The sequence below is a fragment of the Pseudomonas sp. B19(2017) genome (assembly GCF_002113165.1).
In the GTDB taxonomy this organism is placed as follows: Bacteria; Pseudomonadota; Gammaproteobacteria; order Pseudomonadales; family Pseudomonadaceae; genus Aquipseudomonas.
Map to the genome: position 1 here is coordinate 1 of NZ_NEJR01000003.1, position 54,839 is coordinate 54,839.

The window sequence follows — 54,839 nt, forward strand, 5'->3', positions numbered from 1 at the left end:
GGGGCAATACCTGCCTTCAGGAGCGATCGGCCTCCCCGGAAGTGCTTCTTCAGCCCGACGAGAATAACCTCTCCCGCTAGGCCAGACACAACATACAAGAAGCGGCCTTGTGTCGCGAAAGGGCCGCAAGGCGGCCCCGGCAATATGTGCAGCGCAGCTGAAACCGAGGGGCTGCTGCGCAGCCCGATCGCGACACAAGGCCGCTCCTACAGAGCACGCGTCGCAAGACCAAAGCCTCAGGCCACATCTACCAGCACGATCTCGCTGTCCTCGATGGCGGTCACCCGCAGCACCTGCTCCTGCTCAATCGCCACACCATCGCGCGCCTTGGCACGCAGCCCGTTGACCTCCACCAGCCCCTTGGCCGGCACCAGGTAACCCCGGCGTGCGGCATCGAAGCGGTATTCGGCAGTTTCACCGGCACGCAGGGTGGCAGCCACCAAGCGCGCATCGGTGCGGATCTGCAGGCTGTGTTCATCGCCTGCACGGCCGCTGGCCAGGGTCACGAAACCTTCGCCACGCTCACCTTTCGGGAATGGCCGGGTACCCCACTGCGGTGCTTCACCGGTGCGCTCCGGCACGATCCAGATCTGGAAAATGCGCGTGTCGACGTCTTCCAGGTTGTATTCGCTGTGCACGATGCCGGTACCGGCGCTCATCACCTGTACGTCACCCGCTTCAGTGCGGCCTTTGTTACCCAGGCTGTCCTGGTGAGTGATCGCGCCTTCCCGTACATAGGTGATGATCTCCATGTCGCGGTGCGGGTGCGGCGGGAAGCCGCTGCCGGCAGCGATCAGGTCGTCGTTCCATACCCGCAGGTTGCCCCAGTGCATGCGTGCCGGGTCGTAGTACTCGGCAAACGAGAAATGGTGGTGGGCGTCGAGCCAGCCGTGGTTGGCGTGGCCGAGGCTTTCGAACGGTCGCAGTTGCAGCATGGTCGTGCTCCTTGAATCAGTGGAATGACGCCATGATGCGCCAAAGAACCATCGAAAATAAGCGTAAATATCGGCTTAAAATAATCGACCAAATAGATGTATCCCGATAGAGTGTTTTATCCGCTTCATCGCCTAATCCACTGATCTGCAAGCATTCGCTGGCGATTTTTTGTCGATGCGGCGAACATGCCCGCTGATTTTGTTTTTCAACGGAGTGACCGTGGCCCAAGAGCAACCCCAGGCCCATGCCGACCTTACCCCTCCTGCCCAGCTGCCCTGGTTTCGCCGCCTGGCGGCCCGCCTGCTGGGGCGCGGGCTGACCCGCCTGAGGGCCCAGCACCGCGACTCGTGGTTCCTCGGCCATGCCAGCGGCCAGCGCAGTGGCCATGCCGATGGCATGCGTGAAGGGTTCGAGCGTGGGCGGGTGGAGGGCTATGAGGCCGGGCGCCAGGTGCTGGTAATCCGCGATACCCGCCCCGATACCGCCGCCGTGCCGGGCCAGGATGACAACCTGTTCGATGACTGGCGCCTGCCCCTTACCACCGAGCTGAAAAAACGCTTCAAGGCCGATGTCGCCCAGCGCCTGCCCGCCGAGTCGCAACCCAGTGCCGCGCAATGGAAGCTGATTTTCAGCGATACGCCGTCCACCTGCGTAGTGGCCGGTGCCGGTGCGGGCAAGTCCACCTCGTTGGTGCTGCGCATCCTGCTGTTGCGCCATTACCTGGGTTATGAACTGGACGCGATGACCGTGGTCACCTTCACCCGTGAGTCGCGCAAGGACTTCATCAAACGCCTGTTGCAGGTGTTCGCCCTGTGGCAGATCAACCTGCAACCGCTGCAGGCCCGCGAGCTGGTGCGTACCTTCCATTCGCGCATTCTGCCGCTGGTGCGCAGCCTGCCGGGCTTTGGCCAGGTGCGCGCGTTCGAGACGCTGGGCAACGAGATGCCGGCCGGGCGTGAGGCCGAGGCCGAGAGCAACCCGTTCGACCTGCGTCTGAACGATGCCCAGCGCCAGCAGTTGAACCAGTGCTACAGCACCCTGTTGGGCCAAAGCCCGCGTTTTGCCGAGCTGGTCGGCCTGCTGCGCAGCGAAGCCCTGCAACTGAAGCCGCTGGACCCCAACAATCCTGACGTGCAGAAGCGCGCCCAGGTGACCCAGTTGGCGGCCCAGCGCGACGAAGAACTGTGCGACGTGATCGAGGACCTGTGGTTCGCCGCCGGTGCCTGGCCGATCAAAGGCATCGAGCCCTGCCGCGAAACCGTCGAGATCCGTGGCAGCCGCTTCCATGTGCATGGCCGCTTGGCCGGCCAGGGCCCTTTGGTAGTACTGGGCTTCGACCCGGCGGAAAGCGCGCAGTACCAGCGCCCCGGCGCCAAGCTGGCGGTGCGTGCCGAGTGGGCAGTCAAGCGCACGCTGTTGCAGGCCTTCTGCGACCGGCCGCTGATCTGGCTCGACAACTATGCCATGGCCCGGCGTCTGGCAGCTTCGCTGGCCGGTGATGCCGTGGCCGGCCCCGGTTTCGAGTACAAGGTCAAGGGCGAACTGGCCCCGGCGCCGTTGCTGGATGCCTTTGTTGGCGCGGCCAATTTCATCGAAAACCTCGGCCTGGAGGTGAACAGCGCGGTGGCGGCCATGAGCTTCCCGTCCGGTGACAGCGATGCGTTGTTCTTCGAGGCCCTGGCACTGTACTGGAAGGCCCTGGAGGCGCACCTGCTGGACCAGTCGCCGCCGGTGATGAGCTACAACCGCATGTTTGCCCTGTTCGGCGAAAACAATCCGGAAAACCTGCAACTGCTGCCCGACCCGTTGCTGCGGCCGCTGGCGCACCTGATGATCGACGAGTTCCAGGATGTGTCGCCGCAGATCGTCAGCTGGTTGCGCGCCAGCCTCACCGAAATCCGCCGGCGCGGCCCGTCGATGCACAGCGGGCGCCACGCCCGGCATTCATCGCTGCTGTGTGTGGGCGACGACTGGCAGTCGATATACGGCTGGCGCGGCAGTTCGCCCAAGTACTTCATGGAGTTCATCAAGGCCTTCCCGTCGCCGGCCAACACGCGGGTGATGCTGGTCGACAACTACCGTTGCCAGCAGCAAGTGATCGACGCGGCCGAACACCTGGTCAAGGGTACCCCGGCAATTGCCGGCAAGAAGGCCCGCGCCAGTGGCCCGGCGGCCGAGCTGCCGGGTTCGCCGGTCAAGGTGTTCGACCGTGACGAGGCCGCCCTGGGTGAAACGCTGCTCGAGCACTACCAGCGTGGCGAGACGGTGATGATGCTGTACCGCAAGGGCAGCGACCGGGCGCTGATGAACGAGCACCTGCAAAGCGTGCTGCACGCCGAGGCGGCGTTGCCAGCCGAGCAACGCCGGCTGCGCCAGTTGACCTACCACAGCGCCAAGGGCTTGCAGGCCGACGCGGTGTTCATGCTGGGTGACTGCCAGTACCTGACCAGCTCGCCCTACAAGAACCAGGTGTATCGCCAGGCCGGGCTGGGCAGGGCCGGGGATGCCCAGCCATTCGATACCGCGCAGAAGGAAGAGGTGCAGCGCCTGGCCTATGTAGCGGTGACCCGGGCGGTACGACACTGTTACTGGCATGTCGAGGCCGCCAATGGCGAAGCCGCCGCGGCGCCGCGGGCGTCCAGCCAGGTGGATGGCAAGCAGGCGTTCTTCGAGGACCTGCGTGGGCAGTGAGGGTCGGTGACGGTTAAGTCACGGTCGGTGACGGGCCAGTGGTGTAGCTGAGGTTGCGCCAAGGTAACGTGTCGGAGCCCTGAATGGCCCGGCGCAAGGGTTGCCGCTGGCGACAGGAAGCGAAGGGGCCGGCGGCGTATTCGGCCTGGTGTGGTCGTACCAGGCTCCAGTCAGGAAGTGTACCCATGCGTTCTTCATCGACACCCAAGGATCACCTGCTAGACCTTAACGGCATTGAAATTGCCGTGCGTTGCTGGGGGCCGGAAGACGGCATCCCGGTGCTGGCCCTGCATGGCTGGCTGGACAACGCCGCCTCGTTCGAACGCCTGGCACCGATGCTCGATGGCTGCTTTGTGGTCGCCCCCGACCTGGTCGGCCACGGCCGCTCGGCCCATCGCCGCCACGACAGTGGCTACTACCTGTGGGAACATGCCGAGGACATGCTGGCGGTTGCCGACAGCCTGGGCCTGGCGCAATTCCATGTACTGGCCCATGGCATGGGCACCGGGGTGGCGTCGTTGCTGGCGGCCATGACCAGCGGTATTGCCAGCATGACCTTCCTCGACGGCATGGGCGCACCGTTCACGGTGGCCGAGGACGACCGCGTGCAGCACCTGGCCCGGGCCTATCGGCTCAAGCGCATGGTGCAGCGCAGCCAGTTGCAGGGTTTTGCCGAGCCGCACGTCGGCCGTTTCGAGGACCTGGACACGGCGCTGGCGCAACGCCGCGAGCGCCTTGACACCGAGCTGTCGGAAGAGGCGGCACGGCTGCTGGCGCTGCGTGACCTGCTGCAATTGGGCGAGGGCTATTGCTGGCGTCACGACCCGCGTCTGGTGCTGCCCGAACCCATGCCGCTGACCGAGCGCGAAGCCTGCGATCTGCTCAGTCAGATCCGCTGCCCGCTTTACTTGCTGTTCGGCCGTCAGGGGGCATTCACCGGTGAGGCCTTTACCCGGCGCCAGGCGGCCTTGCCCAGCCACGCCAAGGTGTCATGGCACCCGGGCGGGCACCACTTCCATCTGGATGCACCGGACCGGGCCCTGGTCGACCAGCTGCTGCGCATCCTGGCCCGCCATGAAGGCGGCGTGCTGCAGCGCCTGGTGAACGAATAGCGGAGTATGGTCGGAGCATGCGCCGGTGGGCTATTGTGGTGGACGTTTACCCTTGGAAACCGACCGCCACAAGGAGCCCGGCATGCGCCCGTTCGCCATCAAGCACATCGACCACCTGGTACTGCGGGTCCGCGACCTGCCGCGTAGCATTGCCTTCTACACCGACCTGCTCGGCTGCACAGTCAGCCGCGTACGCGAAGACCTGGGCATGGTCCACCTGGCCACCGGCACGGCCATGATCGACCTGGTCACCCTGGACGGCCCGCTGGGCCTGCCTGGTGGCGCGGCACCGGGGGCCGAGGGGCGCAATCTGCATCATTTCTGCCTGCGCATCGAGCCGTTCGACGAGCCGGCACTGCGGGCGTACCTGCAAGCCGCGGGGGTACAGGTGGCGCCTGCCGAGAAACGTTACGGCGCCGAAGGTGAAGGGCTGTCGCTGTACTGCTACGACCCGGATGGCAACCAGGTGGAGCTGAAAGGGCCAGTGCTGTAGCAGCGGCCCGCAGTGGATATCCCGTCAAAGCCTATTATGCTTCAGTAACCTTGCTGCGATCCGAGGCGGCCTGCCTCGTCGTGCTTCGCATAACCAAAGCAAGCCCCCAGGGCCTGGGTGCGACGGTGCAACAGCGGATGAGGTGCTCCCGGCCTGCATGACGACAAGACGGAGGCACCCCATGGCGGTTCTCGACAGCACATCCACGGGCAGTAGTGCGCCCCAACGCGGTATCACCCGGGAGGAGCGCAAGGTCATCTTCGCTTCGTCCCTGGGCACGGTATTCGAATGGTACGACTTCTACCTGTACGGCTCCCTGGCGGCGATCATCGCCAAGCACTTCTTTGCCGGGGTCAATGAAACCACCTCGTTCATCTTCGCCTTGCTGGCCTTTGCCGCCGGCTTTGCCGTGCGGCCATTCGGCGCCATCGTGTTCGGTCGCCTGGGCGACATGATCGGGCGCAAGTACACCTTCCTCATCACCATCGTCATCATGGGCCTGTCCACCGCTGTGGTGGGCCTGCTGCCCAGCTACACCACGATTGGTGTGGCCGCGCCGATCATCCTGGTTACCCTGCGCCTGCTGCAGGGCCTGGCATTGGGCGGCGAATACGGCGGCGCGGCCACCTACGTGGCCGAACATGCCCCCAAGGGCCGGCGCGGCTTTTTCACCGCCTGGATCCAGACCACGGCCACCCTGGGGCTGTTCCTCTCGCTGCTGGTGATCATGGCCTGCCGCACGGCCATGGGGAACGAGGTGTTCGAGGCCTGGGGCTGGCGGGTGCCGTTCCTGCTGTCGATCCTGCTGCTGGCGATTTCGGTGTACATCCGCATGCAACTCAACGAGTCGCCGGTGTTCATGAAGATGAAGGCCGAGGGCAAGGCGTCCAAGGCGCCGCTGACCGAATCGTTCGCCCGCTGGGACAACCTCAAGGTGGTGATCATGTCGCTGCTCGGTGGTACCGCCGGTCAGGCCGTGGTGTGGTACACCGGGCAGTTCTATGCACTGTTCTTCCTGTTGCAGATGCTCAAGATCGAGCCGCAGACCGCCAACCTGCTGATTGCCGGTTCGCTGTTGATCGGCACGCCGTTCTTCATCCTCTTCGGCAGCCTGTCCGACCGCATCGGCCGCAAGAAAATCATCATGGCCGGTTGCATCATCGCGGCGCTGACCTACTTCCCGATCTTCAAGGCCCTGACCCAGTACGGCAACCCGGACGTGTTCGTCGCCCAGGAGCAGAACCCGGTGGTGGTGGTAGCCGACCCTGGCCAGTGCGCGTTCCAGTTCGACCCGGTGGGCAAGGCCAAATTCACCAGTTCTTGCGATATCGCCAAGAGCCTGCTGGCCAAGCGGGCCATCCCCTATACCAACGAAGCGGCCGAACCTGGCAGCGTGGCGCAGATCCGCATTGGTGAGCGGGTGCTGCCGAGCTTCGATGGCAGTAGCCTGGCGGCAGCGGACTTCAAGGCCCAGAGCGACGCCTTTACCGCGACCTTGACCGGGGCGTTGAAGGAAGCCGGCTACCCGGAAAAGGCCGACCCGGCGAAGATCCACTACCCGATGGTGCTGTTGCTGCTGACCATTCTGGTGATTTACGTGACCATGGTCTACGGGCCGATCGCCGCCTGGCTGGTCGAGCTGTTCCCGGCGCGTATCCGCTATACCTCGATGTCGCTGCCTTACCACATCGGCAACGGTTGGTTCGGCGGCTTCCTGCCGACGGTGGCGTTTGCCATGGTGGCGGCGACCGGCGATATCTATTACGGCTTGTGGTACCCGATCGTGATTGCGCTGATGACGGCGGTGCTGGGGATATTCTTCCTGCCGGAGACCAAGGACCGGGATATCAACCACACCTGAAGGTTTAGGCTGCCAGTACCGGCCTCTTCGCGGGCTTGCCCGCTCCCACAGGGATACCACTGTGCCTGAGGGCAGTGAGTTACCTGTGGGAGCGGGCAAGCCCGCGAAGAGGCCGGCACAGTCAACTCATCAGTCGAAACAGCCACGCAACCCAAAGGCATACCCGGTATCCACCCCGGCAGCCTCGCCCCGGCTCCAGCGCTTCTTCAACACGAACTCGAATGCCGGCTCGTACAGCCCGTCCCGCACCAGCGCACCCGCCAGCACCTCGACGTCATACCAACCATTGTCCAGCTCGATGATCGGCCGCCCCGGCACCTGGTAGCGCGCCATCAGGTCACCCAATGTCTTGGGCGTGAAGTGCTGCAGGATGCGCCAGGTGTACAGCATCAGCGCGCCGTGCTTGACCTGCAGCACATAGCCATTGCGGCAGTGCTTGAGGCGGCTGCCGGGTTCGCGCAGGGCCGGAGTGTGGCTGTCCAGGGTGAACAGGATGCGGTAGGGCAGGTTGTCGACCCCGGCCAGCGGCAGCACGATACCTTCGCGCACGGCCTGGTCGCCGCTGTCGCCGTGGGTGAACGCATGGGCCAGGTCGTCGGGCAGTTCATGTTGTTGCTTGAAGCGTTCGAGCAGCTGGATATCGCCGAGCAGAAAGTAGTCGACCAGGTCGTTGAGCACTTCGCTGAATTCGTGGCGCATCTGTTTTCCTTGTTGGTGCGCAATGAGGGCAAGGGCAAATGTAGCACTTCAGATTGGCTTCAGATTGCCCCCTGATACTGGCCCCGACACCTGACTTGAGAGGGGGACAGTCATGACTCAGGCAGACAGCTCCAGCCTGTTTCCACTGGCTATCGGCAACCACGGCGATCGCCTTGCCCACATGACGCTGAAACACCCCGGGGAGCCGGGGCGCGACGAGCTGGAGCAGTTCATTCACGCCCGTTTTGCCTGCGCGCACCACGCCGACGTGCAGCACTACCTGCCCGAACTGCTCGGCCTGCATGACAGCCACGGGCGCCTGATGGCCGCCGTTGGCGTACGCCTGGCCAGCAGTGGCCCGACCTTCATCGAGCGTTACCTGGATGAGCCGCTGGAAGTGGCCGTGACCCGGCTGGCGGGCAGCCCGGCAAGCCGTGCACAGTTGGTCGAAGTGGGCAACCTGGCCGCGCTCAGCGCCGGCAGCGCGCGGATCATGATCATTGCCGTGACCTGGTTGCTGGCCGCCCGCGGCTTGCAGTGGGTGGCGTTCACCGGGGCCGCGACCCTGGTCAACAGCTTTCATCGCCTGGGCCTGGTGCCCACGGCGCTGGCTGTGGCCGACCCTGGTCGGCTGAACGGCGACGCCGACAGTTGGGGCAGTTACTACGCGCAGCACCCGCAAGTGTTCGTCGGCAACATCAGCTATGGCCATGAGGCCCTGGCCCGCGGCGGAGTATTCGACCGACTGGGATTGCCCGCGAGCGTGCAGGAGGCCGGCCATGCCGCATGAATGCCAGCTGTTCAGGGAGGTGCTGCAACTGCATGCCCGCCACCGGGGGGCGCAACCGGCGTTGCTGGGCCTTGGCGGGCCATTCACCTATCAACAGTTGCTGGACGAGGTCGAGCAACGTCGGGCCTGGTTGAGCGCGCAGCCGCCGGGCACCTTCGCCCTGGCCCTGGAGAATGGCCCCGAGGCGCTGTTCTGGGACCTGGCGGCGCTGTTCGCGGCGCGCCCCATCGTCATACTGCCGGCATTCTTCAGCAGCGCCCAGCGCCGCCACTGCCTGGCACAGAGCGGGGCAGTGCTGGCGCTGGCCGATGAAGCCTTCGCTGACGACTTGCACGCCTGCGGCTTCAGTGCCGGCGAGCGTTTCTGGAGCCGCCAGCCGCCAGCGGGCGCGCCCTTGCCAGCGGGGACCGCGAAAATTACCTACACCTCCGGCAGCACCGGAGCACCCAAGGGCGTGTGCCTGAGCGCCGAAGCCATGCTGCGGGTAGCGCGTGAGCTGGAGGCCGCCAGCCGGCCTACGACGCCGGGCAAATACCTGGCGGTATTGCCTCTGGCGGTGCTGCTGGAGAACCTGGGCCTGTACGCGGCCCTGCTGGCCGGGGCAAGCATCGCCCTTTACCCGCAGGCACAGCTGGGTTTTCGCGGTGCCAGCCAGGTCGACTTCAGGCAACTGCTGGGCGCCATCGCCTTGAGTGGTGCCGAGAGCCTGATCCTGGTGCCACAGCTGCTGCTCGGCCTGGTTACGGCCATCGAGCGTGGCCTGATGCGGGTAGGCCCGTTGCGCTTCGTGGCGGTAGGCGGGGCACGCGTGGCGCCTAGCCTGCTGGCCCGCGCCGAGGCAGTCGGGCTACCCGTGTTCGAAGGTTACGGCTTGTCCGAATGTGCCTCGGTGGTGTGCCTCAACCGCCCCGGGGGCCGGCGCCCGGGCAGTGTCGGGCGGCCGCTGCCGCATGTGCAGGTGCGCATTGCCGAAGATGGCGAAGTGCAGGTGGCCGGCTCGGCGTTGCTCGGCTACCTGGGCGAACCACCGTTCAGCGAACTGTGGCTGTCGACCGGTGACCTTGGCCATTTCGACAGCGATGGCTTCCTGTACCTGGCCGGGCGCAAGAAGCACCAGTACAGCACCAGCTTCGGGCGCAACGTCAACCCTGAATGGGTCGAGGCCGAACTGACCCAGGGCGGGGTGATCGCCCAGGCGTTCGTCCACGGCGAAGGTCTGGCACACAACCTGGCGCTGATCTGGCCACTGGACCCCCAGGCTGACGACCATACCCTCGAACGGGCCATCCGCCAGGCCAATGCGGGCCTGCCGGACTATGCCCGGGTGCATGCCTGGCGGCGCCTGCCCGAGCCTTTGAGTGCCGCCGGGCAAACCCTGACCGCCAACGGCCGGCCACGCCGCGAACAGATCCTGCGGTGTTACCACTCCCTGTTATCCGACCTTCAATGATCTACGAGGTTTGCCATGCTTTTCTTCGACATGCTGCAGCAGGAAACCGCCGACGAGCGTACGGCATTGTTCAGTGTCCCGGTCATCCGCGACGCGCTGGCCGGCAAAGCCAGCCTCGAGGCCTATGTGGCCTTTCTCACCCAGGCCTATCACCACGTGCGGCACACCGTACCATTGATGATGGCCTGCGGGGCCCGTTTGCCGGCGCGGCTCGAGTGGCTGCGCGGCGCAGTCTGCGAATACATCGAGGAGGAATACGGCCATGAGCGCTGGATTCTCGATGACATCGCTGCCTGCGGTGGCGACCCGCATCAGGTTGCGGCCGGCCGGCCGGCATTGCCCATCGAGCTGATGGTGGCATTTCTCTACGACCAGATTGCCCGTGGCAACCCGGTCGGGCTGTTCGGCATGGTCAACGTACTCGAAGGCACCAGCATTGCCTTGGCCACCCAGGCCGCCGGTACCCTGCAGAGCAGCCTCGGCCTGCCGGACCAGGCGTTCAGCTACCTGAGTTCCCATGGCGCCCTGGACCAGGACCACATGGCCACCTACCGTGGGCTGATGAATCGCCTGGACCAGCCCGAGGACCAGCAGGCGGTAATCCACGCTGCCAAAGTGGTGTATCGCCTGTATACCGCCATGTTCGAAGGCCTGCCGCGTTCCGCACAGCAGGAGGTACAGCATGCGCTTGCCTGATTGCGTGGCGTTGCTCACCGGCGCCAGCGGCGGCATCGGCCTGGAGCTGGCGGCCCAGTTGTGCAGCGCCGGTGCCCGCGTACTGGCGGTCAGCCGGCAGCAGGGCGGGCTGACCGAACTGATGGCGCGCTACCCCGGGCAACTGCGCTGGCAGCAGGCCGACCTGCGCTGCGCCGAAGGGCGCCGTGAAGTGCTGGAAGCGGCGCGGGCGATGGGCAATTTTAACCTGTTGATCAACGCCGCCGGGGTCAACCGCTTCGCGTTACTCGAACAGCTGGACGAGGCCGCCCTGGACGAGTTGTTCGACCTCAACATCAAGGCCGCCGTGCAGCTCACCCGCCTGTGCCTGCCGCTGCTGCGCGCGCAGCCCAGCGCACTGGTGGTGAACGTGGGGTCGATCTACGGCTCGATCGGTTACCCGGGCTATGCCACCTACTGCGCCAGCAAGTTTGCCTTGCGCGGGTTCTCCGAGGCATTGCGCCGCGAGCTTGCCGACACCTCGGTGAACGTGCTGTATGCTGCACCGCGCACCACCCGCACGACGATGAACAGTAGCGCCGCGCAGGCCTTGAACCAGGCATTGAAGGTAGGCGTCGATGACCCGCGGGATGTTGCGCGGGCGGTGCTCGATGCAGTACAGGCCGAGCGTAGCGAACTGTACCTGGGCTGGCCGGAAAAACTCTTCGTGCGCCTTAACGGCATGCTGCCGGGCGTGGTTGATCGTGCCCTGCGCAAGCAACTGCCGCTGATCCGTCGCTACAGCACCTGGCACAGCAAGGAGTCGAGCAAATGAAACGTCTGATACTGGCCAGCCTGCTGGCCATCGCCCCGTTCAGCTGGGCCCTCGACCAGAACGGTACCCAGCAACTCAATGCAATCCAGCAGCGCTGGGCAGTGATTCGCTACAACCTGCCCGAGGCGCAGCGTGCCGGGGCGTTCGAGGCCTTGGCGGTACAGTCGGCGGCGCTGGTGCACCAGCAACCGGGTTCGGCCGAGCCGTTGATCTGGGACGGCATCGTCAACAGCAGCTGGGCCGGTGCCACCGGCGGGTTGGGCGCGCTGGGCAAGGTGAAGGCCGCTCGCGCCAGCCTGGAAAAGGCCCTGGCCATGGACCCCAAGGCCCTGCAGGGCTCGGCCTACACCAGCCTGGGCGCGCTGTACGACCAGGTCCCCGGCTGGCCGTTGAGCTTCGGCGACCAGGCCAAGGCCGAGGCCATGCTGCGCCAGGCGCTGGCGATCAACCCCGACGGTATCGACAGCAACTACTTCTGGGCTGACCACCTGTACCGGCAAAACCGCTACGACGAAGCCCGCGCGGCCCTGCAAAAGGCGTTGCAGGCACCGCCCCGGCCCGGGAGAGAGCTGGCCGACCAGGGCCGGCGTGGTGAAATCGATGCTTTACTCAAAGCGATCAAGGAAAAACAGGATTAAGCATGCGCCTGCTGCTGGTAGAAGACGACGCCGCGTTGGGGGAGGGGATCTGTGACGGCCTGCGCCGCGAGGGCTATACCCTCGACTGGTTGCAGGATGGCGCCAGCGCCTTGCATGCCCTGTGTCACGAGGAATTCGACCTGGCCATTCTCGACCTGGGCTTGCCGCGCCTGGATGGCATCGAGCTGTTGCGGCGCCTGCGTGCAGCCGGGAAGAGCCTGCCGGTGCTGGTGCTGACCGCCCGCGATGCGACAGAGGACCGTATCGTCGGGCTGGATGCCGGCGCCGACGACTACCTGGTGAAACCCTTCGACCTCAACGAACTCAAGGCCCGCCTGCGGGCCTTGCTGCGACGCAGTAGCGGCCGCGCCCGGGTGCTGATAGAGCATGCCGGGGTATGCCTGGACCCGGTCAGCCAGCAGGTGCACTACCGGGGCCAGCCGGTGGTGCTCACGCCCAAGGAATACCTGTTGCTGCACGAATTGCTGGCCCAGCCGGGCAAGGTGTTCACGCGCGAACGCTTGACCCAGTTGCTGTATGGCTGGGATGAAGAGCCGGAGAGCAATACCCTGGAAGTGAACATCTACCAGCTGCGCAAGAAGCTGTTCAACGGCCTGATCCGCACCGTGCGCGGAATCGGCTACCTGGTGGAAGGCAAGGCATGAGTTCGTTGCGCCAACGCACCTTGTGGCGGGTGATGCTGCTGTTACTGGTCGGCAGCGGGTTGCTGGCGCTGTACAACTACCACGACAGCCGTCATGAAATTAACGAAGTGTACGACGCCCACCTGGCACAGAACGCCCGGCTGCTGCAGGGCATCATGAGCCTGCCGGTGCAGGAGCAGAGCCGTGACGAGTTGTACCGCGCCTTCGACGCGGCCTTGAGCAAGGCCGGGCACCACAAGGTGGGGCACCGCTACGAAAGCAAGCTGGCCTTCCAGGTATGGGCCGACGACGGCGGGCTGCTGGTACACACGCCCAGCGCCCCGCAGCTGGGGCAGGCGCCGCGGGTGCCGGGTTTTGCCGACGTGGTGGTGGAAGGGCGCCGTTGGCGCAGTTTTGTCTTGCCGGTGCCGGAAAAACACTGGGTGATCTGGGTGGGCGAGCGCAACGACGTGCGTGACGACCTGATCGAACGCATCGTGCAGCACACGCTGTTGCCATTCCTGTTCGGCAGCCTGGCCCTGGCCTTGCTGGTGTGGGCGGCCATTGGCTGGGGGCTGCGGCCGCTGCAGAACATGGCCAGGGTGATCCGCGCCCGCCACGCCGAGTCGCTCGAGCCTTTGCAGCTGGTGCCGTTGCCCAAGGAGCTGGAACCGATGCAGGCGGCGATCAACCGCTTGCTCGGGCAGATCGACGACCTTCTGCGCCGCGAACACCGTTTCATCGCCGACGCTGCCCACGAGATGCGCACGCCCTTGGCCATCCTGCGTCTGCATGCGCAAAACGCCCTGAATGCGGACAGTGCTGCCGAGCGGGACAAGGCCCTGCAGTTCCTGATGGGCGGCGTCGACCGCCTTGCCCGGGTGGTCAACCAGCTGTTGACCCTGGCCCGCCTGGAGCCGCGACCAGGCCGGCGTGACTGGCCGCGGGTGGACCTGGAGGGCATGGTGGCCGAGACCCTGGCCGAGCTGACCCCCTGGATACTGGAGCGCGGGCTGGAGCCTTCGCTGGACATCGCCGCGGGCGACTACCATTTGCATACCGACGCTGGCGCGCTGGGAATTGCCTTGCAGAATCTGGTGGCCAATGCCGTGGACCATTCGCCAGCGGGGGGGAGGGTTGCCGTGACACTGCAGCGTGAAGGGCAAGCCCTGCTGATCAGCGTCGACGACGAGGGGCCGGGTATCGCCGAGGTCGACCAGCAGCGGGTGTTCGAGCGCTTCTACAGCAAGGGCTCGACCAATGGCGCCGGGCTGGGGTTGTCGATCGTCAGCACCATCATGACCCGCCTGGGTGGCAGCGTGCAGTTGCGCAACCAGACGCCACACGGACTGCGCGCGACCTTGCGACTGCCCGTGGAGCCCTGAACGTTGCTAGTGTTTCTGGGCGATCTGGATCAGGTTGCCGCAAGTGTCATCGAACACCGCTACGGTGACCGGCCCCATGGTAGTAGGCGGTTGGGTGAACTGCACACCCGCCGCGCACAGCCGGGTATATTCTGCCTGGATGTCCCGCACACCGAACGAGGTGGCGGGGATGCCGTCCTGCTTGAGCGCGGCCTTGTAGACCTTGGCGGCCGGGTGCGCGTCGGGCTCGAGCAGCAGCTCGACGCCGTTGGGGTCGTTGGGGGAGGTGAGGGTGAGCCAGCGGTGTCGGCCCATGGGGATGTCGTGCTTGGGCTCGAAACCGAGTACGTAGTGGTAGAAAGCCAGGGCTTTGGCCTGGTCGTCGACGAGGATGCTGGTGACTATGATCTTCATGAACGCACACCGTATGCCTGGAGTCGTTGAGTACCAGTAAAGACAATCAGCGGCATTTGGCCAGGGCACCGGGTTCACCGCGAACCCTGCAACGCGATCCGACAGCATTTCTTTTCACGGTCAAAGTTCCAGATGGGTTGGTAGCAATGGGGGCTGTAGCGTTGATCGGGCATTACCAACCAATCCAAGGAGTGAACCCCATGCAAGAAGAACCCGTTAACGAGCCAGACGACACTCTCGACCACGAACAGCTGGCAAATGCAGAACCGCAGGTAACGTTGTCCCGGCGCAAGCGCAGTGTACAGCCAGTAGTCGGCATGTCCTGCACGCCAGGGTACAAACTGATTGGTGATGACTGTGTAATCGCCAATATCGATTTCGAGTGAAGCAAAGGGGGGGGCGCACGGCGTCCCCGCGTAAAAACCTGCTCAAGCCATAGGTAAATCCTTCATCACCCGGCCCCCACCCAGCCGCTGCCGAGGGTAAAGTGACAGGCATGATCCCAGCGCGCCCAGAACGGCGTCAGAGAGGTGCCCGTGGCGGCCTACACATTGCGACAACTCAAGTACTTCGTCACCACCGTCGAGGCCGGCAGCGTGGCCGAAGCTTCACGCCAGCTGTACATCGCCCAGCCGTCCATCTCCACGGCCATCAAGAGCCTGGAAGAAAGCTTCGGCGTGCAGCTGTTCATCCGCCATCACGCCCAGGGTGTGTCTCTGACGCCCAGCGGCAAGCGCTTCTATGCCAAGACCAGGTCGCTGCTGCAGATGGCCCATGAGTTCGAGCAGAACGCCCTGGCCGACAACGATACCGTCGCCGGGCAGATCGACATCGGCTGCTTCGAAACCGTGGCACCGCTGTACCTGCCACGCCTGATCGCCGGCTTTCGCCAGCGTTACCCGGGGGTGGATATCCGCCTGCGCGACGGCGAGCAGCAGGAGCTGATCCAGGGCCTGACCGCGGGTACCTTCGACCTGGCGTTCCTCTACGACCATGACCTGGACGGCACCATCGAGGCCGAGCCGCTGATGCCGCCGCAGAAACCCTATGTGCTGCTGCCCGAGAACCACCGCTTCGCCGGCCAGGCCCAGGTGTCGCTGCGTGACCTGTGCCCGGAACCGATGATTCTGCTGGACGTTGCCCCCAGCCGTACCTACTTCGTCAGCCTGTTCAACGAAATGGGCCTGACGCCCAATATCGTCTTCAGCTCGCCATCGATCGAGATGGTGCGTGGCATGGTCGGGCAGGGGTTCGGCTTTTCGCTGCTGGTGACGCGGCCGCACTCGGAGTACACCTACGACGGGCAACGCCTGGCCATGCTGGACATTGCCGAGCCAGTGGCGCTGTCAGGGCTGGCGGCAGCATGGTTGAAACGTGTGCAACTGACCAAACCGGCGCAGCTGTTCGTCGAGTTTTGCCGGGAAGAATTGGCCAAGTTCTGAACGGGCACGCCATGCATCCTCCTGCCGAGGCATGGCGCGCCTGCTGATCAGGGGTTGACCTGATAGCCGCGCCCTTGCAGGCACCCGGCATAGGCACTGGCATGAGCCTGGGCTTTCGCTTCGTCCTGGCCGCGCCGGTCCTGACGGCGGTCCTGGCGCTGACGCATGCCACCGACTGCAGCACCAGCGGCGGCCACTTCGCCGGCGCGGTTCTGCCGGTATTCCTGCTTGGCGTCATCACCAACCCGGTCATACAGCTCGTCGTGCTGGTTGCCGCGCACCTGTGCGCCGGCCGCACCGGCAACCGCGCCGGCGGCGGCACCGCGTACCCGGCCACCGACATGGGGGTCGCTGGAGGTGGCGGCACTGTTCGCGGCATTGGTCGCGACGGTATTGCAATCATTGATATCCAGTTGCGTCTGCTGGCTGCTCTGGCCCTTGAGCGGCACCACCGACTGCGCCTGGGCTGCCGATGCCGCGCACAGCAGCACCAGCAGGTAACTCCACGTGAACGTACGCATGGCAAACCTCCAGCGGGTGGGGATCCCGCTTCAAAGGATAGTTCTCTTTGCTGTCGATGATGGCAGTTTTGCCGGGATGGTCTAAACCGGATATCAAACGTGGTTCGCCTGCGTATCACGGCGTGAATCAGGGCTACCTGTGGAAACCCCATGAGCCAGACCCAGCAGCTGATCATCTGTGAGTACTGTGACACGGTTTACCACCGTGCGCCGTTGCTCAAGCACCAGCGCGCCGTTTGCCAGCGCTGTGGCGGCGTGCTGTACCGGCACACCTCGCTGACCGTGCAGCAGCGGCTGGCCCTGAGTGTGACGGGCGGCATCCTGCTGGTGTTCGCCAACTTCTACCCGGTGATGACCATTGGCATGCAGGGGCTCACCCATTCCGCGACCTTATGGGACTCGGTGCAGATCCTCAGCCACGGCAGCATCACCTTCATCGCCCTGGTCATGGCCCTGTCGATCATCTTTGCGCCGGTGCTGCAGATTACCCTCTTGTGCTGGGTGTTGGGTTTCGCCCTGGCTGGCCAGCGCGCACCCGGTTTTGCCCTGTGCATGCGCAGCCTGGAGGGCCTGCGGCCTTGGAGCATGCTGGAAGTGTGCCTGCTAGGGGCGATGGTGGCGGTGATCAAGCTGGCGGGTTTGCTCGATGTAATCCCCGGCATCGGCCTGCTGGCCTTGGCCGCGCTGAGCATGCTGATCATTCATATCGCCGGCAAGGACATCCGCGACTTGTGGGAGCAGGTATGACTATCCCGGCCAACGCCGACGAACTGGGCCTGTGCCTGTGTCATGGCTGCGGTCAGGCCTGCGAACTGGGCAGCGGTGCGCATACCTGCGACCGCTGTGGGGCTGCCATTCACCGGCGCAAGGCCAATGCCATCAGCCGCGGCTGGGCGTTTCTGCTGGCGGCGCTGATTTTCTACATCCCCGCCAACCTGCTTCCGGTCATGCACACCGAAATGCTTGGCAGCGGCAGCGAAAGCACCATTGGCGGTGGCGTGCTGGAGTTCTGGGAGGCCGGTGCCTGGGACATCGCGCTGATCATCTTCATTGCCAGCGTGGGCGTTCCGGCCATCAAGTTCTTCTCGCTCGGCCTGTTGCTGTTTACCGCCGGGCGTGGTTCCACCTGGGCCTGCCGGCAGCGTTCGCAGTTGTACCGCTTCGTCGAGTTGATCGGTTACTGGTCGATGCTCGATGTGATGGTGGTGGCGCTGGTGGCGGCGCTGGTGCAACTGCGCGGGCTGGGCACCATCGAGCCACGGGTGGGCATCCTGTTTTTCGGCATGGTGGTGGTCCTGACCATGTTTTCTGCGATGAGCTTCGATCCACGCCTGATCTGGGATAGCCGAGCCAACGAAGGAGGCCGTATTGATGGTGCAAGAGACTGACAAGCGCGAGCGCGCGGGGCAGGTTGAAGTGCGCACCCGGCGCTGGAGTGTGTCGCTGGTATGGATCGTGCCGATACTGGCGATTCTGATCGGCGCTTCGCTGGTGGTGCGCAACTGGATGCAGCAAGGCCCGGTCATCGCGATTTCCTTTCACACCGGGGAAGGGCTGGTGGCGCACAAGACCCAGGTCAAGTACCGCAGCGTGGTGATTGGCGAAGTCACCACGGTGGACCTGGCCGACGACAAGAAGAGCGTGGTCGCCAAGGTCCAGCTGTCCAACGACGCCCGTGCGTTCGCTACCCAGGGCGCACGCTTCTGGGTGGTGCGGCCACGCATTGGGGTGGGCGGCGTGTCCGGCGTGGACACGCTGCTGTCGGGCAGTTTCATCGGTGCGGATGCCGGCGAATCGAAAGTGCCCGAGAAGTCCTTCGTCGGCCTGGAGTTGCCACCGCCGATCACCTACGACGAAAAGGGCAAGCGCTTTGTCCTGACTGCCAGCGACCTGGGGTCGCTGGATATTGGCTCATCGATCTATTACCGCAAGATCCCGGTGGGTGAGGTGGTGTCGTTTGCCCTGCAGAACGATGGCAAGGGCGTGGAAATTGGCATATTCGTGCAGGCCCCCTACGACAGTTTCGTCACCGCCGATACCCGCTTCTGGAACGCCAGTGGCGTCGACATGCAGATCGGTGCCAACGGCCTGAAGATCGATACCGAGTCACTGTCGTCCATCCTGGTGGGCGGGCTGGCCTTTGGCTCGCCCGACTTCGCCCCGCAAGCCGAGCCGGCTGCCGACCAGGCGCACTTCCAGCTGTTTGCCGACCGCGACACCGCCCTGGCCCCGCCTACTGGTCAGGCGCAGTACCTGCAGTTGCGTTTCGACCAGGCCATGCGTGGCCTGTCGGTGGGGGCCCCGGTGGAGTTCAAGGGTGTAGAGTTTGGCCGGGTCACCTCGGTCAAGCTCGACTACGATGCCACCCGGCAAACCTTCCCGGTGGTGGTCGATGCGGTGATCTACCCGCAACGGCTGGGGCCGGTGCACCGCAAGATGCTGAATGTGTTCAAGCATGTCGAAGGCGACATGGACGGCGCGCGGCGGCTGATCGGCACCTTCGTCGAGCACGGGCTGCGGGCCCAGGCGCGAAGCGGCAACCTGATCACCGGGCAGATGTTCATTTCCCTGGACTTCTACCCGGATGCCCCCAAGGTGGCTTTCGACAAGACCGCCGACCCCATCACCATCCCCACATTGCCGGGCAGCCTGGAGCAGTTGCAGGAACAGCTGCAGCGGGTGGTGGAGCGCATCAGCAAATTGCCGCTGGAAAGCATCGCCAACAACCTGGACGGCAGCCTGCGTGAGCTGCGCGCCAGCCTCAAACAGTTCAATGGCCAGACGCTGCCGGACGTGAAGGTGGCGCTGGACGAAGTTCACAAGACCTTGCGCACGGCCAATTCGGCCATTTCCGAGGACTCGCCGCAGCGCGAGCGCATGGGTGAAACCCTGGATGAGCTGGAGCGCATGTCGCGATCGCTGCGGGACCTGGCCGATTACCTGGGCCGGCACCCCGAATCGCTGATACGTGGCCGGCCGAAAGCGGCCAGTGCCACAGACCTTGAACCCTGAGGAGACGCCCGATGCATCGACTGCGCAATATGTGTGGTGCCGGCCTGCTGGCAGTGCTGTGGGGCTGCAGCAGTACCCCGAACAACTATCACACGCTGGTGCCGAGCGAACCGGTGCGCGACGGTGGCCAGCGTATTCAGGTGGCGAGGGTGGCCGTGCCGCCACAGGTGGACCGCCCTCAGTTGGTGGTGCGGCAGGGGCAGAGTGGCCTGGCGATCCTCGAGACGGAGTGGTGGGGGGCCAACCTGGTGGATGAGTTCCGCAGCGCCTTGCAGGACCAACTGGGTGGGCCGGTAGGTGGCGGCAAGGCGGTGTTGCGGGTGGACGTGCAGCGCTTCGATACGGTGCCGGGGCGCTACGCCTCGCTGGAGGCGCTATGGCGCCTGACACGCTCGGGGGAGGCCGGGCTGACCTGCCGAACCTCGTTGCAGACGGCGGCGGACAACAGCATCGCCAGCCTGGTCAATGCCCACCAGGCCAACCTGCGCAAACTGGCCGAGGCAGTGCGGGAGAGTGCCCGGCAGGGCAGCTGTGCCCAACCTGCCTGATGGCTGATCGATGCACGGTACTTGTGGGAGCGGCCTTGTGTCGCGAAAGGGGCGCAAAGCGCCCCCGGCAATCCCGACCGCACAACACTCAGTTCAGGTTCTTCCCGCTACTGACCGTCTCCCGCACCCGCTCGGCCTTGTCCAGCGGCAGATGGTCGAACTCGCGCAAGCCATCCTTGCGGTACGGGTCGCCAATCCAGCGCGGGGCCACCACGAATTGCGGGCTCACCAGGCTCTTGGCCGGTTCGTAACGGTCATAGCTCAGCCCGGCCAGGTCGGAAAAGGTATGGATCAGGTGCGAGCTGCTGTAGGGGCGCTCGGTCATTGCCTGCAAGTCGCGTGGGTGTTCGGCCTGCCAGCTGGGCGAAGTCCACAGCAGGAACGGAATGGTGTACATCGGCCGGGTCGGCGCGCCTTCGTTACGCCCCAGGCGGTCGTGGTTGCCTGAGCTGTACACATCTTCACCATGGTCGGACAGGTACAGCAGGAAACCATTGGCAGTACTGGCCGAATAACGCTTGATCAGGCTCGACACCACGTAGTCGTTGTAGCGCACCGCGTTGTCGTAGAAGTTGTAGGTTTGTACCTGGTCGTCTGTCAGCTTGCCGGGCACCCCCTGGCGGTCGTCGAAGTGCGCGTAGTCGTTCGGGTAGCGGTAGCGATAATCCATGTGCGTACCCAGCAGGTGCACGATGATGAATTTGTTCGGCGCCGGGTCCTGCAGGGCCTTCTCGAACGGCGCCAGCACCACGTCGTCGTACTGGCTGGCATTCTGGTTGCGCTGGTTGTTGAGGTACACCGGCGCGTCCGTCTGCTGCGAGAAGGTGGTCAGCATGGTGTTGCGTTTGGTCATGGTCTGCTGGTTGGTGATCCAGAAGGTTTTATAGCCAGCCTGTTTCATCAGGTTGATCAGCGACGGGTCGGTCAGGAAGCGGTCCGGGTTCTGTTCGTCGCCGAAGGTGAGGATCTGCTGCATCACTTCGATGGTGTACGGGCGTGGCGATACCACGTTGCGGAACACGGTCAGGCGCTTGTCGCTGGCGGCCAGTGCGTCGAGGTTGGGCGTGGTGTCGCGGTTGTAGCCGTACAGGTGCATGTGCTCGCGGGTTGTGGATTCGCCCAGCACCAGCACCAGCGTGCGTGGCGCTGCGCCACTGCTGTCATGCAGGTTTTGCAGGGGCGGCAGCGCGGCGTTCTGGGCCAGCAGCTCTTGCATGTTGTCCAGTTGCTGGCGGTACTGGCGGTAGCCGACCAGCAGCTGCCAGGGCACGGCGGGTTCCATGCGCTGCTGCACCTTTTCCGCTGCGTCGGCGAAGCTGCGCTGCTGGGTGACCATCTGCTTGTAGAACGGGTACACCAGGTTGGCCAGCAGCAACAGCAATACCACCGGCAGGCGGCTGCGCAGCGGCAGGCTGACCGGGCGTACGCGCCTCCAAAGCAGTACTGCCACCAGGGAGTACAGCAGCAACGCCAGGCCCAGCCAGACGCTGAAGTACTGGCTGAAGTACTCGCCGGCCTCGGCGGTGTTGGACTCGAACATGACGAAGATGACGCTTTGCGAGAACTCCTGGCGATAGATGCCGAAGTAGCTCAGGCCCACCAGTGAAGCAGCCCACAGCACCAGGCCTATGATCGCGGCCGTGGCGCGGGTGAAGCGTGGCAGCAGCAGTACCGGGGCCAGCCACAGGCTGCTGAGGAACAAAGCATCGCGGAAACCGGCGAACCCGGTGGTGCCGCTGAACAGCAGCAACGCCTGGGTCACGCCTGAGAAGTACCAGAAAAACAGCAAAAGCCAGCCCAGGCCGGCCCAGTCCACGCGCTTGGGCGAAGAGGGGGATGGAGTGTGTGACACGTTTGCCTCGTAGTCGCTCGGCGGCCAGCGGATGTGCCCGTGACCGGAAAGGGCGTGACGCTAATCTGCCGGGTGTGAAAATAACGTCAACGAGACGTTGGCCCAGGCAAGGTATGATGGGTTCAGCCAAACCAGACTGACAGGCCGAGTGAGAATGAACCGTCGCAAGAAGATCAAGCAGCTATTGCAGGCGCATGCCAAGAAGGCCAGCGCCAAACTGGCACCGCGCAAGCCCAAGTACATTTGCAAGGCCGACCGGTTGAAGATGGAGGCCGAGGCGGCGGGGGATACCCCAACCTGACTGACTGGCGCGGACATTGTAGGAGCGGCCTGTGTCGCGATCGGGCCGCAGAGCGGCCCACGATTTCAGCGTTGAAGCAGATATCGCCGGGGCCGCCTTGCGGCCCGATCGCGACACAGGCCGCTCCTACAGGGGATGCGTCAGCTGCTTACGATCAACGGCGGTAGTAACGATAGTCGTGATAGTAGCGGTCGTGCATGGCCCGATCATGGCGGCGCTCCCAGTCGCGGCGGCGTTCCCAGTCTCGCCGACGTTCCCAGTCACGGCGGGCTTGCTCACGGCGCCACTGTTCGCGGCGCCAGTCGCGGCGGTGGTCATGCCAGCGGTCGTCATCGTGGGCCAGCAGCGTGGCCGGCTGTGCATTGGCCACGCTGGCCACTCTGGACCAGGGGTTGCCGGCAGGCTGCAACGGTGCTTGAACCGCCGGGGGTGCCATCACGGGCGCCTTCGTTTGTGTTGCCGACGCCGTGCCCATCGCCGCGAACGAGAACAGGCCGAGCAGCATCAACCTTGCGACATGTATTTTCATGAGCGAAGCCAACCTCTGATAACAATTGAGCCATCTGGCCAGCAGGTGGTCGGCGAGCCTTGTCTCGCGTACCGCTACCTTTCTGGGCCTCCCACATAGACCGGTAAACGGGAAAAAGTTCGCAGCAGCAACAAGTTGTACAACTTCTGCGGGGAGACCGGCCCCAGGCGCATCGGGACTGGACCATTTCGATCTTCCTGTGCAAGCTGATGCACGACAGTGATTGCACACAGAAGGTGATCGTTTGTGAACCCCGAATCCATGCTGGCGGCATTGCCAGGCTTCGCCATGCCGGCCGAGGCGATCCAGGTGCTGCCCGATGCCAGGGCCTATCGCGCCTGCCTGCTCGAGCGCATTCGCGCCGCCACCCGGCGCATCGTCATCGTCGCGTTGTACTTGCAGGAAGACGAGGCCGGCCAGGAAGTGCTGGATGCCTTGTACCAGGCCAAGGCCGCGCGGCCGGGGCTGGAAATCACCATCGTGGTCGACTGGTTCCGTGCCCGGCGCGGTCTGCTGGGCGCCGGGCGCCAGCCGGGTAATGCCGCCTGGTACCAGGCCCAGCGCCAGCACCATGGGCTGGACATCGTCATCCATGGCGTACCGGTGCAGACCCGCGAGCTGTTCGGCGTGCTGCACCTGAAGGGCAGTATCATCGACGACTGCGTGATCTACACCGGTGCCAGCCTGAACAACGTGTACCTGCACCGTTTCGACCGCTACCGCCTGGACCGCTACCACCTGTTCCAGTCGCCGGCGCTGGCCGACGCCATGGTCGAGCTGGTGCGCCGCCTGCTGCACCACACCGCCACCCCGCGCCTTGACCTGCCGGCGCCACCCTCAACCCGCAGCCTGCGCGGCGACATACGGCGCTTGCGCGCGCGGCTGCGGCGCATGGCCTATCAGGCTCCGGTCAGCGCGGCGGCGCATGGCCTGCGGGTGATTCCGCTATTGGGTGTGGGCCGGGGCAACCCGCTGAACCGGGCGTTGTGCACCTTGCTCGCGGCGGCACGCACGCAGGTCATCATCAGCACGCCGTATTTCAACCCGCCACGGGTGCTGATGCGCGAGCTCGATCATGCCCTGGCGCGTGGTGTGCGGGTGGAACTGATCGTTGGTGACCGCACGGCCAACGACTTCTATATCGCCCCTGGCGAGCCGTTCAGTGCCAGCGGCGCGCTGCCCTACCTGTACGAAGACAACCTGCGCACCTTCGCCAGACGTCGCCACGCCGCGATTGCCACTGGCCAGCTGGAGGTGCGAATCTGGAACGACCCCGGGCACACCTTTCATGCCAAGGGCGTGTGGATCGACCAGCGCTATTCGTTGCTGACCGGTAACAACCTTAACCCGCGCGGCTTCAACCTGGACCTGGAGAACGGCCTGCTGATCGATGACCCGCAAGGGCAATGGCTGGCGCCAAGGGAGGCAGAGTTGGCCGAGCTGCGCCGACATGCGCCGAAGATCGGCTCGGCAGAGGCGCTGGGGGTCAAGGCCGAGCACCCCAAGGAAGTGCGCAAGTTCCTTCGGCGGCTGCGCTACAGCCGGTTGGAGCCGCTGATCAAGCGGGTGCTCTGAACGGGCCGGCACGCACAACCTTGATGGGGCTGGTAGGTCGTGAAGCTGAAGCCCCGGCTCACCACAGCCAGTCGTCGGTTGGACCGATCAACCCCAACCACCACCAGTCTATCCTGTAGACATGGCAAAAGGCGCCCATTGAATGGATGCAAGCTTCGGCAGTAATTCGTCGCGCAGTCAGGTGGTTCGGCAGTTGACGCTGGTGTTTTCCAGCCTGCTGTTGGTGATATTGCTACTGGGCCTGGTTTCCTTGTACCGCATTGCCGGGGCGCTGGACGAGCGTGAGCGGGCACAGAGTCGCTTTCACGCCGAGTCGGCGCTGAGCCAGTTGCAGAAGACCGACCGCAACTACCTGGTGGCCTATGCCGTCTGGCAAGCTGCGTATGACCACTTGGCAGGGACAGTGGACCGGCAGTGGGCCTATGACGAGGATAACCTCGGCGCTACCCTGTATAGCGCCGATGGCTATGAAGGGGTTTTCGTACTTGACGATAACGGCACCCACTACGCCATGCTCCAGGGCCGCCTCAGCGAACAAGGCTTTGACCGTCACAGCACCAGCAGCGCCCAGGTACTGCAGCGGGCGCGGCGGGCGGTGCAGCAGGAACAGGCTGCGTCCGGTTACCTGCTGTTCGACGGCCAGCCGGCGCTTTACACCTCGGCCGTCATTCGCCCGCCATCGACCGGGCAGCCGGTGCCGGCATCCGGTGCGGTGCTGGTGTTCGTGCGGGTACTCAGCCCTGCGGTGCTCGGGCAGTTGCAACGCACTGCCGGGCTGTCGGGCTTTACTGTAGCGGCGGCGTCCCGGGTGCCTGCAGACCACGGGCGTCTGCCGCTGGAGGAGAGTGGCTACGCGCTGACCTGGCATATCGAGCAGCCAGGAACCGAACTGCTTCACACCGTCTTGTTTCCCCTGGCCCTGGCGTTGCTGATCATCGCTTTGATCATGGCCCTGTTCGCCCGCTATGCGATGCGTGCCAGTTCCGGTATCGACCGCAGCCACCGCGAGCTCGCCGTTTCCAAGCTGGCGCTCGAGGCCAGTGAAGCGCGCTTCAAGGCCGTGGCCGAGGCGTCGTCTGACTGGATCTGGGAAACCGACGCGCAGCAGCACCTGACCTACCTGTCACCGCGTTTTGCCGAGCTTACCGGGCATGCCCCGGAGCGCTGGTTGCAACGACCTGTCAGCGAGCTGTTTGCCTGTGATACCAGTCAGGTCGATACCTGGCTGCAGGGCCTTGCCAGCAGCGAGGCTACCGGCACCTTGCGCTGCCAATACCATGATCGACATGAGCAACGGCGAGAATGCCGGGTCGCCGCCAAGGCCATCATCGAACACAAGACCTGCCAGGGGTTTCGGGGTACCTGCACCGATATCACCGACGAAGTGGCCGCCCACGCGCAGATCCAGCATCTATCGCTGCACGATGCGCTCACCGGCCTGCCCAACCGCAACAAGCTGTTCCGCTTCCTTGAAGAGGCCAGGCAAGGGGAACTGGCGTTGCTGATGCTTGACCTGGACAATTTCAAACCTATCAATGACAGCCTCGGCCACCCGGCCGGGGACGCCGTACTGATCGAAGTCGCCCACCGGCTCGGGCAAGTGACGCGGGACACCGACCTGGTGGCGAGGCTGGGCGGAGACGAGTTCGTCATCGTGCTGGCGCGGCCAGGCAAGCATGACGAGGTGGACCGCTTTTGCGCGCGGGTCATCGAAGCCCTGAAGCGCCCGATCACCTTCGAGCAACACAAGGTCCAGGTCGGGGTCAGCCTCGGGGTGGTATTGTCCGCCGAGTATGCCGGGCTACCCGGTGACCTGATCCGTTATGCCGATGTCGCCTTGTACAGTGCGAAGCAGGCCGGCAAGCATACCTGGCGCTACTTCTCGGCACAGCTGAACTCGGCATTGCTGGAAAAACGCGAACTCGAGCGTGAGCTGCGCGAAGGCATCGCGCGCGGCGAATTGCGCTTGCACTTCCAGCCGCGTTACAAGGTCGATGGGGTGACGGTGGCCTCCGCCGAGGCACTCGTGCGCTGGCAGCATCCACGGCTCGGCCTGCTACGGCCAGACCGCTTCATCGCGCTGGCCGAGGAGTCCGACCTGATAGTGCTGCTGGGCAACTGGGTGCTTCATGAGGCCTGCCAACTGGCCCGTGGCTGGCCGCTCGATATCATGGTCTCGGTCAACATGTCCCCGGCGCAGTTCAGCCGCAGCGATGTAGTCCGTGATGTGGCCGAAGCACTTCGACAAACCGGCCTGCCTGCCCATCGCCTGGAGCTGGAAATCACCGAGAACGTCATGCTCAACGACGTCGAAGGCGCCTTGCAGACCATGAATGCGCTCAAGGAACTGGGGGTGCGGCTTAACATGGATGACTTCGGTACCGGCTATTCTTCGCTGGGCTACTTGCGCACCTACCCGTTCGACAGCATCAAGATCGACAAGCGTTTCGTCCAGTCGCTGGGCACGAGCAGCAGTGATCGCAGCGTGGTACAGGCTATCATCAACCTGGGCAATGCGATGGGCATGACGGTCACCGCTGAAGGGGTAGAGACCTCGGAGCAGTTGGCCTTGCTCAGCGACGACCAGTGCCATGAGGTGCAGGGCTACCTGCTGAGCAGGCCGGTAGAAAACCAGGTCTTGATGCGTCTGATGGCCACGGTTGAGGCTGAAGATCGGGGTACGTCCCCCTAAGCGGGTGAGTTCAGACGGCCGTGCCACGCCCTCTTGAAAGTCATCGCAAGCGCGTACAATCGGGCCTTTTCCTCGTTAACCATACAGACCAATCCGTTTATGGCGCTTGATCCACCCACGATGCTGATTATATCGATCGCCCTGGCGGCCGCGGCTGCGTTGTACCTGGCGATCGAATGGCGCAGCGTCCGCGAGCCGTCGCTGCTGTTCTGGAGCGCAGGCTTTGCCACCATCACGCTTGGTTCTACCCTGGCATTGCTGCGTGGCATTGGCTTGTTGCTGGCTGGTATCTGGTTGGCCAACGGTTTACTTGTGGTGGCGCACGGGTTCTTTCTGATGGGGGTATTGCGCTTCACCCAGGTGCGGCTGTCGCATATCTGGTTATCGGTCGTGCTGGTGTGGTTCGCCTTGCTGCTGTTGCCTGTGGGACCACAGTGGTCGAAGGTGATGCTGATGGTCAACTCGTTGCTGGTGGCGCTGTTGACGCTGAAGGCCAGCTGGCTGTTGCGGCCGCATGGCAAGTCGTTGAGTGTTGGTGCGGTGCAGTTGCGCTATGTGTTGCTGGTACATGGACTGTTCTATATGGCCAAGGCGGTCATTGCGGTCATGCCGGGTACGCTGATTGACCTGGCCACTTTCGGCGGGCTGATCATTCAGGTGTCCCTGGTCGAAGGTGCGATGGCGATCATGCTGATTGCCTTGTCGATGACCGGCACCGTGCGCTACCGGCGCGAAGCGCGAATTGCCCGGTTGGCAGCCCGTGATCCGTTGACTGCGTTGTACAACCGGCGCGCGCTGGAGGGGCGGGCGGGGCCGTTCTTCAGTGAGGTGAGTTCGGCACAGCCCGGGGCTTTGCTGCTGATCGACATCGACAACTTCAAGCTGGTCAACGATCTGCACGGGCATGTTGCCGGGGACCGCTTACTGATTGCCCTGAGCGAAATGATCCGCGCGGTGCTGCCCGAGCGCTCGCTGGCGGCGCGGCTGGGCGGTGATGAGTTCGTCATTCTGCTGAGTGCTGCGAGCAGCGAGCGGGTGATGGAGCTGGGTGAGTTGTTGCGCGAACAGTTCCAGCAGTTTGCCGGCAAGACGGTGCCTACGCCGCAGCCGGTCACCTTGAGCATCGGCGCCAACCTGTTCGACCAGCCGCCGGCGAGCCTGGCGGCGTTGATCGAGCAGGGGGATGTGGCGTTGTACCAGTCCAAGCGCGGAGGGCGGGACAGTATCCGCTTCGTCGAACGGCCGATGGCCGGCTTGAGCCAGTAGCCTGCACTTTTGCTTTTGCTTTTGCTTTTGCTTTTGCTTTTGCTTTTGCTTTTGCTTTTGCTTCTAAGCGCGCGGTAGTTCAGGCGCCGCAGATTGCGACTTCAGGAGGCCGAGCGAAGGGACTGCGGAGGGAGGTGACGGGCATGGATGCCCGTCAAGCGCTGAGGCCCCATGGATGGGGCCTGCAGCGCGTACTCCCGGGAGCAGGCCCGTAGCGAGGGGACCCCGGAGCGCAGCGTAGGGGCCGGATGATGGGAGCCGACGGTTTTTGGTTCCTTTTTGCCACGACAAAAAGGGACCCGCCGTAAGGGCGGAAAGGTGATTAAGCGCCACCTTTGAAAATGAATGTTGACCTTGTTGTTGATGCCCACGCTTGAGAGCGAAAAGCGAAAAGCGAAAAGCGAAAAGCGAAAAGCGAAAAGCGGAAAAGTACTGGTCTTGAGATCGCGCATAGTCCATTTACGATGGCGACGCATACTCACCTTTTCGCCCTTACGGCGAGTCACTTTTTGTCAAACGCGACAAAAAGTAACCAAAAAACGCTGGCTCCTATCATCCGGCCCCTGCGCTACGGTCTTGCTCCCGGGAGTACGCGCTGCAGGCCCCATCCATGGGGCCTCAGCGCTTGACGGGCATCCATGCCCGTCACCTCCCTCCGCAAGCCCTTCGCTCGGCCTCCTGAAGTCGCAATCTGCGGCGCCTGAACTACCGCGCGCTTAGAAGCAAAAGCGAAGCAACAGCAAGTCATCTCGGCACTCAGGCTATCGATGAGCAACCCACAGGGGCATGACGGCAAACTTACAGTTCAGACAGGGCGAATCAGGTCACCACCTGGTAGCACGGTACATACGCCGCGCCGCCAGGCAGCTTCATCCGGTGCTGGTCGACGAATGCCTGCAACAGCCGGCCCAGTGGGTCCAGTACGGCGCTGTCGCCACGGATCTGATACGGCCCGTGTTCCTCGATCAGGCGGATGCCCTTGTCCTTCACGTTGCCGGCGACAATGCCGGAAAACGCCCGGCGCAGGTTCGCGGCCAGCTCATGGGCCGGCAACTCGCGGCGCAGGTCGAGGTCAGCCATGGCCTGGTGGGTCGGGTCGAACGGGCGCTGGAAGCTCTCCTCGATCTTCAGCAGCCAGTTGAAGTGGAAGGCATCGTTGCGCTCGCGGCGGAACTGCTTCACTGCCTTGAGCCCTTCGACCATGTGCCGGGCAACTTCTGCCGGGTCATCAATGATGATCTCGTACAAGCGATGCGCCGCCTCACCCAGGGTGGCGCCGACGAAGGCGTGCAGCTGTTGCAGGTACGGCTCGGCGCTGCGCGGGCCGGTGAGTACCACCGGGAACGGCAGTTCCTGGTTGTCCGGGTGCATGAGGATACCCAGCAGGTAGAGGAACTCCTCGGCCGTGCCGGCACCGCCGGGGAAGATGATGATGCCATGGCCGACACGGACGAAGGCTTCCAGGCGCTTCTCGATGTCCGGCAGGATCACCAGTTCGTTGACGATCGGGTTGGGCGCTTCGGCGGCGATGATGCCTGGCTCGGTCAGGCCCAGGTAGCGGCTGCCGTGCATGCGCTGCTTGGCGTGGGCAATGGTGGCACCCTTCATCGGGCCCTTCATCACCCCCGGGCCGCAGCCGGTGCACACATCCAGCTTGCGCAGGCCCAGTTCGTGGCCGACCTTCTTGGTGTACTGATATTCCTCGCTGCTGATCGAGTGGCCACCCCAGCACACCACCATCTTCGGCTCCACGCCCGGGCGCAGGGTGCGGGCGTTGCGCAACAGGTGGAAAACATAGTCGGTGATGCCCTGGGAGCTTTCCAGGTCGATGCGCTGGCTGGCCAGCTCGCTTTCGGTGTAGACGATGTCGCGCAGGGCGCTGAACAGCATTTCACGGGTACTGGCGATCATTTCGCCATCGACGAAGGCGTCGGCCGGGGCATTCAGCAGCTCCAGGCGCACGCCGCGGTCCTGTTGATGAATACGCACCTCGAAGTCCTGATAGGCCTCGAGGATGGTCTTGGCATTGTCGACATGGGCGCCGGTGTTGAGGATGGCCAGGGCGCACTGGCGGAACAGGGTGTAAAGGCTGCCGGTACCGACTTCACTCAGTTGCTGCACTTCACGTTGTGACAGCGTCTCCAGGCTGCCTTTGGGGCTGACGGATGCATTGATGACATTGCGTTGAGGCATCTAAGTCTTTCCTGTGCGGGTAAAACATCCTTCTTTGACAACACCATACCGAGAAAAGTGGACGGCAACGAGGGGGGCGTGGAAAAAGCTTGAGACCAGAATGGCTTCTTCGCGGGCTTGCCCGCTCCCACAGGTACGGCGCAAACCTCGAGAGCTGCGCGGTCCCTGTGGGAGCGGGCAAGCCCGCGAAGAAGCCAACCTGCTCTCAAGTCAGCCCAACAGCTTCTGCACACCCAGGGTAATAGCCAGCCCACCCCCCACCAGCCAAAGGTTGAGAATCGCCCCGGTGGCCAATGCCCGTGGCCCGGCCTGACGAATCTGGCTGAAGCGCGTCTCCATGCCCAGCGCCGTCATCGCCATGGTCAGGGCAAAGGTATCCAGGCTGTTGACCGCCTGCGTCACGCTGCCCGGCAGCACCTGCAGCGAATTCACCAGCACCAGCGCGAGGAAGCCGAAGGCGAACCAGGGCATGGCGATGCGCCCGTTGCCCTGTGCCTGGCCCGGATGGCGCGCGCGGCTGATCCAAAGCCCGACCACCAGCAGCACCGGTACCAGCAGCATCACCCGGGTCATCTTGACGATGGTGGCAACATGCGTGGCCTCTGGGCTGACGTTGCTGGCCGCACCGACCACCTGGGCTACTTCGTGAAGGGTGCCACCCAGGAACAGCCCGGCGCTCATGCTGTCCAGGTGCAGCCAGCCGGCATTGATCGCCAATGGGTAAAGCAACATCGAGAGGGTGCCGAACAGCACTACGCTGCCGACCGCCATGGCACTTTTGTGCGGGGCACTGCGCAGGGCCGATTCGAAGGCCAGTACCGCGGCGGCGCCGCAGATGGCGCTGCCGGCTGCGGTCAGCAAGGCGGTATCGCGGTCCAGCTTGAACAGCTTCATGCCGCACCACAGGCCGATCAGCAGGGTGCTGGACACCACCAGTAGCGACACGATCAGCCCGGACCAGCCGACTTCGGCAATTTCCTGCAGGCTTACCCGCAGGCCGAAGAAGGCCACGGCAATGCGCAGCAGGCCGCGGGCGGAAAAGTTGATACCCGCCGCCCAGCTTGCCGGTACACCGTCACGCAGTGCATTGCCATAAAGCGCACCGGCGACTATGCCGACGATCAGCGGGCTGATGCCCAGGTTGGCGATGGCGGGCAGGGCGGCCAGCTGGGTGACCGCAAGCGCGAACAGCGCGACGAACAGGATGCCATTGAGCCGCCCTCGGGTAGATAGGGTAGGCGCGAAGGCAGGGTTGGACGGAACCGTGGCCATGTGAGTCCTCCGGAAAGGTAATTCGACATTGCCTACGTTAATCTGGTTATAAGCTTATAAAAAATCGTAATTCAGGATGGCAAATATCCGTTTAGCTGATATTTTTTACTCATGACCCCAGAACAACTGATAACGTTCGCCACCGTCGCCGAGCACGGTAACATCAGCCATGCAGCCCAGGCCCTGCATCTGTCGCAGCCGGCGGTGTCTGGCCAGCTCAAGCTGCTGCAGGAAGCTTTTGGCGAGCCCCTCTATCAGCGCGCCGGCCGTGGTGTGCGGCTGACAACAGCCGGCGAGCAATTGTTGGCCCATGCCGAGCGCCTGCGCGAAACCTTCCGTCAGGCCCAGGCATTGCGCGAGGCCATGCACGGGCTGGAGCGCGGTACCTTGCGCATCGGCGCCAGTACCACGCCAGCCAGCTACCTGCTGCCCTACCTGATTGCCGATTTCCATGCCCGCTACCCGGAGGTGCTGGTGAGCACCTCCAACGGCAATACGGCGGAAATCGTCGCTGCGCTGGACAGCGTCGATATCGCCCTGATCGAAGGGCCGCCCGGGCAGGAATTGCCATTGGGTACGGCGGTGACACCGTGGCGGCAAGACGAGATCGTGGCCATCGTGCCGCGTGAGCATCCGCTGGCTGGCAGTGACCAGCAGACCTTGACGTCGCTGGGGGCCTACCCGTTGGTGCTGCGCGAGAGCGGTTCGGGTGTGCGGCAGATCGTCGAGCGGGCATTTGCCCGCAGTGGTGTGGCAATGCGCGTGGCGCTGGAGATTGCCGGGGTGGAAGGGGTGAAGGAGGCGGTGCGGGCCGGGATGGGCATCGGTTTTGTGTCGGCGATGTCGATCCGGCATGAGGATGGGGCGTTGCAGCGGTTGCAGGTTGTGCCAGAGCCCTTGGTCAGGCGGTTCTCCATACTGATGCCACATGCAGCGACACCGTCGCGGGCAGCGGCGCGGTTCCTTGAGTTGTGTGTCGGCCTGCAAGAGGTGGGCTGACTGTACCGGCCTTTTCGCGGGTGAACCCGCGAAGGGGCCAGCACAGGCGCCCTCAATCCACCTTGAAGACATGTTTCAGATAGGCCACGAAATTCTCGTCCCGGCACTGTGTCTTGCCCGGGCTGTCTGAAATCTTTGCCACCGGTGCCCCATTGCACGCCGTCATCTTGATCACGATGTTCATCGGCTCAACCCCCGGGATATCGCAGGTCAGCCGGGTACCGATACCAAAGCTCACATTGATCCGCTCATGCAGCGCCCGGTACAGCCGCAGCGCCTTGGCAAAGTCCAGCCCGTCGGAAAAGATCAGGGTCTTGCTCTTCGGGTCGATGCCCAGTCGTTCATAGTGGGCGATGGCCTTTTCCGCCCAGGCCAACGGGTCGCCCGAATCATGTCGCAGGCCATCGAACAGCTTGGCGAAGTACAGATCGAAATCGCTCAGGAACGCGTCCATGGTGATGCAGTCGGTCAGGGCAATGCCCAGCAGCCCCCGGTATTCCCGCACCCAGCATTCCAGCGCGGCAGCCTGGCTGTCGACCAGCCGCGGGCCGAGTTGCTGGTGGGCCATGAACCACTCGTGGGCCATGGTGCCGATCGGCTTGAGCTGGTATTCACGGGCCAGGTGCACGTTGCTGGTTCCGACAAAACGGCCCGGGAAGTCGCGCTTGAGAATGTGTACCACCTCTTCCTGCACCCTGTAGGAGAAGCGCCGACGGGTGCCGAAGTCGGCCAGTTGGAAAGCGGCCAGTTCATCGGTGCTGGCCTCGGCCTTGAGCCAGTCGAGGTTCTGATACAGGCGCTCGCGGACTTGCTCTATCACCACCTCGCGATACCGGTAGCGGTTGCGCACCTCGCTGATGATCGCCAGCAGCGGGATCTCGTACAGAATCACATGCAACCACGGCCCGCGCACGCGAATCGCCAGTTGCCCGGAATCATCCAGGCCTACCTGCACATAGCGCAGGTTGAAGCGGAACAGGCTGAGAAAGCGGATGAAGTCCGGTTTGATGAACGGGATCTTTTCCAGGTAGGCGAGCTGGTCATGGGTGACGCTGACATCGGCCAGCTGCTCGACCTGGTAACGGATTTCTGCCAGATAGGGTGCGAGGTTTTCCTCGTTACGGCAGCGGAATTCCCATTCCACCTCGGCGTTGGGGTAGTTGTGCAGCACTGCCTGCATCATGGTGATCTTGTAGAAGTCGGTGTCCAGCAGGTTCTGGATGATGCGCGGGCCGAAAACGCTGTCGCTCATGGGCGGTCTTCCTTGATCAGAGAGAGCTGGTAGTCGAGCGCCGCTTCGTCGCCGCAGAGGATCACGCCCTCCGCAGCCAGAGCGCCACAGGCCTCGATGGCGCCGGCCTGGGTGAGTGCGCGGCAAGCCGGCAGGTACAAAAGCACCTGAAAGCCGGCCTGGCGCAATTGGCGAGCGGTGGTCCTGACGCAATAGTCCAGGGCCAGGCCACCGACGATCACTGCCCCCACCTGCTGTACCTTCAGGTACTCGATCACCCCGGTGGAGCGACGCTCGGCCAGGTCGTGGTAACAGGCGCCGTAGGGGTGCAGGTCGGGCTCGACTCCTTTCCACACGAAATAGTCGTAGTCGATGGGGGCAGGCAGGCCGGGCAGCAACTCGAAGCCGCGAGTGCCCGGGACACAGTGGCTGACCCAGGTCAGGTCGGCGTTGGCCAGTGGCAGGGGTTGCAACATGTGCGCGGGGTCGGCGACCACCCAGGCGGCGTTGGCCGGGTGGGCGTCCTTGCTGCCCAGGCGCAGGTCGGCGCGCAAGGCCATGGTATTCAGGTCTGCCGCGATTTCGTCACCTTCGGGGACGGGTAGTTCTTGCGGCACGTTGCTGGTGAAGCCGTTCTGGGCGTCGACATCGAAACTGGCGATCTTCATGGCGGTTCTCCTTGCTGGAATGCCTATATAATTCACCTGGTGTATTAAGTGTGTCAAGTGACATCTAATTTGGGATCAATACTTGCCTTACTTAAACGCCCTGGTGGATTATGATGGCGTTGAAACAAGGAGTCGTCCGGTGAATGCAGTCGAAGTCCTGGCCAGCGTCGATATCGTCGCCCTGCGCATGGCCCCCGAAGCTCAGCATCTGCAAGTGCTGTTGCACCGTCGTGAGCGCGAACCCCATGCTGGCCAGTGGGCCCTGCCCGGGGTGATCGTCAATGGCCGTACCCCCGACACCAGCCTGGAAGCTGCCGCCGAACGCGCGCTGCGCGAGAAAGCCCAGGTCGTACCGTGCTACATGGAACAGGTGGGTACCGAGGGCAATGCTTTCCGCGACCCGCGTGGATGGTCACTCAGCACCTATTACCTGGCATTGCTCGAACCGGGGCAGGTCGTCCAGGGCGAGCAACTGGCGTTTTTCGACTTGGACAGCGTATTGGCGCGCAAGGTGCTGTTGCCCTTTGATCACAACCTGTTGGTGGAGCGCGCCCGCGAGCGGCTGGCGGCGAAGACGGTGTACAGCAGCCTGCCGTTGTATCTGCTGGCAGAGAAGTTCACTGTGCTGGATGCGTCAGGTGCAGTGCAGGCTTGCCTGGGGCAGGCGGTGAACAACACCTCGCTGCGCAAACGCCTGGAGCGTTTGCGCGAGCTGGGGTGGGTGAGGGATACCGGGGAGAAGAACCAGCCGAAGCTGGGCAGGCCGCAGCAGTTGTATCAGTACACCCCGCAGGGGGAGCGGGCGTTCATGTTTGATCGCAGCCTGCTGCCCGAAGGCGCTTAGCGCCTTCACACGTTGAAGCAACGCGGCTGGCACAGGCTGAATCAGTGCCCCATGGCCACCTTGGCGCTCATCTGCCGGCGACGGTAGGCGCTGTCGCGGCTGGCCAGCCACCAGTACAGCGGCGAGGTAACCGCCAGCCCCACCAGCCACGACAGGTCAGCTCCGTTGATATGCTCGGAAATCGGCCCGACGTACAGTGGCGTGTTCATGAACGGGATCTGCACCACGATACCCACGGCATAGGCGATCAGCGCCTGCGGGTTGTAACGCCCGTAGATGCCGCCATCGACCTGGAAGATCGACTGGATGTCGTAGTCACCCTTGTGGATGGCATAGAAGTCGATCAGGTTGATCGCTGTCCACGGCACCAGCACCACCAGCAGCACCAGCACCATGTCGACGAAGTGGCCGATGAAGTCCGCCGAAGCGAACACTGCCACCACGCAGCAGGCCGTCAGTACCACCAGCGACAGCACGGCGCGGCTCTTGGCGGTAGGGATCCAGCGGTGGGCGAAGGTTTGCACCAGGGTGATGATCGACAGCACCGCGCCATACAGGTTGAGGGCGTTGTGGCTGATCACGCTGAGCAGGAACAGCACCAGCATGATCGGGCCGAGGGTACCGGTGGCCAGCTTGACCGCGTCCCTGGTGTCCATGCCGGCCGGGATCGCCAGTACCGCCACGGCGCCGAAGATGAACGACAGGCTCGAACCCAGGGCCGAGCCCAGGTAGGTGGTCCAGAACGTCGAGCTGACCTTCACGTCCGCTGGCAGGTAGCGCGAGTAGTCCGACACATAGGGTGCAAAGGCGATCTGCCACAGCGCTGCCAGCGACACGGTGGCCAGCCAGCCGGCCAGGTTGAAGCCGCCGCGGGTGAGGAAGTCGTCGCTTTGCACGTGGCTGAAGATGTAGCCGAAGCCGACCACGATGCCGATACCCAGCACCCAGGTGCCGATGCGGTTGAGCACGTGGATGAAGCGGTAGCCGATGATGCCGATGATGCCTGAGCCCAGTGCACCGATGACGATGCCCACCGGTACCGGCACGGCGTCGACCACACCGTGCAGTGACTTGCCGGCGAGCACGATGTTGGAGGCGAAGAAGCCGATGTACATGACCCCGGCTATCACCACCACCAGCAGCGCACCGAGCGAGCCGAACTGGGCGCGGCTCTGGATCATCTGCGGGATGCCCATCTGCGGGCCCTGGGCCGAGTGCAGCGCCATCAGTACGCCACCGACCAGGTGGCCGACCAGGATGGCGACGATGCCCCATACCAGGTTCAGGTGGAACAGCTGCACGCCCAGTGCACCGGTGACGATGGGTAGCGGCGCGATGTTGCCGCCGAACCACAGTGTGAACAGATCCCTTACCTTTCCATGGCGGTCTTGCGGGGGCACGTAGCCGATCGTGTGTTTTTCTATGAGGGGTGCCGAATTGGCTGCACTGGTCATGACTGACTCCAAGGCAAGGTAGGGCATCGGGAGCTGCCCGGGGGCGTGCCGGCGAAGGGCGACGCGTTCTTGTTGGAGCGATGATGCGGGGCGCGGGGATAACGAGAAATTAGTAAATATGTGCCCATAAACCTTAAAAAACCTAAGGCTGACAGAAGGTTAAGCGGGGGACGGTAGCAAAGAGGGTGCCAGCGGGCGGGAGCGCTTGGGCTAGAGGAGGTTGGCGGGGTGGCAGGTAGACTGCGGTGGGCGGTGGTGGTGCGGTGTGCGCATTTTCAGGGCAGATAGAAAGCTGCCTGTGCGGGCCCTTTCGCGGGTGAACCCGCTCCCACAGGTACTGCGTATGACTTGAAACCGATGCGGTCGAGGTGGGAGCGGGTTCACCCGCGAAAGGGCCGGCACAGGCCGCAACGCTACATCGGCAACAACCGATCCTGAATCACCTCTTTCATCACCAGCGTAGAGCTCAACCGCTTCACATTGGGAATGCTGGTCAGCTGCTCGTCATACAGCTTCTGGAACGCCGGCAGATCCTTGGCCACCACATGCAGCAGGTAATCCGGGTCGCCAAACAGCCGCTGCGCCTCGACGATCTGCGGGATTTCGGCCAGCGCCGCTTCAAAGTCCGCAACCGGCTGGCGGGTCACTTCGCGCAGGGTCACGAACACCAGCGCGGCAAAGTTCAGCCCCAGGGCGCTCGGCGCCAAGCGGGCGTGATAGCCAAGAATCGCCCCTGATTCCTCCAACGCCTTCAGGCGCCGATGGCAGGGCGAGAGGCTGAGCCCCACACGGTCGGCCAGCTCGGTCACCGATAACCGACCGTCTTTTTGCAGTTCGGCAAGGATTTTTCGATCAGTCCTGTCCATCGAGAAGGATCTTCCAGTCATTGAGGGCTGTTGGGGAATATACGAAAGAAAATCCCTCGGCGGAATCCGTAATCTTTGGCCATCGCAAAGCAGTGGAAAAGGAAGATTCAAGTGGCTCTCAGTGTTCTGACGGCGTTCTGGGCCGTGTCGATGCTGTTCGTGATTACCCCGGGTGCGGACTGGGCCTATGCCATTTCGGCCGGCATGCGCGGGCGCTGGGTGATGCCTGCCGTGGCGGGGATGCTGTCGGGGCATTTCCTCGCGACCCTGGTGGTGGCGGCCGGGGTCGGCAGCCTGCTGGCCGGCCACCCGCTGGCGCTGACCCTGCTGACCCTGGCGGGGTGCAGCTACCTGCTGTGGCTGGGTGGCAACCTGCTGCTGAGCCCGGCATTGCCGGCGGCCGGGCAGGACGGGGCGGGGGAGTCGGGTTCACGCTGGGCATTGAAGGGGTTTTGTGTCAGCGGCCTGAACCCGAAGGTGTTCCTGCTGTTCCTGGCCCTGTTGCCGCAGTTCACCGACCCGCAGTCTAGCTGGCCGGTGCCATTGCAGATCTTGCTGCTGGGCCTGGTGCACCTGTGTAGCTCGCTGGTGATCTACTCGCTGGTCGGCTATGGCGCCAAAGCCGTGCTGAGCACCCGGCCGGGGGCGGCAAAACTGGTCGGACGGGTGTCGGGGGTAGCGATGATCACGGTGGCCCTGGGTTTGATAGCCGGGCAGTTTAGTTAAGTTTCATTGGCCTCATCGCCGGCAAGCCAGCTCCCACAGGGTTTCACAAGGCTTGGGATTAGCGGGGTACTTGTGGGAGCTGGCTTGCCGGCGATGAGGCCAGTACAGACGACAGACAAAGCCTCGGATAAACTCGCAGCACTTCAACGCACAACCAGGATGTGTTCCATGCCGGAAACCACGCAACTGCTCACTTTCGCCCTGATCTGCCTCGGCATGGTTCTGACCCCGGGGCCGAACATGATCTACCTGATCTCCCGATCGATCTGCCAGGGCCGCAAGGCCGGGTTGATTTCGCTGGGGGGCGTGGCCCTGGGCTTCGTCATTTACATGTTCTGCGCCGCGCTGGGCATCACCGCTCTGGTGATGGCTGTGCCCTTTGCCTACGATGCGCTGCGCATCGGTGGTGCGTTGTACCTGTTGTACCTGGCCTGGCAGGCGCTGCGCCCTGGTGGCCGTTCGCCGTTCCAGGTTCGTGACCTGCCTGCCGACAGCCCGCGGCGGCTGTTCACCATGGGCTTTGCCACCAGCCTGCTCAACCCCAAGATCGCCGTCATGTACCTGTCGTTGATGCCTCAGTTCATCGAGCCGGGGCATGGCAGCGTGCTGCTGCAGTCGCTGGTGCTGGGGTCGACACAGATCGCCATCAGTGTCTCGGTCAATGCACTGATCGCGGTCATGGCCGGGTCGATCGCCGTGTGCCTCGCCGGTCGCCCGCTGTGGCAGCAGGTTCAGCGCTGGCTGATGGGCACGGTGCTGGCGGGCCTGGCCGTGCGCATGCTGGCCGAAGGGCGGCGTTGATCGCTAGGCTTCAGGCGGTTGCTCCTGGGGCAGGTACAAGGTAAAGGTTGTGCCTTGGCCCGGGACGCTGTTCACCTGAACATCGCCCCCGGACTGCCTGGCAAAACCGAACACCTGCGACAGCCCGAGCCCGGTGCCTTCACCCGGCGCCTTGGTGGTGAAGAACGGGTCGAAGATGCGCTCCAGCAGTTCGGCGGCAATGCCTACACCGCTGTCGCTCACCGAAATCGCCGCGAACGGGCCCGGCTGTGGCGGCTGGCCGCGCAGGGCGGGCAGGCACTGGTCGGCCTGCAGGCGCAGTTGCAAGGTGCCTTCACCGGCCATGGCATCGCGGCCGTTGAGCATCAGGTTGATGACTGCGGTTTCCAGCTGATTGAGATCGGCGCGGATATGGCAAGGCGCCTGCGGCAACTGCAGCTCGACCTGGATCCGCGCACCGGTGGCAGTGTCGAGCATGTCGGCCATGGCCTCCAGCCGTGGCCCTGCCTCGAACACTTGAGGGCTCAGGGCCTGGCGGCGGGCGAAGGCCAGCAGCTGGCCGGTCAGCTTGCTACCGCGGTCGACGGTATCGGACATGGTCTTGAGGTAGCGCTCGCGGCGCTGTGCGTCGAGGTTGGGGCGCTGCAGAAAATGCAGCGACGAGCGAATGATGGTCAGCAGGTTGTTGAAGTCATGGGCCACGCCACCGGTCAGCTGGCCGATGGCTTCGAGCTTCTGGGTCTGGCGCAGCACGGCTTCGGTGTGCAGCAACTGGCTGGTGCGTTCGTCGACGCGCTGTTCGAGGGTGGCGTTCAGCGCCTCTAGTGCGGCCACGGCCTCGCGTACTTCGGCGTGGGCCTGTACCCGCTGGACATGCGCCCAGGAGCGCTCGGTGACTTCGCTGATCAACGCCTGTTCGTAGTGGGTCCACTGACGTGGCGCCTTGTCGTGGATGGCCATCAGCGCGGTCAGCCGGCCCCCTTTGATCAAGGGCATGCAAATGGTCGCGGTAATGCCGATGGCCTGGAAGGTGGCAGCTTCCTCTGCGGACAGCTCGCTCAGGTTGTCCCGGATGACCAGCGGCAGGCCACTGCGCAAGCGGCCGAGCGCCAGCTTGCCGAAGTCCTGCAACTGGTAACGTCCCAGAAGATGCGGCGAGCCGGGCGCCACGGCGTCACCGCAGATGGTAAAACCGTCTTCGTCTGGCTCCATCACCGCGTAGGCGCAACTTGACAGTTGCAGGTGCTCGACCAGCATGCGCGTGGTGATGGCAAGGATCTGGTCCGGGTCGGTAGCATCGGCCACGGCACGGCCCAGGTCGTCGAGGAATTTCAGGCGCTGGTTGGCGAGCACGCTGCCGGTGGTTTCGGTGACGGTATCCAGCATGCCCAGCACCTTGCCATCATGATCGCGGATGGGACTGTAGCAGAAGGTGAACCAGGCCCTTTCGGGGTCGCCGTTGCGGTCGATTACCAGCGGGAAGTCTTCGATGTACACCGCCTCGCCAGCCAGGGCGCGGTTGGCCAAATGGCCGATGTCGGCCCAGGCCTCCTGCCATACGACGCGGAAGGGGATGCCCAATGATGAGGGCTTTTGCCCGAGAATTTGCGAGAAAGCGTCGTTGTGCAGGGTGAGCAGGTCAGGGCCCCAAAGCACGGCTTGCGGGAAGCGCGAGGCCAGGCACAGGGCCAGGCTGGTTTTCAGCGGGTCGGGCCAGTGCTGTAGCGGGCCCAGCGGGGTGGCGGCCCAATCGTGGTTGCGGATGCGCTCGGCCATCAGCCCGCCGCCGTCTAGCCATCTTGCCATGTGCTCTGCTGGTCCTTTTGCATAAGGCCCTTTAGGGTGCACCGAGAATAGACCCTTGGCGAGGGTTTTGTGTTACGTGTACCGGCCTCTTCGCGGGCTTGCCCGCTCCCACAGAGATGGCACATTGCCAAGCTTTGCGCCGTACAGGTGGGAGCGGGCAGGCCCGCGAAGAGGCCGGTACAGGCTAGCGAATGAAGTGCACCTTGCCAGTGTCGTCATTGCCCATGTAGATGCCATAAACCCCGGCCTGCCGCTCGAGGATGTAGCGCTCCAGAATCTGCCGGATTGCCGGGTAGTAGATGTCCCCCCACGGGATCTCGTCCGGCTCGAAGAACCTGTATGCCAGCGTTTCCACCCCGTATTGCCCGGTTTCCTCGGTGGCGATGGCGCGGAAGATGATGTACACCTCGCTGATCCTGGGGACGCTGAAGATCGAGTACGGCGAGACGATCTCGGCGCGTACGCCGCTTTCTTCCCAGACTTCGCGCAAGGCCGCCTGCTCGGTGGTCTCGCCGGCCTCCATGAACCCGGCCGGCAAGGTCCAGGTACCGGGGCGCGGCGGGATGGCGCGCTGGCACAGCAGGTACTTGCCATCACGCTCGATGATGCAGCCGGCGATGATCTTCGGGTTGATGTAATGGATATAGCCGCAACCGGTGCAGTGCAGGCGTTCGTGGGTGTCGCCTGTGGGAACGCCCCGGGCCAGTTCCGTGGTGCAGTGCGGGCAGTAGCGCGGGGCGTTGGGCATGGTCAGCGACCTATACGTGGTTCCTTCAGGGCCAGGGGCTCGACGATGTCGCGCACCTTGGTATTGTCATCCTGCTTCTGGCGCAGGTAGTCCAGGGCCACCTTGGCGGCGGCGCGGACGTGGTCGACCGAGGCCTGGTGGGCAACCAGCGGATCGCCGCTCTTGATCGCCTCGACGATCTTTTCCATTTCGCGGTTGCTGGCGCCGCGGCGGTTCTCCTGCGACACCGAGGTGGCGCGCAGGTAGCTGATGCGCGCCTGCAACTGGCGCAGCTGCTGGGCCGCCACCTGGTTGCCGGAGCCTTCCAGCAGCACATCGTAGAAACCTTGTACCGAATCCAGCACCTGTTGCAGCTCGCCTTCCTCGAGGGCTTCGCGGTTGACCTCCAGCGCGCGTTCCAGGGCACGAATGTCCTTGGCCTTGGCGTTGAGGGTGAACAGCTGCACGATCAGGCCTTCGAGCACGCAGCGCAGCTCGTAGATGTCGCGGGCGTCTTCCAGGGTGATGATGGCCACGCGCGGGCCCTTGGCATCGGCGAATTCCACCAGGCCTTCGGATTCCAGGTGGCGCAGGGCTTCACGCACCGAGGTACGGCTGACCCCGAGGCGGTCGCAAAGGTCGCGTTCGACCAGGCGGTCGCCCGGCAGCAGATGGAAGTTCATGATCGCGGCGCGCAGCTTGTCGAGCACGATTTCGCGCAGGGTAACGGGGTTGCGGTTGACCTTGAAGCTGTCGTCGAGTGGCTGGCGTTTCATCAAGTGCGCTCTTAAAGAGGCTGCCCGGCCGCAACCGCAACAGCACCACGAACCTGGGTGCTCCTTGCGTGGGTTCGAACAGCCCGGTGTTAACGGGTTGACTCCGCATCGGCTTCAGCGAACGCTTCGCGGGCCAGGCGGAAGCTGTCCACCGCCGCGGGCACGCCGCAGTAAATGCCGACCTGGAGCAGGATCTCGCGAATCTGTTCACGGCTCAGGCCATTACGCAAGGCGCCGCGAATGTGCAGCTTGAGCTCGTGGGGCCGGTTGAGCGCGGAAATCATGGCCAAGTTTATCATGCTGCGCTCTTTGAGCGACAAGCCTTCGCGGCCCCAGACGTGGCCCCAGCAGTATTCGGTGACCAGCTCCTGCAGCGGCCGGGTGAAGTCGTCGGCGTTCTGGATCGAGCGGTTGACGTAGTCCTCGCCCAGCACCTGGGTGCGGATCTGCAGGCCTTTTTCGTACTTTTCATTGCTCATGGGCAGTACTCCGGAATAAAACAGGGGACGCAACCGAGGGTGAGACGATAGCGCGGCCCCTAAAAACAGGGTCATCGGCGTTGGCTTCTTCGCGGGCTTGCCCGCTCCCACAGGTACTGCACAGGTTTCTGCATTTGTGCGATCCCTGTGGGAGCGGGCAAGCCCGCGAAGAAGCCAACGCGGTTTATCAGCCCAAGGGCGGCAGAGCACCCAGCTTGCCCTTGTGATAGACCATCGGGGTCACCGGCTCGGCCGGCAGCACCAGGTTCTTCACCGCGCCGACGATGATCGCATGGTCACCGCCGTCATATTCGCGCCACAGCTCGCACTCGATGATCGCCGTGGCCTTGGCCAGCAACGGGTTGCCCAGCTCGCTCAGGTGCCAGTCGATGCCGCGGGCCTTGTCCTTGCCCTTGCCGGCGAAGGCATAGGCCTCGGCAGTCTGGTCGGCGGACAACAGGTGAATCGCGAACTGCTTGCTGTCACGCAGGATCGGATAGGTGTCGGAGGCGTAGTTGGGGCAGAACAGCACCAGTGCCGGGTCGATCGACAGCGCGCTGAACGCGCTGGCGGTGATGCCGACGATGCCACCGTCGGCGTCGAGGGTGGTGACCACCGTGACGCCCGACGGGAAGGAGCCCATCACGTCTTTGTAGATGCCGGGTTCGATCATCTCTTGCTACCTCTTAGCGCATCACAAACGGGTCGGGCATCGGCGCGGTGGACAGGTTGATCCACACGGTCTTCAGCTCGGTATAGGCCAGCACCGAATCGATGCCGCTCTCGCGGCCGTAGCCGCTGTTCTTGAACCCGCCGATCGGTGCCATGGCCGACACGGCACGGTAGGTGTTGACCCAGATGATCCCCGAACGCACATCGCGGGCCAGGCGGTGGGCACGGCCCAGGTCGCGGGTCCAGATGCCGGCGGCCAGGCCGAACTGCGAGTCGTTGGCAATGGCCAGGGCCTCTTCCTCGGTCTTGAAGCGGATTACTGCGGCAACCGGGCCGAACACCTCTTCCTGCATGATGGTCATCGAGTTGCTGTCGCACTCGAACAGGGTCGGCTCGTAGAACCAGCCGTCACCCTCGACCTCGGCGCGCTTGCCGCCCATGTGCAGCTTGGCGCCTTCGGCCTTGGCCGCGGCCACCAGGCCTTCGACCACTGCCAGCTGCTGCGCGGTGGCCATGGGGCCCATCTCGCTGGCGTCGTCTTGCGGGTTGCCGATGCGGATGCGCTTGGCACGGGCGATCAGGCGTTCGACGAACTCATCGAAGATTTCGTCCTGCACCAGCAGGCGCGAGCCGGCCACGCAGCTTTGCCCGGAGGCGGCATAGATGCCGGCCACGGCGCCGTTGATGGCGCTGTCCAGGTCGGCATCGGCGAAGATGATGTTCGGCGACTTGCCGCCCAATTCCAGCGACAGCTTGGCGAAGTTCTCGGCGCTGCTTCGTACCACGTGGCGGGCAGTGGCCGCGCCGCCGGTGAAGGCGATCTTGCGCACCAGCGGGTGGCGGGTCAGCGCAGCGCCGGTGCTGGGGCCGTAGCCGGTGACCACGTTGACCACACCGGCCGGGAAGCCGGCTTCGAGCGCCAGGCGGGCCAGTTCGAGGATGGTCGCCGAGGCGTGTTCGGACGGCTTGAGCACGATGGTGTTGCCGGCGGCGAGGGCGGGGGCCAGCTTGATTGCGGTGAGGTACAGCGGGCTGTTCCACGGGATGATCCCGGCCACCACACCGATCGGCTCGTGCACGGTGTAGGCGAACAGGTCGGGCTTGTCCAGCGGCAGGGTGCCGCCTTCGAGCTTGTCGGCAAGGCCTGCGGTGTAGTGGAAGAACTCTGGCAGGTAGCCGACCTGGCCGCGGGTTTCGCGGATCAGCTTGCCGTTGTCACGGCTTTCCAGCTGGGCCAGGTGTTCCTTGTTTTCGGCAATCAGGTCACCCAGGCGACGCAGCAGTTTGCCGCGCGCGGTTGCGGTGATGCTGCGCCATGCCTTGCTGTCGAAGGCGCGCTGGGCGGCCTGTACGGCCAGCTCCACATCGGCCTCGTCGGCGTCGGGCAGTTGTGCCCAGGCCTGGGCGGTGGCCGGGTTGAGGCTATCGAAGGTCTTGCCGCTCTGGGCATCGCGCCATTGGCCGTCGATGCACATCTGGAAACGAACGAGGGTCATGCAACAATCCCCTTGGCGGATTCGGTGAGGGTGCGGGCTTGCGCGAGGAAGTCCAGCAGCATCTTGTTGACTTCACGCGGTGCCTCCACTGGCATCATATGTCGTTGCTCGGCGAGGACCACGCTGCGCGCACCAGGAATGCAGGCGGCGAGCTGGCGGGTCATGGCCGGGGTGGAGCCCGAGTCGAGTTCGCCGGTGGCGATCAGCGTCGGCACCTGGATACTGGCCAGGTCGGCGGCGCGGTACATGTCCTGGGTAGCGAACAGCGCATAGGTGGTGTGGTAGCCCTGCGGGTCGTTGCTCGCCAGCACCTGGCGAATGGCGGCGACCTGCGCCGGGTTGGCAGCCTTGTATTCACGGCTGAACCAGCGGTCGAGCGCGGCGTCGACGTTGGCGTCGGGGCCCAACTGCGCAGCCTGGGCGGCGCGGGCGATAACGCCGGCACTCTGCTCGGGGGTGCGGTTGAATACGCTGTTGAGCACTACCAGTGCCGCCAGGCGCTGCGGGTAGCCGAGGGCGAACGCCCGGGCGACCAGGCCGCCCATGGAGAAGCCGATCACGGTGGCTTGCGCGATCTGCAGGTGGTCGAGCAGTTCGGCAAGCTGGGCGGCATAGCCTTCCAGGCCGATGTCGGCGGCTGGCAGCGCGCTCTGGCCGTGGCCGAGCATGTCGTAGGCGATGACGCGGTAGTCGTTGGCCAGGCCAACGAACTGACCGCCCCACATTTCCTTGTTCAGGCCCACGCCGTGGATCAGTACCACGGGTTGGCCCTGGCCGACGGACAGGTAGCTGGTGCCAGCGGGTGTGCGTTCAGCGACAGGCTGAATCATGGAGGGCGCTCCTTGAAGGTCGGGCGCGGCGGGTAAGCACGCCACGCCCCGGCCCGTCTTGGTTGTTGTTATTGAGCGTTGGCTTTTTCGGCAGCCAGTTCTTCCAGGTCGATGTAGCGGTTGCCGATGCGCGGGTGCAGGCGGCCGCCGTCGGAGGCGCCAAGGACCACGACGATTTCATCGGCGCGCGGGGCATCTTCGATCTGCATTTCCAGGGTGATGTAGTGCGAACGCAGGCCTTCGTCGTCCTTCTGCATCATCGGGATCTGGATCGAAGTGCCCGGGCCGCCGCGCTTGTTGGTGAAGCTCAGGTAGCTCTTGGCCTGTACCGCTTCGCGGTAGTGGTTGCCGAAGCGCAGGGTGTGAATTACTGCCGAGGCGTGTTCGATTTCGCCGTCGGCGCCGACGACTGCGGCCTTGCCGTAGGCTTCGATCTTGTCGGCGCCGCCGATGGCGGCAGTCAGGCGCTCGACCATCAGGGCCCCCAGGTCCGAGCAGTTGGCACGGATTTCCGGCTTCAGATCTTCAACGAAACCGCGACCGGCCCATGGGTTCTTGATCACGACGGCCAGGCCGACCATGGTCACCGGCTTGTCGGTGGCCTTGCCGCCTTCGATGCGGGTCTCTTCGGAGTAGGTGACGATCTTGCGGATTTCGAAACTCATGGGTGGCTCCTGGTGAGGGTTATCAGCTCTTGTTGTCTGATGGTATACCATAATATTTGTAGTGCAAGAGGTGGCTGGAAATTTCTCTTGCGGGGGGACGAAAGGTGGCCTGATGCCTTGATTTCTCTATTGTCTGCACTGGCCTTTTCGCGGGCTTGCCCGCTCCCACAGGTACAGCGCAGGCCGTGCAAGCTGTGCGGTCCTTGTGGGAGCGGGCAAGCCCGCGAAGAGGCCAGTACAGGCTTCAAAAAAAACCCGCTCACGCGGGCCACAGGGGCCCACGTGAGCGGGCTGCGTCCCGCAATGGTTCAGGCAATGGGAAATCAGGCGAACGCCGGTACCACTTCCTTGATGAACAGCTCCAGCGATTTTTTCTTCTCGGCGTGGGGCAGGCTGTTGTCGCACCAGAAGCTGAACTCGTCGACGCCGAGCTCCTGGTAGTACTTGATACGCGCGATGATTTCTTCCGGCGTGCCGATCATGGTGTTCTTGCGGATGTTTTCCAGCTCGAACGCCGGCACGTCGGCGAACTTCGATTCCGGGCTGGGCTCGAGGAAACCGTTGACCGGGGTGGTCTTGTTGCCGAACCAGGCATCGAACGTACGGTAGAAGCGCGAGATGGCCTGGGCGCCGACTTTCCAGCCTTCAGGCTCGGCCGGGCTGTGCACGTGGGTGTGGCGCAGCACCATCAGCTGCGGGCGTGGCACGCCCGGGTTGTTGTCCAGGGCGGCCTGGAACTTGTTCTTCAGGTCCAGCACTTCCTCGTCGCCCTTCATCAACGGGGTGACCATGACGTTGCAGCCGTTGGCCACGGCGAAGTTGTGCGAGTCCGGGTCGCGGGCAGCGATCCACATCGGCGGTGTGGCGTTGAACGGCTTCGGCACGCTGGTGGAAGTGGGGAACTTGTACACTTCGCCTTCGTGGGCGTAATCACCTTCCCACAGCTTGCGCACCACCGGTACCATTTCGCGCAGGGCCTTGCCGCCGTCGGTGGCCGGCATGCCACCTGCCATGCGGTCGAATTCGAACTGGTAGGCGCCACGGGCCAGGCCCACTTCCATGCGGCCGTTGCTGATCACGTCGAGCAGGGCGCATTCGCCCGCCACGCGGATCGGGTTCCAGAACGGCGCGATGATGGTACCGGCGCCCAGGCGAATCTTCTCGGTGCGCGCAGCCAGGTAGGCCAGCAGCGGCATCGGGCTTGGCGAAATGGTGTACTCCATGGCGTGGTGTTCGCCGATCCACACGGTGCTGAAACCGCCGTTCTCGGCCATCAGGGTCAGTTCGGTCAGGTCTTCGAACAGCTGGCGGTGGCTGACCTGTTCATCCCAACGTTCCATGTGCACGAACAACGAAAATTTCATGGGGCTTTCCTCAACGCTTGAAAGGGGCTGGCGCCTGGCAGGGGTGGCGCCAGCGGTCTCGATTCAGAACAGGTTTCAGGCAAAGGCCGGCAGGCTGGCCATCTTGCCGCGGCAATACACCATCGGCCGTGGCGCCTCTGCAGGGACGATCAGGTTGTGCACCTTGCCGACCATGATGGCGTGGTCGCCACCCTCATATTCGCGCCACAGTTCGCATTCTATGACCGCGGTGGCACCGGCCAGGATCGGGTTGCCCAGTTCACTCAGGGACCACTCGATGCCGCTGGCCTTGTCCTTGCCCTTCCTGGCGAACGCATAGGCTTCGGCCTGCTGTTCACCGGACAACAGATGAATGGCGAAGCGCTTCTGCCTGATCAGCACGGGGTAGGAATCGGAGGTGTAGTTGGGGCAGAACAGCACCAGCGGCGGGTCCATCGACAGGGAGGAGAAGGCGCTGGCGGTCAGGCCGACGACCGAGCCGTCGTCGTCCAGGGTAGTGATGACGGTAACGCCGGACGGGAAGGAGCCCAGGACGTGCTTGTAGACGGTTGCGTCGATCATCTGGTGTACCTCTATGGGGCTGCGGTGGTCCGCGGTTTTTATCGTTGATATGTCTGATGGTATACCGTAATACCTATTTTGCAAGCGGAATTTTCAGCCGAGGTTTTTCACGATGAACGGCTCAAGGCCTTGTGAACCGTGGCCTTGAGCACTGAGGCGGTTTGTCGCAGGGCTTTTGCAAGCGGATCAGCGGGCGTTTTTTACTGCGGATCAGTGTTGTCAAAAGTTTGGAATACCATAATATGGTCCGCAGCTGAGAGGCCGCCTAGATGCGGTTTCCTTACAACGATAAAAACGACCTTTCGAGCTGAATCCTATGTCCCAACCGTCGTCGCAACACCAGTTTGTCGAGAACCACACGGTCGATTACGTTCCCCCTGCCGAGCGCCACGGGAAGGCGCGCGACCTGTTCACCCTCTGGTTCAGTACCAACATCGCGCCGCTGCCCATCGTCACGGGTGCCATGGTGGTCCAGGTGTTCCACCTGAACCTGTTGTGGGGCCTGGTCGCCATCGTGCTGGGCCATCTGTTCGGGGGCGTGGTCATTGCCCTTGCTTCTGCGCAGGGACCGCAGCTGGGCATTCCGCAAATGGTGCAGAGCCGTGGCCAGTTCGGCCGCTACGGTGCCTTGCTGATCGTGTTCTTCACCGCGCTGATCTATGTCGGCTTCTTCATTTCCAACATCGTCCTGGCGGGCAAGACCATCCACGGCATCACCCCGAGCGTGCCTATGCCGGGCGCGATCGTGATCGGTGCGCTGAGTGCCACCGCCATCGGCGTGATCGGCTACCGTTTCATTCACATTCTCAACCGCATCGGTACCTGGGTGATGGGTTCGGCGCTGCTGGCCGGCTTCATCATGATGTTCGCCCAGGAACTGCCGGCCGACTTCTTCAGCCGTGGCGCGTTCAACCTGTCGGGCTTCATCGCCACCGTGTCGCTGGGCACCATCTGGCAGATCAGCTTCTCGCCGTATACCTCCGACTACTCGCGCTACCTGCCGCGTGAAGTGGGCATTGCCAAACCGTTCTGGGCCACCTACTTCGGCGCTACCCTGGGCACCATCCTGTGCTTCAGCTTTGGTGCGGTGGCGGTGCTGTGCGTGCCGGAAGGTACCGATGCGATGGACGCGGTCAAGCAGGCCACCGGCTGGCTGGGCCCGATCCTGATGGTGCTGTTCCTGCTCAACATCATCAGCCACAACGCCCTCAACCTGTATGGCGCGGTGCTGTCGATCGTGACTGCGATCCAGACCTTCATCGCCGAGTGGACGCCGAGCATCAAGGTGCGGGTGGCGCTGGCTACGGTGATTCTGGTGGGTTGCGGCCTGGTGGCGCTGAATGCCTCGGCGGACTTCATTGGCCAGTTCATCGGGCTGATCCTGGCGCTGCTGCTGGTGCTGGTGCCGTGGGCGTCGATCAACCTGATCGACTTCTACCTGATCAAGAAGGGCCAGTACGACATCGCCTCGATCTTCAGTGCCGACGGCGGCATCTATGGCCGCTTCAACCACCACGCGATCATTGCCTATGCCTGCGGCATCCTGGTGCAGTTGCCGTTTGCCAATACGTCGCTGTATGTGGGGCCGTATGCCAATATCGTCGAAGGGGCTGACCTTTCCTGGCTGTTCGGCTTGCTGGTGACGGTGCCGCTGTATTACTGCCTGGCGACCCGGGGCACGGCTGCCGGGAAGGCGGGGCGGGTGGTGAGTGTCAGTGACTGACAGAAAACTGCTGCAGTAATCGGGGCCGCTCTGCGGCCCTTCGCGGGCGCGCCCGCTCCCACAGGTATCGCTTTGCCCTTGCAGGCGTCACTTATCCTGTGGGAGCGGGCATGCCCGCGAAGGGCCACAAAGTGGCCCCGGCAGTTCAGAGACCATTGCGTCAAGCGATGGTGATCGACGGGTCGGCAGCGGCCAGTGCCAGAGCGCGATCGGCCGCTGGCGGGTAGATCCATACCGAGTTGATCTGGCGCTTGAGGTCTTTGCCTTCCTGGCCATGCAGTTTCAGTTCGCGCTCCCAACCCTCGCTGTACGCCGCGCCCCATTCGCCCAGGTCCAGGCAAGTGACGTACTTTGGCTGGCGGTACACCAGCGGCTGCAGGCCGAGCAGGTCGGCCGCGGCGTTGTTGCCGGAGTGACGGCCCATGGGGATAGCGTGCTGGCAGGTCATCAGGGCGTGGTTGCCCAGCTCGTCCACAGCGGCCCAGGCGGTATCGCCCGTGGCGTACACATGGTGCTGGCCCAGCACCTTCAGGTGGTCGTCCACTTTCAGCCGGCCGAAGTTGTCGCGCTCGCCGGCAACCTGTGCTGTCAACGGGCTGGCCTTGACGCCAACGGTCCAGATCACGGTGTTGCTGGCGATATGCTCACCATTGTCCAGGGTAACGCCACCGGCATCGACAGCCACCACCGAAGCCCCGATCTTCCACTCGACCCTGGCCTGTTCGCAGGCGGCAATGATCGACGGCGTGATACCCGCGCCCAGCGCCGCGCCTATTTGCGCACCGCGGTCGACCACCACTACCCGCAGCCCCGCGCTGGCACCAAGGATGGCCCGCAGACGGGCGGGCATTTCCGTAGCGGTTTCAATGCCCGTGAAGCCACCGCCGCAGACCACCACGGTGTTGCGTGCAGGCGAAGCGGGCAGGGCGGCCAGACCGACCAGGTGCTGCTCCAGGCGCATGGCCGATTCCATCTGGTCGACATCGAATGCATGTTCGGCAAGGCCAGGCACCGGTGGGCGTGCGACCTGGCTGCCCGCGGCGAGGATCAGGCGGTCGTAGGCGATCTGTTGCCGGTGCCCCTGGGCGTCGGTGTAACTGACGCTGCGCCCTTCGGTATCGATATTGTCGGCATTACCCGGGATGAAGTGAATGCCCACGGCTTCGAACAGCTCCCCCACCGGGGCCTTCATGCCGTGCACGTCGGGCTCGTAGAAGCGCGGGCGAATGCGCAGTTCAGGCTGCGGAGCGAGGACGCTGATGCTGATGTCGGCGCGCTGGGCCTGATCGAGCAGGCGCGCAGCGCTCAGGGCGCTCCATACACCGGCAAAGCCGGCACCGATGATGAGGATGTTCGATTTCATGAAGGTGCTCCGCAAGGTTCGAAAGGGGCTTCGAGGGCGGGTTGTGTGCCTCTCGAATAACTACGACTGTATTGATCGTAGTTTGTGTGCGCAAGTCTTTTTTCAAGCAGGGCGACTCTCGGCACCGCCGCTTTCTGGCCGGAGTAGCCGTATTTGTTGGGATAAATGGACAAAACAGGTCGACCGGCGGCGGCAATGTGCTTTGCGGTGCAGGTACTAGGGGCGTATCATTTGCGACAAGATTGGTCGGAGATAGATATGTCGCTCTACAGTGCTGGCGTCGAATACGGTATCCATTGCCTGCTGTTTCTGGTGGACGAGCGCGGCGAATCGCGCGAGTCCAGCGTGCGCGACCTGGCGGAGTTGCAAGGAGTGCCCCAGGAGTACCTGGCCAAGGTCTTCACCAAGCTGGCCCGTGCCGGGCTGGTGGCTGCCACCGAGGGCGTGCGCGGTGGCTTCCGGCTGGCGCGGCCTTCGGATGAAATCACAGTGCTGGATATCGTCAATGCCATCGACGGCCCGAAGAAGATCTTCGATTGCCGCGAAGTTCGCGAGCGCTGCAGCCTGTTCGAGGGTTCACCGCCGGGTTGGGCGACCGAGGGCACCTGCGCCATTCATGCTGTGATGCTGGGGGCGCAGAAACGCATGGAGGAGGCCCTGGCCCAGCAGACCATCCTTGACCTGGCGCGCCGCTTCGGGCGCAAGGCGCCGGCCGAGTTCGGGCAGAAGGTCAATGCCTGGATGGGCGAGCGGCGGGAGGGTAAAGGGGCAGGGGATATCCCGGTCACTCAGGTCTGATTCTGCTGCCTGTACTGGCCTCTTCGCGGGTTCACCCGCGAACAGGCCAGTGCAGGCTAACGCCCCTCATGCTGCCGCCGATACGCCCCCGGCTGCACCCCCACCGCCTTGGCAAACGCCCGGGTAAACGCCGCTACTGATTGATACCCCACCTGCGCCCCCACCTGCTCCACGGTATGCCCCGCCTGCAGCAATTGGCTGGCATGGCGCATGCGCAACGCCAGCAGTACTTGCCCAGGCGACTGTCCGGCCAGTTCATTGAACCGCTTGAAAAACGCCGAGCGCGACAACCCGGTGCAGGCGGCCATGCTTTCCAGCGTCCACGCGTGCCCCGGTTGCTCGATCAACCGTTCCAGCAGCCCGGCAAACGCCGGTTGCCGGGCGAGGGCGACCAGCCCGCCCAATGACTGCCCGGCATGCACCTGCTGGCGTAGCACATACAGGAACAACAAGTGCGTCAGCCGCTCCAGCAACGTCTGTGACGGCCCGGCGGCGCGCCGGCATTCCTCCAGGATCAGCTCGAACAACGCCCGCGCTGCATGGCCGGCCGGTTCATCGGCGCGCAACAGAATCCAGTCGGCCAGGCCGTCAACGATCAGCGCCGACAAGCCCGGCCTGAAGTGGAAGAAACCACATACCAGCCCCACGCCATCGATCGCGTCGGCGTCCAGGGCCTGCATGTGCTGGCGCGGCTGGGTGCAGGCGCTGGCCGGGTCCTGGTCGCTGGCCAGGCGATAGCCGAGGTCGCGCAACAGGAACACCGCATCGCCGGCCTTCAGGCGCACTGCCTCAGGGTGGCCATCGATGTGCAGCCAGCAATGCCCCTGTACCACCAGGTGGAAGCTGGCCCGGCCCATGCCTTGTGTGCTGGCGTGCCAGCCACCACAGTAGCGGCCCACATGGAACAGACTGGCATCGAGCTCCAGGCCTTCTAATAACCAATCGACAAGATGGCTGGACGAAATCATCTAATGCAAAGACTCAAGAGCAAGGAAAGGCGACTGATGAATATGGAGGGTAGTTCTTATAACCAACAGACTGTAGTGATACCCATCAAAGGAGACCACTACATGTCCTCGCGTATTACTTTACACACGCTGCAGAGCGCCCCGGAAGCGGCCCGCCCGTTCCTCGAGAACGCCCAGAAGAATTCCGGCTTCATCCCCAACCTGCTGGGCGTGCTGGCCAATGCCCCGGCGGCACTGGAAACCTACGTGACCGTTTCGGCACTCAACGGCAAATCCGAACTGAGCCTGGCCGAACGTGAAGTGGTGCAGTTGATTGCCGCCACCCAGCATGGCTGCGACTTCTGCGTGGCCGGCCACACGGCCGTGGCCCTGAACAAGGCCAAGCTGCCGCAGGAGGTGGTCGATGCCTTGCGTGCCCGTGGCGAGCTGCCCGACGCCCGATACGAAACCCTGGCCGCGTTCGCCCGCGAAGTCATCGCCACCCGTGGCAATGTCAGCGAGGCCAATTACCAGGCCTTCCGCGCGGCCGGCTTCACTGAAGGTAACGCTCTGGAGGTGATTCTGGGCGTGAGCCTCGCAACCCTATGCAACTTTGCTAATGTGTTCGCCCAGACGCCGCTCAATGACGAGCTTGGCAAGTACCGCTGGCAGCCTTCTGCCTAGCGCGTGTGTGACAGCGGCCATTATACGGTCGTTGTAGGAGCGGCCTTGTGCCGCGAACGGGCCGCACAGCGGCCCCGGCGTCCCAAAAGGAGCAAGACCATGCAAGATTGTGCATTTCGACACTGGCTGGATGCCAATGCCGAGGCCATTGACCGCGGCCATTGCGAGCCGCAGCTGGTACTGTCGCAAATCGCCGAATCGCAGCTGTTGCGCGTCGGTGTCGACCCGGCCCAGGGCGGCACGGGCGGGCAAGTGACCGACGCGGTCGAGGCTATTGCCGCAATCGCCAGCCGCTCGCTGGCAGCGGCGTTTGTCTGCTGGGGCCAGCGCGCCTTCATCGAATACCTGTTGCACAGCCCCAACCAGCCCCTGCGCGAGCGCCTGCTGCCGCGCCTGCTGACTGGCGAACTGGCTGGTGCCACCGGGCTTTCCAACGCCATGAAGTTCCTCTCCGGCATCGAGGCCCTGCAGGTGCGCGGCCGCCCGGCAGCCGATGGCTGGCAGTTGGAAGGGCGCCTGCACTGGGTGACCAACCTGCGCAAAAGCGGTTTCGTGGTGGCTGCGGCCATCGAAGACGAAGGCGGTGGCGCCCCGTT

The 54,839-nt window shown here is 63.9% G+C and carries 54 protein-coding genes (1 of these 54 running past the window's edge); 29 read left to right on the forward strand and 25 right to left on the reverse strand.

Translation table 11 applies throughout. The features are described 5' to 3' along the window. Positions 1–236 precede the first annotated feature (236 nt). Positions 237–935 carry a pirin family protein gene (locus tag CAF70_RS05785; protein WP_085623677.1) on the reverse strand — a complete coding sequence of 233 codons (699 nt, stop codon included), beginning with the start codon at positions 933–935 and terminating at the stop codon, positions 237–239. Between the two features lie 175 nt (positions 936–1,110). On the opposite strand from CAF70_RS05785, the gene CAF70_RS05790 reads away from it, so the two are divergent. Beyond that, on the forward strand, positions 1,111–3,627 hold the full coding sequence (locus CAF70_RS05790; RefSeq protein WP_085623675.1) for a UvrD-helicase domain-containing protein: 2,517 nt from the start codon (positions 1,111–1,113) through the stop codon (positions 3,625–3,627). A gap of 13 nt (positions 3,628–3,640) precedes the next feature. Here CAF70_RS05790 and CAF70_RS27570 read toward each other — a convergent pair whose 3' ends face one another. After that, a complete protein-coding gene (locus CAF70_RS27570; RefSeq protein WP_158090309.1) occupies positions 3,641–3,814 on the reverse strand; it encodes a hypothetical protein in 174 nt (57 codons plus the stop codon). On the opposite strand from CAF70_RS27570, the gene CAF70_RS05795 reads away from it, so the two are divergent. The 3 genes from CAF70_RS05795 (at position 3,813) to CAF70_RS05805 (ending at position 7,093) form a co-directional block, all read left to right on the forward strand. After that, on the forward strand, positions 3,813–4,739 hold the full coding sequence (locus tag CAF70_RS05795) for an alpha/beta fold hydrolase (RefSeq protein WP_085623673.1): 927 nt from the start codon (positions 3,813–3,815) through the stop codon (positions 4,737–4,739). The genes CAF70_RS27570 and CAF70_RS05795 overlap by 2 nt on opposite strands. Positions 4,740–4,821: 82 nt before the next feature. Then, positions 4,822–5,232, forward strand: coding sequence for a VOC family protein (locus CAF70_RS05800; RefSeq protein ID WP_085623671.1), 411 nt, complete (start codon positions 4,822–4,824; stop codon positions 5,230–5,232). Between the two features lie 181 nt (positions 5,233–5,413). After that, the gene (locus CAF70_RS05805) at positions 5,414–7,093 is read left to right on the forward strand and encodes an MFS transporter (RefSeq protein WP_085623669.1); all 1,680 of its coding nucleotides are present in this window, start codon (positions 5,414–5,416) and stop codon (positions 7,091–7,093) included. Between the two features lie 129 nt (positions 7,094–7,222). Here CAF70_RS05805 and CAF70_RS05810 read toward each other — a convergent pair whose 3' ends face one another. Beyond that, the gene (locus CAF70_RS05810; protein WP_085623667.1) at positions 7,223–7,792 is read right to left on the reverse strand and encodes a hypothetical protein; all 570 of its coding nucleotides are present in this window, start codon (positions 7,790–7,792) and stop codon (positions 7,223–7,225) included. A 112-nt stretch (positions 7,793–7,904) separates the two neighbouring features. On the opposite strand from CAF70_RS05810, the gene CAF70_RS05815 reads away from it, so the two are divergent. Genes CAF70_RS05815 through CAF70_RS05845 form a run of 7 tightly spaced genes read left to right on the forward strand, consistent with a single transcriptional unit; the run spans position 7,905 to position 14,188 of the window. Beyond that, complete coding sequence (locus CAF70_RS05815; RefSeq protein WP_085623665.1) at positions 7,905–8,582, forward strand: thermostable hemolysin; 678 nt, start codon at positions 7,905–7,907, stop codon at positions 8,580–8,582. Beyond that, complete coding sequence (locus CAF70_RS05820; RefSeq protein ID WP_085623663.1) at positions 8,572–10,032, forward strand: AMP-binding protein; 1,461 nt, start codon at positions 8,572–8,574, stop codon at positions 10,030–10,032. The genes CAF70_RS05815 and CAF70_RS05820 overlap by 11 nt, the downstream gene beginning before the upstream one ends. Positions 10,033–10,047: 15 nt before the next feature. Next, a complete protein-coding gene (locus CAF70_RS05825; RefSeq protein ID WP_085623661.1) occupies positions 10,048–10,728 on the forward strand; it encodes a TenA family transcriptional regulator in 681 nt (226 codons plus the stop codon). After that, a complete protein-coding gene (locus tag CAF70_RS05830) occupies positions 10,715–11,521 on the forward strand; it encodes an SDR family oxidoreductase (protein WP_085623659.1) in 807 nt (268 codons plus the stop codon). Before CAF70_RS05825 ends, CAF70_RS05830 begins: the two co-directional genes overlap by 14 nt. Continuing rightward, on the forward strand, positions 11,518–12,159 hold the full coding sequence (locus CAF70_RS05835) for a tetratricopeptide repeat protein (RefSeq protein WP_085623657.1): 642 nt from the start codon (positions 11,518–11,520) through the stop codon (positions 12,157–12,159). The genes CAF70_RS05830 and CAF70_RS05835 overlap by 4 nt, the downstream gene beginning before the upstream one ends. A 2-nt stretch (positions 12,160–12,161) precedes the next feature. Beyond that, the gene (locus tag CAF70_RS05840) at positions 12,162–12,824 is read left to right on the forward strand and encodes a response regulator (RefSeq protein WP_085623655.1); all 663 of its coding nucleotides are present in this window, start codon (positions 12,162–12,164) and stop codon (positions 12,822–12,824) included. Further along, entirely contained in the window at positions 12,821–14,188 is a 1,368-nt protein-coding gene (locus CAF70_RS05845; RefSeq protein ID WP_085623653.1) for a sensor histidine kinase, read from the forward strand. The genes CAF70_RS05840 and CAF70_RS05845 overlap by 4 nt, the downstream gene beginning before the upstream one ends. Before the next feature lie 6 nt (positions 14,189–14,194). On the opposite strand, the gene CAF70_RS05850 is transcribed toward CAF70_RS05845, so the two are convergent. Continuing rightward, positions 14,195–14,581, reverse strand: a complete 387-nt coding sequence (locus CAF70_RS05850; RefSeq protein WP_085623651.1) for a VOC family protein — start codon at positions 14,579–14,581, stop codon at positions 14,195–14,197. A 200-nt stretch (positions 14,582–14,781) separates the two neighbouring features. Here CAF70_RS05850 and CAF70_RS05855 point away from each other — a divergent pair, with 200 nt between their 5' ends. Both CAF70_RS05855 and CAF70_RS05860 read left to right on the forward strand, forming a co-directional pair. Beyond that, positions 14,782–14,967 carry a hypothetical protein gene (locus CAF70_RS05855; RefSeq protein WP_085623649.1) on the forward strand — a complete coding sequence of 62 codons (186 nt, stop codon included), beginning with the start codon at positions 14,782–14,784 and terminating at the stop codon, positions 14,965–14,967. Positions 14,968–15,117: 150 nt separating this feature from the next. Further along, positions 15,118–16,023, forward strand: coding sequence for a LysR family transcriptional regulator (locus CAF70_RS05860; protein WP_085623647.1), 906 nt, complete (start codon positions 15,118–15,120; stop codon positions 16,021–16,023). Between the two features lie 47 nt (positions 16,024–16,070). Here the strand turns inward: CAF70_RS05860 and CAF70_RS05865 are convergent, their stop codons facing one another. Further along, positions 16,071–16,544, reverse strand: a complete 474-nt coding sequence (locus tag CAF70_RS05865; RefSeq protein ID WP_085623645.1) for a YMGG-like glycine zipper-containing protein — start codon at positions 16,542–16,544, stop codon at positions 16,071–16,073. Positions 16,545–16,694: 150 nt separating this feature from the next. On the opposite strand from CAF70_RS05865, the gene CAF70_RS05870 reads away from it, so the two are divergent. The 4 genes from CAF70_RS05870 to CAF70_RS05885 are packed head-to-tail and all read left to right on the forward strand — an operon-like array spanning position 16,695 to position 20,104. Further along, positions 16,695–17,291, forward strand: a complete 597-nt coding sequence (locus tag CAF70_RS05870) for a paraquat-inducible protein A (RefSeq protein WP_085623643.1) — start codon at positions 16,695–16,697, stop codon at positions 17,289–17,291. Further along, positions 17,288–17,932, forward strand: coding sequence for a paraquat-inducible protein A (locus CAF70_RS05875; RefSeq protein WP_085623641.1), 645 nt, complete (start codon positions 17,288–17,290; stop codon positions 17,930–17,932). Before CAF70_RS05870 ends, CAF70_RS05875 begins: the two co-directional genes overlap by 4 nt. Beyond that, complete coding sequence (locus CAF70_RS05880) at positions 17,916–19,556, forward strand: intermembrane transport protein PqiB (RefSeq protein ID WP_085623639.1); 1,641 nt, start codon at positions 17,916–17,918, stop codon at positions 19,554–19,556. Before CAF70_RS05875 ends, CAF70_RS05880 begins: the two co-directional genes overlap by 17 nt. An 11-nt stretch (positions 19,557–19,567) precedes the next feature. Further along, positions 19,568–20,104 (forward strand): membrane integrity-associated transporter subunit PqiC, encoded by a 537-nt coding sequence (locus tag CAF70_RS05885; RefSeq protein WP_085623637.1) that lies wholly within the window; start codon positions 19,568–19,570, stop codon positions 20,102–20,104. A gap of 88 nt (positions 20,105–20,192) precedes the next feature. On the opposite strand, the gene CAF70_RS05890 is transcribed toward CAF70_RS05885, so the two are convergent. After that, positions 20,193–21,956, reverse strand: coding sequence for a phosphoethanolamine transferase CptA (locus CAF70_RS05890; protein WP_085623635.1), 1,764 nt, complete (start codon positions 21,954–21,956; stop codon positions 20,193–20,195). A 154-nt stretch (positions 21,957–22,110) separates the two neighbouring features. Here CAF70_RS05890 and CAF70_RS05895 point away from each other — a divergent pair, with 154 nt between their 5' ends. Continuing rightward, the gene (locus CAF70_RS05895; protein ID WP_023662626.1) at positions 22,111–22,257 is read left to right on the forward strand and encodes a DUF2986 domain-containing protein; all 147 of its coding nucleotides are present in this window, start codon (positions 22,111–22,113) and stop codon (positions 22,255–22,257) included. A 154-nt stretch (positions 22,258–22,411) separates the two neighbouring features. Here CAF70_RS05895 and CAF70_RS05900 read toward each other — a convergent pair whose 3' ends face one another. Then, on the reverse strand, positions 22,412–22,762 hold the full coding sequence (locus CAF70_RS05900) for a hypothetical protein (RefSeq protein ID WP_085623633.1): 351 nt from the start codon (positions 22,760–22,762) through the stop codon (positions 22,412–22,414). A gap of 270 nt (positions 22,763–23,032) precedes the next feature. Here CAF70_RS05900 and pssA point away from each other — a divergent pair, with 270 nt between their 5' ends. From pssA to CAF70_RS05915, 3 genes are all read left to right on the forward strand, one after another. Then, on the forward strand, positions 23,033–24,361 hold the full coding sequence (gene pssA / locus CAF70_RS05905) for a CDP-diacylglycerol--serine O-phosphatidyltransferase (protein WP_085623631.1): 1,329 nt from the start codon (positions 23,033–23,035) through the stop codon (positions 24,359–24,361). A gap of 142 nt (positions 24,362–24,503) precedes the next feature. Beyond that, a complete protein-coding gene (locus tag CAF70_RS05910; RefSeq protein ID WP_085623629.1) occupies positions 24,504–27,053 on the forward strand; it encodes an EAL domain-containing protein in 2,550 nt (849 codons plus the stop codon). 120 nt (positions 27,054–27,173) lie between these two features. Further along, positions 27,174–28,319, forward strand: a complete 1,146-nt coding sequence (locus tag CAF70_RS05915; RefSeq protein WP_085623627.1) for a GGDEF domain-containing protein — start codon at positions 27,174–27,176, stop codon at positions 28,317–28,319. An 819-nt stretch (positions 28,320–29,138) separates the two neighbouring features. On the opposite strand, the gene ppnN is transcribed toward CAF70_RS05915, so the two are convergent. Next, the gene (gene ppnN / locus CAF70_RS05930) at positions 29,139–30,512 is read right to left on the reverse strand and encodes a nucleotide 5'-monophosphate nucleosidase PpnN (RefSeq protein WP_085623623.1); all 1,374 of its coding nucleotides are present in this window, start codon (positions 30,510–30,512) and stop codon (positions 29,139–29,141) included. Positions 30,513–30,722: 210 nt separating this feature from the next. Continuing rightward, complete coding sequence (locus CAF70_RS05935; protein WP_085623621.1) at positions 30,723–31,784, reverse strand: YeiH family protein; 1,062 nt, start codon at positions 31,782–31,784, stop codon at positions 30,723–30,725. A gap of 111 nt (positions 31,785–31,895) precedes the next feature. Between CAF70_RS05935 and CAF70_RS05940 the strand changes: the two genes are divergently transcribed. Continuing rightward, positions 31,896–32,783, forward strand: coding sequence for a LysR family transcriptional regulator (locus CAF70_RS05940; protein WP_085623619.1), 888 nt, complete (start codon positions 31,896–31,898; stop codon positions 32,781–32,783). 52 nt (positions 32,784–32,835) lie between these two features. Here the strand turns inward: CAF70_RS05940 and pncB are convergent, their stop codons facing one another. Then, the gene (pncB, locus tag CAF70_RS05945; protein ID WP_085623617.1) at positions 32,836–34,035 is read right to left on the reverse strand and encodes a nicotinate phosphoribosyltransferase; all 1,200 of its coding nucleotides are present in this window, start codon (positions 34,033–34,035) and stop codon (positions 32,836–32,838) included. Next, positions 34,032–34,682 (reverse strand): isochorismatase family protein, encoded by a 651-nt coding sequence (locus tag CAF70_RS05950; RefSeq protein WP_085623615.1) that lies wholly within the window; start codon positions 34,680–34,682, stop codon positions 34,032–34,034. Before CAF70_RS05950 ends, pncB begins: the two co-directional genes overlap by 4 nt. Before the next feature lie 139 nt (positions 34,683–34,821). Here CAF70_RS05950 and CAF70_RS05955 point away from each other — a divergent pair, with 139 nt between their 5' ends. Then, positions 34,822–35,526 carry an NUDIX domain-containing protein gene (locus tag CAF70_RS05955; protein WP_085623613.1) on the forward strand — a complete coding sequence of 235 codons (705 nt, stop codon included), beginning with the start codon at positions 34,822–34,824 and terminating at the stop codon, positions 35,524–35,526. Positions 35,527–35,567: 41 nt separating this feature from the next. On the opposite strand, the gene CAF70_RS05960 is transcribed toward CAF70_RS05955, so the two are convergent. Then, a complete protein-coding gene (locus tag CAF70_RS05960) occupies positions 35,568–36,980 on the reverse strand; it encodes a cytosine permease (protein WP_085623611.1) in 1,413 nt (470 codons plus the stop codon). A gap of 413 nt (positions 36,981–37,393) precedes the next feature. After that, entirely contained in the window at positions 37,394–37,846 is a 453-nt protein-coding gene (locus CAF70_RS05965) for an Lrp/AsnC family transcriptional regulator (protein ID WP_015270735.1), read from the reverse strand. A 111-nt stretch (positions 37,847–37,957) separates the two neighbouring features. Between CAF70_RS05965 and CAF70_RS05970 the strand changes: the two genes are divergently transcribed. Together CAF70_RS05970 and CAF70_RS05975 are read left to right on the forward strand one after the other, a co-directional pair. Further along, positions 37,958–38,572: a LysE family translocator gene (locus CAF70_RS05970; RefSeq protein WP_085623609.1), complete on the forward strand. Its 615-nt coding sequence runs from the start codon at positions 37,958–37,960 to the stop codon at positions 38,570–38,572. Between the two features lie 168 nt (positions 38,573–38,740). Next, positions 38,741–39,373: a LysE family translocator gene (locus CAF70_RS05975; protein ID WP_085623607.1), complete on the forward strand. Its 633-nt coding sequence runs from the start codon at positions 38,741–38,743 to the stop codon at positions 39,371–39,373. A gap of 3 nt (positions 39,374–39,376) precedes the next feature. On the opposite strand, the gene CAF70_RS05980 is transcribed toward CAF70_RS05975, so the two are convergent. The 10 genes from CAF70_RS05980 to CAF70_RS06025 form a co-directional block, all read right to left on the reverse strand. Next, complete coding sequence (locus tag CAF70_RS05980; RefSeq protein ID WP_085623605.1) at positions 39,377–41,158, reverse strand: ATP-binding protein; 1,782 nt, start codon at positions 41,156–41,158, stop codon at positions 39,377–39,379. A 184-nt stretch (positions 41,159–41,342) separates the two neighbouring features. Beyond that, positions 41,343–41,906, reverse strand: a complete 564-nt coding sequence (locus tag CAF70_RS05985) for an NUDIX hydrolase (RefSeq protein ID WP_085623603.1) — start codon at positions 41,904–41,906, stop codon at positions 41,343–41,345. Between the two features lie 2 nt (positions 41,907–41,908). Next, on the reverse strand, positions 41,909–42,661 hold the full coding sequence (locus tag CAF70_RS05990; RefSeq protein WP_085623601.1) for a GntR family transcriptional regulator: 753 nt from the start codon (positions 42,659–42,661) through the stop codon (positions 41,909–41,911). An 89-nt stretch (positions 42,662–42,750) separates the two neighbouring features. After that, complete coding sequence (locus tag CAF70_RS05995) at positions 42,751–43,140, reverse strand: carboxymuconolactone decarboxylase family protein (RefSeq protein WP_046617259.1); 390 nt, start codon at positions 43,138–43,140, stop codon at positions 42,751–42,753. A gap of 187 nt (positions 43,141–43,327) precedes the next feature. Continuing rightward, positions 43,328–43,813: a flavin reductase family protein gene (locus CAF70_RS06000; protein WP_085623599.1), complete on the reverse strand. Its 486-nt coding sequence runs from the start codon at positions 43,811–43,813 to the stop codon at positions 43,328–43,330. Positions 43,814–43,826: 13 nt separating this feature from the next. Further along, positions 43,827–45,308, reverse strand: a complete 1,482-nt coding sequence (locus CAF70_RS06005) for an aldehyde dehydrogenase (RefSeq protein ID WP_085623597.1) — start codon at positions 45,306–45,308, stop codon at positions 43,827–43,829. After that, positions 45,305–46,138 carry an alpha/beta fold hydrolase gene (locus CAF70_RS06010; protein ID WP_085623595.1) on the reverse strand — a complete coding sequence of 278 codons (834 nt, stop codon included), beginning with the start codon at positions 46,136–46,138 and terminating at the stop codon, positions 45,305–45,307. The genes CAF70_RS06005 and CAF70_RS06010 overlap by 4 nt, the downstream gene beginning before the upstream one ends. A 68-nt stretch (positions 46,139–46,206) precedes the next feature. After that, entirely contained in the window at positions 46,207–46,803 is a 597-nt protein-coding gene (locus tag CAF70_RS06015) for an amino acid synthesis family protein (RefSeq protein WP_003258678.1), read from the reverse strand. Positions 46,804–47,126: 323 nt separating this feature from the next. Continuing rightward, positions 47,127–48,167 carry an LLM class flavin-dependent oxidoreductase gene (locus CAF70_RS06020; RefSeq protein WP_085623593.1) on the reverse strand — a complete coding sequence of 347 codons (1,041 nt, stop codon included), beginning with the start codon at positions 48,165–48,167 and terminating at the stop codon, positions 47,127–47,129. A gap of 75 nt (positions 48,168–48,242) precedes the next feature. Next, positions 48,243–48,728, reverse strand: a complete 486-nt coding sequence (locus tag CAF70_RS06025; protein ID WP_085623591.1) for a flavin reductase family protein — start codon at positions 48,726–48,728, stop codon at positions 48,243–48,245. A 316-nt stretch (positions 48,729–49,044) separates the two neighbouring features. On the opposite strand from CAF70_RS06025, the gene CAF70_RS06030 reads away from it, so the two are divergent. After that, a complete protein-coding gene (locus tag CAF70_RS06030) occupies positions 49,045–50,451 on the forward strand; it encodes a cytosine permease (protein WP_085623589.1) in 1,407 nt (468 codons plus the stop codon). A 160-nt stretch (positions 50,452–50,611) separates the two neighbouring features. Here the strand turns inward: CAF70_RS06030 and CAF70_RS06035 are convergent, their stop codons facing one another. Further along, positions 50,612–51,814 carry an NAD(P)/FAD-dependent oxidoreductase gene (locus CAF70_RS06035; RefSeq protein WP_085623587.1) on the reverse strand — a complete coding sequence of 401 codons (1,203 nt, stop codon included), beginning with the start codon at positions 51,812–51,814 and terminating at the stop codon, positions 50,612–50,614. A gap of 258 nt (positions 51,815–52,072) precedes the next feature. Here CAF70_RS06035 and CAF70_RS06040 point away from each other — a divergent pair, with 258 nt between their 5' ends. Then, the gene (locus tag CAF70_RS06040) at positions 52,073–52,612 is read left to right on the forward strand and encodes an Rrf2 family transcriptional regulator (RefSeq protein ID WP_085623585.1); all 540 of its coding nucleotides are present in this window, start codon (positions 52,073–52,075) and stop codon (positions 52,610–52,612) included. Between the two features lie 56 nt (positions 52,613–52,668). On the opposite strand, the gene CAF70_RS06045 is transcribed toward CAF70_RS06040, so the two are convergent. Then, positions 52,669–53,580 (reverse strand): AraC family transcriptional regulator, encoded by a 912-nt coding sequence (locus CAF70_RS06045; RefSeq protein WP_085623583.1) that lies wholly within the window; start codon positions 53,578–53,580, stop codon positions 52,669–52,671. Between the two features lie 102 nt (positions 53,581–53,682). Between CAF70_RS06045 and CAF70_RS06050 the strand changes: the two genes are divergently transcribed. After that, on the forward strand, positions 53,683–54,243 hold the full coding sequence (locus CAF70_RS06050) for a carboxymuconolactone decarboxylase family protein (protein WP_085623581.1): 561 nt from the start codon (positions 53,683–53,685) through the stop codon (positions 54,241–54,243). 99 nt (positions 54,244–54,342) lie between these two features. Beyond that, on the forward strand, positions 54,343–54,839 hold the start of the coding sequence (locus tag CAF70_RS06055) for an acyl-CoA dehydrogenase family protein (RefSeq protein ID WP_085623579.1). Its footprint extends 568 nt past the window's final position; the window shows 497 of its 1,065 coding nt (coding positions 1–497); it begins with the start codon at positions 54,343–54,345; its stop codon lies beyond the right edge, outside the window.

Excerpts from the sequence above, each read along its gene's own strand:
- CAF70_RS05785 (WP_085623677.1), bottom strand. The coding sequence starts at position 935 with ATGCTGCAACTGCGACCGTTCGAAAGCCTCGGCCACGCCAACCACGGC.
- CAF70_RS05790 (WP_085623675.1), top strand. The coding sequence starts at position 1,111 with ATGCGGCGAACATGCCCGCTGATTTTGTTTTTCAACGGAGTGACCGTG.
- CAF70_RS05795 (WP_085623673.1), top strand. The coding sequence starts at position 3,813 with ATGCGTTCTTCATCGACACCCAAGGATCACCTGCTAGACCTTAACGGC.
- CAF70_RS27570 (WP_158090309.1), bottom strand. The coding sequence starts at position 3,814 with ATGGGTACACTTCCTGACTGGAGCCTGGTACGACCACACCAGGCCGAA.
- CAF70_RS05800 (WP_085623671.1), top strand. The coding sequence starts at position 4,822 with ATGCGCCCGTTCGCCATCAAGCACATCGACCACCTGGTACTGCGGGTC.
- CAF70_RS05805 (WP_085623669.1), top strand. The coding sequence starts at position 5,414 with ATGGCGGTTCTCGACAGCACATCCACGGGCAGTAGTGCGCCCCAACGC.
- CAF70_RS05810 (WP_085623667.1), bottom strand. The coding sequence starts at position 7,792 with ATGCGCCACGAATTCAGCGAAGTGCTCAACGACCTGGTCGACTACTTT.
- CAF70_RS05815 (WP_085623665.1), top strand. The coding sequence starts at position 7,905 with ATGACTCAGGCAGACAGCTCCAGCCTGTTTCCACTGGCTATCGGCAAC.
- CAF70_RS05820 (WP_085623663.1), top strand. The coding sequence starts at position 8,572 with ATGCCGCATGAATGCCAGCTGTTCAGGGAGGTGCTGCAACTGCATGCC.
- CAF70_RS05825 (WP_085623661.1), top strand. The coding sequence starts at position 10,048 with ATGCTTTTCTTCGACATGCTGCAGCAGGAAACCGCCGACGAGCGTACG.
- CAF70_RS05830 (WP_085623659.1), top strand. The coding sequence starts at position 10,715 with ATGCGCTTGCCTGATTGCGTGGCGTTGCTCACCGGCGCCAGCGGCGGC.
- CAF70_RS05835 (WP_085623657.1), top strand. The coding sequence starts at position 11,518 with ATGAAACGTCTGATACTGGCCAGCCTGCTGGCCATCGCCCCGTTCAGC.
- CAF70_RS05840 (WP_085623655.1), top strand. The coding sequence starts at position 12,162 with ATGCGCCTGCTGCTGGTAGAAGACGACGCCGCGTTGGGGGAGGGGATC.
- CAF70_RS05845 (WP_085623653.1), top strand. The coding sequence starts at position 12,821 with ATGAGTTCGTTGCGCCAACGCACCTTGTGGCGGGTGATGCTGCTGTTA.
- CAF70_RS05850 (WP_085623651.1), bottom strand. The coding sequence starts at position 14,581 with ATGAAGATCATAGTCACCAGCATCCTCGTCGACGACCAGGCCAAAGCC.
- CAF70_RS05855 (WP_085623649.1), top strand. The coding sequence starts at position 14,782 with ATGCAAGAAGAACCCGTTAACGAGCCAGACGACACTCTCGACCACGAA.
- CAF70_RS05865 (WP_085623645.1), bottom strand. The coding sequence starts at position 16,544 with ATGCGTACGTTCACGTGGAGTTACCTGCTGGTGCTGCTGTGCGCGGCA.
- CAF70_RS05870 (WP_085623643.1), top strand. The coding sequence starts at position 16,695 with ATGAGCCAGACCCAGCAGCTGATCATCTGTGAGTACTGTGACACGGTT.
- CAF70_RS05875 (WP_085623641.1), top strand. The coding sequence starts at position 17,288 with ATGACTATCCCGGCCAACGCCGACGAACTGGGCCTGTGCCTGTGTCAT.
- CAF70_RS05880 (WP_085623639.1), top strand. The coding sequence starts at position 17,916 with ATGGTGCAAGAGACTGACAAGCGCGAGCGCGCGGGGCAGGTTGAAGTG.
- CAF70_RS05885 (WP_085623637.1), top strand. The coding sequence starts at position 19,568 with ATGCATCGACTGCGCAATATGTGTGGTGCCGGCCTGCTGGCAGTGCTG.
- CAF70_RS05895 (WP_023662626.1), top strand. The coding sequence starts at position 22,111 with ATGAACCGTCGCAAGAAGATCAAGCAGCTATTGCAGGCGCATGCCAAG.
- CAF70_RS05900 (WP_085623633.1), bottom strand. The coding sequence starts at position 22,762 with ATGCTGCTCGGCCTGTTCTCGTTCGCGGCGATGGGCACGGCGTCGGCA.
- CAF70_RS05910 (WP_085623629.1), top strand. The coding sequence starts at position 24,504 with ATGGATGCAAGCTTCGGCAGTAATTCGTCGCGCAGTCAGGTGGTTCGG.
- CAF70_RS05915 (WP_085623627.1), top strand. The coding sequence starts at position 27,174 with ATGCTGATTATATCGATCGCCCTGGCGGCCGCGGCTGCGTTGTACCTG.
- ppnN (WP_085623623.1), bottom strand. The coding sequence starts at position 30,512 with ATGCCTCAACGCAATGTCATCAATGCATCCGTCAGCCCCAAAGGCAGC.
- CAF70_RS05935 (WP_085623621.1), bottom strand. The coding sequence starts at position 31,784 with ATGGCCACGGTTCCGTCCAACCCTGCCTTCGCGCCTACCCTATCTACC.
- CAF70_RS05940 (WP_085623619.1), top strand. The coding sequence starts at position 31,896 with ATGACCCCAGAACAACTGATAACGTTCGCCACCGTCGCCGAGCACGGT.
- pncB (WP_085623617.1), bottom strand. The coding sequence starts at position 34,035 with ATGAGCGACAGCGTTTTCGGCCCGCGCATCATCCAGAACCTGCTGGAC.
- CAF70_RS05950 (WP_085623615.1), bottom strand. The coding sequence starts at position 34,682 with ATGAAGATCGCCAGTTTCGATGTCGACGCCCAGAACGGCTTCACCAGC.
- CAF70_RS05960 (WP_085623611.1), bottom strand. The coding sequence starts at position 36,980 with ATGACCAGTGCAGCCAATTCGGCACCCCTCATAGAAAAACACACGATC.
- CAF70_RS05965 (WP_015270735.1), bottom strand. The coding sequence starts at position 37,846 with ATGGACAGGACTGATCGAAAAATCCTTGCCGAACTGCAAAAAGACGGT.
- CAF70_RS05975 (WP_085623607.1), top strand. The coding sequence starts at position 38,741 with ATGCCGGAAACCACGCAACTGCTCACTTTCGCCCTGATCTGCCTCGGC.
- CAF70_RS05980 (WP_085623605.1), bottom strand. The coding sequence starts at position 41,158 with ATGGCAAGATGGCTAGACGGCGGCGGGCTGATGGCCGAGCGCATCCGC.
- CAF70_RS05985 (WP_085623603.1), bottom strand. The coding sequence starts at position 41,906 with ATGCCCAACGCCCCGCGCTACTGCCCGCACTGCACCACGGAACTGGCC.
- CAF70_RS05990 (WP_085623601.1), bottom strand. The coding sequence starts at position 42,661 with ATGAAACGCCAGCCACTCGACGACAGCTTCAAGGTCAACCGCAACCCC.
- CAF70_RS05995 (WP_046617259.1), bottom strand. The coding sequence starts at position 43,140 with ATGAGCAATGAAAAGTACGAAAAAGGCCTGCAGATCCGCACCCAGGTG.
- CAF70_RS06000 (WP_085623599.1), bottom strand. The coding sequence starts at position 43,813 with ATGATCGAACCCGGCATCTACAAAGACGTGATGGGCTCCTTCCCGTCG.
- CAF70_RS06005 (WP_085623597.1), bottom strand. The coding sequence starts at position 45,308 with ATGACCCTCGTTCGTTTCCAGATGTGCATCGACGGCCAATGGCGCGAT.
- CAF70_RS06010 (WP_085623595.1), bottom strand. The coding sequence starts at position 46,138 with ATGATTCAGCCTGTCGCTGAACGCACACCCGCTGGCACCAGCTACCTG.
- CAF70_RS06015 (WP_003258678.1), bottom strand. The coding sequence starts at position 46,803 with ATGAGTTTCGAAATCCGCAAGATCGTCACCTACTCCGAAGAGACCCGC.
- CAF70_RS06020 (WP_085623593.1), bottom strand. The coding sequence starts at position 48,167 with ATGAAATTTTCGTTGTTCGTGCACATGGAACGTTGGGATGAACAGGTC.
- CAF70_RS06025 (WP_085623591.1), bottom strand. The coding sequence starts at position 48,728 with ATGATCGACGCAACCGTCTACAAGCACGTCCTGGGCTCCTTCCCGTCC.
- CAF70_RS06030 (WP_085623589.1), top strand. The coding sequence starts at position 49,045 with ATGTCCCAACCGTCGTCGCAACACCAGTTTGTCGAGAACCACACGGTC.
- CAF70_RS06035 (WP_085623587.1), bottom strand. The coding sequence starts at position 51,814 with ATGAAATCGAACATCCTCATCATCGGTGCCGGCTTTGCCGGTGTATGG.
- CAF70_RS06040 (WP_085623585.1), top strand. The coding sequence starts at position 52,073 with ATGTCGCTCTACAGTGCTGGCGTCGAATACGGTATCCATTGCCTGCTG.
- CAF70_RS06045 (WP_085623583.1), bottom strand. The coding sequence starts at position 53,580 with ATGATTTCGTCCAGCCATCTTGTCGATTGGTTATTAGAAGGCCTGGAG.
- CAF70_RS06050 (WP_085623581.1), top strand. The coding sequence starts at position 53,683 with ATGTCCTCGCGTATTACTTTACACACGCTGCAGAGCGCCCCGGAAGCG.